This is a genomic window from Acidovorax sp. 107 (assembly GCF_003058055.1).
Taxonomy (GTDB): Bacteria; Pseudomonadota; Gammaproteobacteria; order Burkholderiales; family Burkholderiaceae_C; genus Acidovorax.
Map to the genome: position 1 here is coordinate 2,198,867 of NZ_QBTZ01000001.1, position 57,160 is coordinate 2,256,026.

Sequence of the window (57,160 nt, forward strand, 5' to 3'; positions counted from 1 at the left end):
TTTTTGCATCGGCCTGCCGCCAGGCACTTGACGAGCGGCATCTTATCAACGCCAATTGATGCTTGAAATGAATTTTTTTGCCATTGATTGATTGCAATATTAATATGACACAGCTTTTTACCCCCTCCTCTTCCTCGACCGACGCCACGGGCGCCCCCCAGGGCCTGGCGAAATTCCCCAGCCTGCAAGGCCGCGCCGTGTTTGTGACGGGCGGCGGCAGTGGCATTGGCGCGGCCATCGTGGCGGCGTTTGCCGAGCAAGGCGCCCGCGTGGCGTTTGTGGACGTGGCGCGCAATGCCAGCGAAGCCCTGGCGCAGCACATTGCCGACGCAGGCCTGCCCCGCCCCTGGTGGCGTGTGTGCGATGTGCGCGATGTGAACGCCCTGCAGGCCTGTGTGGCCGAAGCGGCGGCCGAGCTGGGCAGCGACTTTTCAGTGCTGGTGAACAACGTGGCCAGCGACGACCGGCACACGCTGGAGTCCGTAACCCCCGAGTACTACGACGAGCGCATGGCCATCAACGAACGCCCCGCCTTCTTCGCCATCCAGGCCGTGGTGCCGGGCATGCGCAGGCTGGGCGCGGGCTCGGTCATCAACCTGGGCTCCACCGGCTGGCAAGGCAAGGGCACGGGCTACCCCTGCTATGCCATTGCCAAGTCGTCGGTGAACGGCCTCACGCGCGGGCTGGCCAAGACGCTGGGGCAAGACCGGATTCGCATCAACACCGTGTCGCCCGGCTGGGTGATGACGGAGCGGCAGATCAAGCTGTGGCTGGACGCCGAGGGCGAGAAGGAGTTGGCGCGCAATCAGTGCCTGCCGGACAAGCTGCGGCCGCATGACATTGCGCGGATGGTGTTGTTTTTGGCGTCGGATGATGCGGCGATGTGTACGGCGCAGGAGTTCAAGGTGGATGCGGGGTGGGTTTGAGGTTTTGAGGTTTTTTTGGGCTCTGGCGCTTATCCATTAAGCGTTAGTAGCTATTATTTTTGTACTTTCTGGTGATCTACGGGCGTTCGAGCTGAGCCTGTCTGAGCCGGCGCGCGCTGGTTTGAGAGGCATGCTTGGTTTGAGGGCGGAGGCCGGGAGTCGCCCGGCGTGCGAGTAACTTTCTTTCGCGTCGCCGAAAGAAAGTCACCAAAGAAAGGGCGACCCTACTGTCTGCGACCCCTTCGCTTCGCTACGGGGCAACCTGGGGTGCTCGGTCACGGAGTGCACCGCAGAACTCGCTGCGCGCCTGCGGCGCTCCGCTCGGACAACTGCGGTAAGTCAGTTCACGAAGCACGCGCGCTCCGACGCGCGTGCCACCCCGCGCCCTGCGCGCCCCAGGCGCATACAGAAGGGAACCCGGGGAGCGGACATCCACACGGGCCATTGCTGCGCTCGGCCCCGTCTCGCCGGCGCAAGCGCCTCGCGCTACGCAGGCGCGGCCGAGCGCAGCGATGGCCCGTGTGGCTGTTCGGCTGTTGGATGTTTGGCCCCCCCCTGCTGGCTGCGCCTGCGGCGGGGCGGTTGTGGGGTGAGCATGGGCGTCGAAGCGCCCATGCTTCGTGAACTGACTCGCCGTGGCTGTCCGAGCGGCGCGCGCCAGCGCAAAGCGAGTTCCACGGCGCACCCCGCAACCGCACCGCCGCAGGTTTGCCCCTTCGCACCGCGAAGGGGTCGCAGACTGGGGGTCGCCTTTTCTTTGGTGACTTTCTTTTGGCGAAGCAAAAGAAAGTTACTCGCATGCCGGGCGACTCCCGGCCTCCGCCCTCAACAAAGGCACGCCACCCAATCAGCGCACGAAAAAACACTACAAAATCAATAGCTACCAACGCATATCCCACTAGCACATCCAGCCAATAACACCCAAAACTATCAATCCGCCACCTCCAACCGCCGCCCATACTGCACCAGACTCGTCTGCTTCAACGCCTTCATCATCACCTTCGCCGCCGGCGACAACAGCCGGTCCGACCGCGTGATGATCCCGAACGCATCCATATGGCACGGCATCGCCAGCGGCAACACCGTCACGATCCCATGCGCCGCGTAATAGCGCGCCACATCCTCCGCCACCACCGCAATCATGTCGCTCTGCTGCAGCATGCGGGTGATGAACAACAGGGCCGATGTCTCCACCGTGTGCAGCGGCGGCGCCAGCCCGTCCTGCTGGAACATCAGGTCAAACCGGTGCCGCAGCACGCTGCCCGCAGGCGGCACGATCCAGCTGGCCGACACCACGTCGCGCAGCGTCAACCCGCTCATGCTCGACAGCGGGTGGCCCGGGCGCGTCATGGCGCAGACCAGTTCCTCCGTCAGCGACTCATAACGCAGGTTCTCCTTGTCGTGCTCCTCGTACAGGCGGCCCACCACGATGTCGAGCTTGCCCTGCTCCAGCCGCTCCAGCAGCACCGGGCTGGTTTCGATGTCGAGCGAAATGCGCAGGCTGGGGTGCTCCTGCTTGACCTGCGCCACGGCGGCGGGCAGCAGGCTCAGGCCGGGTGAGGTGATGGCGCCAATGCCCACCTGGCCGTAATGCCCGCGCTTGAGCGCGCCGATCTCGTCGTGCGCCTGGTTCAGGTTGGCCAGCGCCATGCGCGCGTGGCGAATCATCGTTTCGCCATACCAGGTGGGGCGCATGCCGCGTGGCAGGCGGTCGAACAGCGACACCTCCAGCACATCCTCCAGATCCTTGAGCAGCTTGGACGCTGCGGGCTGGGTCATGCTGAGCACCTGGGCGGCGCGGTGGATGTTGCCCTCTTCGGCCAGCGCCACCAGCAGCAGCAGTTGGCGCGTCTTGAGGCGGGCGCGGATGAACCAGTGGTTGTAGGTGCTCATGGATGGTGTGGCAGCAGCGGGAGAGAAGGAGGGGTTTTCCAGAATGCAAAGAACGATATCTATTTTGTCTAAAAAACGATTGGATAGATATCAAAACCTTCCATAGACTTCGCCGCAACTGCAACAAAGGCCTGTCTCCATGAAGCTCGGCGATCTCCAGCTCAGCCCCCGGCACCTGATCAATGGCCGGTGGGAAATCGGCACCACCACCGGCATCAGCACCAACCCGTCGGACACCCGCGAGGTGGTGGCCGAATATGCCCGCGCCGACCGCAACCAGACCGAGCTGGCCGTGCGCGCTGCGGCCGATGCCCTGCCCACCTGGAGCCAGAGCACGCCCCAGCGCCGCGCCGATGTGCTGGACCTGATCGGCAGCGAACTGCTGGCGCGCAAGGACGAGCTGGGTGCGCTGCTGGCGCGCGAAGAAGGCAAGACCCTGCCCGAGGGCGTGGCTGAGGTGGCGCGCAGCGGGCAGATCTTCAAGTTCTTTGCGGGCGAGGCGCTGCGCATTCAGGGCGAGCTGCTGGCCTCTGTGCGCCAGGGCGTGCAGGTGGATGTGACCCGCGAGCCCGTGGGCGTGGTGGGCATCATCGCGCCGTGGAACTTCCCGTTCGCCATCCCGGCCTGGAAGATCGCCCCGGCCCTGGCCTACGGCAACACCGTGGTGTTCAAGCCCGCCGAGCTGGTGCCCGCCTGTGGCTGGGCGCTGGCCGAAATCATCAGCCGCAGCGGCCTGCCCGCCGGTGCGTTCAACCTCATCATGGGCAGCGGCCGCGAGGTGGGGCAGACGCTGGTGGATCACCCGCTGGTCAACGCGCTGAGCTTTACCGGGTCGGTGGCCACGGGCGACCGCATCCTGCGCGCCGCCAGCCAGCGCCGCGCCAAGGTGCAGCTGGAGATGGGCGGCAAGAACCCGCTCATCGTGCTGGCCGACGCCGACCTGGACCAGGCGGTGGACTGCGCGCTGCAGGGCTCGTATTTCTCGACGGGCCAGCGCTGCACGGCATCAAGCCGCCTCATCGTCGAGGCCGAAGTGCACGACGCCTTTGTGGCGCGCCTGCGCAACCGGCTGGCCAGCCTGAAGGTGGGCCACGCGCTGGAGCGTGGCACCGAGATGGGCCCGGTGGTGGATGACAACCAGCTGGCCCAGAACCTGAGCTATATCGACATTGCGCGCAATGAGGGAGCGGAGCATGTCTGGGGTGGCGAGCGCCTGGAGCGCCCCACCCCAGGCCATTACATGAGCCCCGCCCTCTTCCTGGCCCGGCCCGAGCACCGCGTGGCGCGCGAGGAAATCTTTGGCCCCGTGGCCTGCGTGCTGCGGGCCGACGATTACGACCACGCACTGGCCCTGGCCAACGACACGCCGTTTGGTCTGTGCGCGGGCATCTGCACCACGTCGCTCAAGCGCGCCATGCACTTCAAGCGCCACGCCGCCGTGGGCATGACCATGGTGAACCTGCCCACGGCGGGTGTGGACTTCCATGTGCCGTTTGGTGGCCGCAAGGAGTCGAGCTACGGCGCCCGTGAGCAAGGGCGCTACGCGGCCGAGTTCTACACCACGGTCAAGACGGGCTACATGCTGGCCTGAGCCTTCTTCTTTTTTTCCTTCTTTCCATCCCGCAACCGTCGTCAACCAACCATTACAGACAGGAGACAAGATGATGAAAATGAACCGCCGCACCGTTGCTGCCGCCTTGGCCAGCGTGCCCGTGGCCGCCTTGCTGCCCGGCGCAGCCTGGGCGCAAAAGCCCCTGGTGCTGGGCTTCAGCCAGGTGGGGGCCGAGAGCGAATGGCGCACCGCCAATACCGAGTCCATCAAGTCCGCCGCCAAAGAGGCCGGCATCGAGCTGAAATTCTCGGACGCACAGCAAAAGCAAGAGAACCAGATCAAGGCCATCCGCTCGTTCATCGCGCAGAAGGTGGACGTGATTGCGTTCTCGCCCGTGGTGGAGTCCGGCTGGGAGCCCGTGCTGCGCGAGGCCAAGGCCGCCAAGATCCCCGTGGTGCTGACCGACCGCGCCGTGAACACCAAGGACACGTCGCTCTACGTGACCTTCATGGGCTCGGACTTTGTGGAAGAAGGTCGCAAGGCCGGCCGCTGGCTGGTGGAAAAGATGAAGGACCAGAAGGGTGAGGTCAACATCGTCGAGCTGCAGGGCACCGTAGGCTCCGCCCCCGCCATCGACCGCAAGAAGGGCTTTGAGGAAATCATCAAGGCCGACCCCAAGTTCAAGATCATCCGCAGCCAGACCGGCGACTTCACCCGCGCCAAGGGCAAGGAAGTGATGGAAGCCTTCCTGAAGGCCGAGGGCAAGAAGATCAACGTGCTGTACGCACACAACGACGACATGGCGATTGGCGCCATCCAGGCCATCGAAGAGGCCGGCATGAAGCCCGCCAAGGACATCGTGATCATCTCTATCGACGCGGTGAAGGGCGCTTTCGAAGCCATGATCGCCGGCAAGCTCAACGTGAGCGTGGAGTGCAGCCCCCTGCTGGGCCCGCAACTCATGGCCGCAGTCAAAGACATCAAGGCTGGTAAAGCGGTGCCCAAGCGCATCGTGACCGAGGAAGGCATCTTCCCGATGGAAGTGGCGGCCAAGGAAATGCCTAACCGCAAGTACTAACCCCCTGAGGCGCTGCGCGCCTTCCCCCTTCCCGCATCGCTGCGCGATGCGGGAAGGGGGACGCCACCGGCCCGGCGGGGCGGCCCTTGGGCGGTGGCACTGGCATTGGGCAGCGACAGTTTCGCTAGGCCGTGGCGCATCCAAGCGGCAATCAAATCAAAACAACCCCAGGAGACAGACTCAAATGAAGCGTGCAATTTTCAAGGCCGTGTTGGCCACCGTGGCACTGGCTGCCATCGGCGCCACGTCTGTGGCATCGGCCCAGGACAAGGGCACCATCGGCATCTCGATGCCCACCAAGTCCTCGGCGCGCTGGATTGCCGATGGCGACAACATGGTCAAGGTGCTCAAGGACCGGGGCTACAAGACCGACCTGCAGTACGCCGAAGACGACATCCCCAACCAGCTCGCGCAGATCGAGAACATGATCACCAAGGGCGCCAAAGTGCTGGTGATCGCGTCGATTGACGGCACCACGCTGTCCAAAGCGCTGCAAAACGCGGCCGACAAAGGCGTGAAGGTCATTGCCTACGACCGCCTCATCAAGGGCTCGAAGAACGTGGACTACTACGCCACGTTCGATAACTTCCAGGTCGGCGTGCTGCAGGCCACCTCCATCGTGGACAAGCTGGGCCTCAAGCAAGGCAAGGGCCCCTTCAACATTGAACTGTTCGGCGGCTCGCCCGACGACAACAACGCCTTCTTCTTCTACGACGGCGCGATGAGCGTGCTGCAGCCCTACATAGACAGCGGCAAGCTGGTGGTGCGCAGCAAGCAGACGGGCATGAACAAGGTAGGCACCCTGCGCTGGGACGGCTCGGTGGCCCAGGCGCGCATGGACAACCTGCTGTCGGCCTACTACGGCAAGGACAAGGTGCATGCGGTGCTGTCACCGTATGACGGTATCTCCATCGGCATCCTGTCCTCCCTCAAGGGCGTGGGCTACTGCACCGCCCAGCAGCCCTGCCCCGTGGTCAGCGGCCAGGACGCCGAGGTGCCTTCCATCAAGTCCATCCTCAAGGGCGAGCAATCTTCCACGGTGTTCAAGGACACCCGCGAGCTGGCCAAGGTGGCTGCCAACATGGTGGACGCCGTGCTGACGGGCAAGCAGCCTGAAATCAACGACACAAAAACCTACAACAACGGCGTGAAGGTGGTGCCCTCGTACCTGCTCAAGCCGGTGGCTGTGGACTCGTCCAACTGGAACGCGGTGCTGGTCGGCAGCGGCTACTACAAAGAGTCTCAGATCAAGTGAGCGTGAGCGGCTTCTGCATCTAAAGCCGCCGCCTGCGATTGCCATTGGGGCAGCGCAGGCGGCCTGCAACCGGGATGGGGCCAGAGGCCCCGCCAACAAACTGAGAGACCATGCTTCTTGAAATGCGGAACATCCGCAAAACCTTCCCTGGCGTGGTGGCGCTGAACCAGGTCAACCTGCAGGTGCAGGCCGGGGAGATCCATGCCATCGTCGGCGAAAACGGGGCGGGCAAATCGACGCTGATGAAGGTGCTGTCGGGTGTATACCCCCATGGCAGCTACAGCGGCCAGATCCTGTTCGACGGGCAAGAGCGCGAGTTTGCAGGCATCCGCGACAGCGAGCACCTGGGCATCATCATCATTCACCAGGAGCTGGCGCTGGTGCCGCTGCTGTCGATTGCCGAGAACATCTTCCTGGGCAACGAAACCGCGCGGCATGGCGTTATCGACTGGATGGCCGCCCACAGCCGCGCCCAGGCGCTGCTGCACAAGGTGGGTTTGCGCGAATCGCCCGACACCCCCGTGGGCCAACTGGGCGTGGGCAAGCAGCAACTGGTAGAGATTGCCAAGGCGTTGTCGCGCAAGGTGCGCCTGCTGATCCTGGACGAGCCCACCGCCAGCCTCAACGAGAACGACAGCCAGGCCCTGCTGGACCTGCTGCTGGAGCTGAAAGCCCAGGGCATCACCTGCATCCTGATCTCGCACAAGCTCAACGAAATCTCGCGCGTGGCAGATGCCATCACCGTGCTGCGCGACGGCAGCACCGTGCAGATGCTGGACTGCCGCGAAGACCCGGTGAGCGAAGACCGCGTGATCCAGGCCATGGTGGGCCGCGAGATGAGCGACCGCTACCCCCAGCGCCAGCCGCAAGTGGGCGACATTGTGTTTGAGGTGCGCAACTGGCGCGCCCACCACCCGCAGCGCAGCGACCGCGAGCACCTCAAGGGCATCGACCTGAACGTGCGGCGCGGCGAGATCGTGGGCATTGCGGGCCTGATGGGCGCAGGCCGCACCGAGCTGGCCATGAGCATCTTTGGTCGCTCGTGGGGCCAGCGCATCAGCGGCGAAGTGCGACTGCACGGCCAGCCCATCGATGTGAGCACGGTGGAGAAAGCCGTGCGCCACGGCCTGGCCTATGTGACCGAAGACCGCAAGGGCAATGGCTTGGTGCTGAATGAAGACATCCAGTTCAACACCTCGCTGGCCAACCTGCCGGGCGTGTCGTTCGCCAGCGTGATCGACAGCGGCCAGGAACACCGCGTGGCGCAGGACTACCGCGAAAAGCTGCGCATCCGCTGCTCGGGCGTAGACCAGAAGACGCTGAACCTGTCGGGCGGCAACCAGCAAAAAGTGGTGCTGAGCAAATGGCTGTTCACCAGCCCCGAAGTGCTCATCCTCGACGAGCCCACGCGCGGCATCGACGTGGGCGCCAAGTACGAGATCTACACGCTCATCGCCCAGCTGGCGGCCGAGGGCAAGTGTGTGATCGTGATCTCCTCCGAAATGCCCGAGCTGCTGGGCATCACGGACCGCATCTATGTGATGAACGAAGGCCGTTTTGTGGCCGAGATGCCAACTTCAGAGGCCTCGCAAGAAAAAATCATGCGAGCGATTGTGAAAGCCAGTTGATATGAGCCAGACCACTCACCCACCCGCCAGCACGCTGGCCGACGGAAACCCAACAACTGCGGCGCGGCACGACAAATCGCTGTTGCAGCACCTGCAGCACAACCTGCGCGAATACGGCATGTTGATCACGCTAGTAGCCATCATGGGCTTCTTCCAGTACATGACCGAGGGCACGCTGATGCAGCCCTTGAACCTCACCAACCTGGTGCTGCAGAACAGCTACATCGTCATCATGGCGCTGGGCATGCTGCTGGTCATCGTGGCCGGGCACATTGACCTGTCGGTGGGCTCGGTGTGTGGCTTCATCGGCGCACTGGCAGCGGTGCTGATGGTCGAATACAACTGGCACTTTGTGCCTGCCACGCTGGTGTGCCTGCTGTGCGGCGGGCTCATTGGCGCCATTCAAGGCAGCTTTGTGGCGTTCTCGCGCATCCCCTCGTTCATCGTCACGCTGGCGGGCATGCTGGTGTTCAAGGGCCTGGCGCTGGCGTTGTTGGCGGGGCAGTCGGTGGGGCCGTTCCCTTCAGCCTTCCAGATGCTCAGCTCGGGCTTCATCCCCGACCTGTTCAGCGTGGAGGGTCTGCGCCTGACCTCGCTGCTGCTGGGCGCCGCCGTGGCTGCCGCTTTGGCCGTGGGCGGCCTGCGCCAGCGCGCGAACCGCCTGCGCCACGGGGTACAGACGGAACCCGCCAGCCTGTTCGTCGCGCGCACCGTGGTGTTTGGCGGGCTGCTGGTGTACTTCAGCTACCTGCTGGCGTCTTACAAGGGTCTGCCCAACGTGCTCATCGTGATGGCGCTGCTGATCGTGCTGTTCGACTTCGTCACCAGCCGCACGACCATCGGCCGCCGCATCTACGCGATGGGTGGCAACGAGAAGGCGGCCAAGCTCTCGGGCATCAAGACCGAACGGCTCACGCTCTACGCCTTCATCAACATGGGCGTGCTGGCCGCCCTGGCCGGGCTGGTGTTTGCGGCGCGGCTCAACACCGCCACGCCCAAGGCGGGCCTGGGTTTTGAGCTGGACGTGATCGCGGCCTGCTTCATCGGCGGCGCATCGGCCTCGGGCGGCGTGGGCAAGGTGATGGGCGCGGTGATCGGCGCCTTTGTGATGGGCGTGATGAACAACGGCATGTCCATCCTGGGCATCGGCATCGACTACCAGCAGGTCATCAAGGGCGTGGTGCTGTTGGCCGCCGTGCTGGTCGATGTCTACAACAAGAACAAGGCATGACGGCTGCCATGGACGCATCCACCGCTCACGCCCCTGCTGCAGCCCCGGTGCTGCAGCTTTCGGGCATCCACAAGCAGTTTGCGGGCATCCCCGTGCTGCGCGATGTGCAGCTCAACCTCTACCCCGGCGAGATCCATGCGCTGATGGGGCAAAACGGTGCGGGCAAGTCCACGCTGATCAAGGTGCTGACGGGCGTTCTGGAAGCCAGCGGCGGCCAGATGCGGCTGGGCGGAGAAGCCGTGTGGCCCGACTCGCCGCTGGCCGCGCAGCGCCTGGGCATCAGCACCGTGTACCAAGAGGTCAACCTCTGCCCCAACCTCTCGGTAGCCGAGAACATCTTTGCGGGCCGCTACCCGCGCTGCGGCATTGCGCAGGGCTTTCGCATCGACTGGGCCACGCTGCACCAGCGCGCCCGCGATCTGGTGGCGCGCATTGGCCTGCAGATCGACGTCACACGCTTGCTGTCGGACTACCCCGTGGCCGTGCAGCAGCTGGTGGCGATTGCCCGGGCGCTGAGCATCGAATCGCGTGTGCTGATTCTGGACGAGCCCACCTCCAGCCTGGACGACGACGAGGTGAAAAAGCTCTTCGAGGTGCTGCGCCGCTTGCGCAGCGAGGGGCTGTCCATCGTCTTTGTGACGCACTTTTTGAACCAGGTGTATGCCGTCTCCGACCGCATCACCGTACTGCGCAATGGCAGCTGGGTGGGTGAGTGGCTGGCCAAGGACCTGGGCCCGCAGGCGTTGATTGCTGCCATGCTGGGCCGCGACCTGGCCGCTGCATCGGAGCAACCTGCACCAGCACCTGCTGTAGACACCCGCCAGGCCACGCTGCTGCAAGCCGAGGGCCTGGGGCAAGACACGCAATTGCAGCCGCTGGACCTGCAGATCCGCGCGGGCGAGGTGGTGGGCCTGGCCGGGCTGCTGGGCTCGGGCCGCACCGAGCTGGCGCGCCTGCTGTTTGGCCTGGAGCAGCCCGACCGGGGCGCACTGCGCATCGACGGGCAGGTGGTGAAATTTGCCAACCCCATGGATGCCATCCGCCACGGCCTGGCCCTGTGCCCCGAGGAGCGCAAGACCGACGGCATCGTGGCCGAACTGTCGGTGCGCGAGAACATTGCGCTGGCGCTGCAGGCGCGCATGGGTGTGGGTAAGTTCCTCTCGCGCGCCGAGCAGACGGCGCTGGCCGAACGCTATGTGAAGGTGCTGGGCATCAAGACCGAGACAGTGGACAAGCCCATCGGCCTGCTGTCGGGCGGCAACCAGCAAAAGGCCATTCTTGCGCGCTGGATGGCCATCGAGCCGCGCCTGCTCATCCTGGACGAACCCACCCGCGGCATCGACGTGGCCGCCAAGCAGGAAATCATGGACCAGATCCTGCGCCTGGCACAGGCGGGCATGGCCGTGCTGTTCATCTCTTCCGAAATGAGCGAGGTGGTGCGCGTGGCGCACCGCATCGTGGTGCTCCGCGACCGCCACAAGGTGGGTGAGCTGCCCGCAGGCAGCAGCGAAGACGCCGTATACGACCTGATTGCTGCAGAACATGTCTGAACGCTCCCCTTCCCTTTTGGTGGCGCTGCTACGCCACCGCCTGGCCTGGCCGCTGATCACGCTGGCGCTGCTGCTCATCGTGAACACCGTGTTCAACAGCAGCTTTCTGCACATCGAATGGCGCGACGGCCACCTGTACGGCAGCCTGATCGATATCCTGAACCGCGCCGCCCCCCTGGTGCTGGTGTCGCTGGGCATGACGCTGGTGATCGCCACGCGCGGTATCGACATCTCGGTGGGTGCCACGGTCGCCATCGCAGCGGCGGTGGCCGCGTGGCTCATCGGCGGTTCTGTGTCCGGCACCGAGAGCCGCTTCCCACTCCCAGTCGCCATCTTGGGCGCCATCGGCGTGGCGCTGCTGTGCGGACTGTGGAATGGCGTGCTGGTCGCCAAGGTGGGCATGCAGCCCATCATTGCCACGCTGATCCTCATGGTGGCGGGCCGGGGCATTGCCCAGCTCATCACCGACGGGCAGATCATCACCATCTACTACACGCCCTACTTCTTCATGGGCGGCGGGTACCTGGCGGGCCTGCCTTTCTCGCTGTTTGTGGTGGCTGTGGTCTTTGCCGTGCTGTACCTGGCCATCACGCGCACGGCGCTGGGCCTGTTCATCCAGGCAGTGGGCATCAACCCCACGGCAGCGCGCGTGGCGGGTGTGCAGGCGGGGCGGCTTATCGTGGCGGCCTATGTGTTCTGTGGCGTGTGCGCGGGCATTGCGGGGCTGCTGATCAGCTCCAACGTGAAGAGTGCAGACGGCAACAACGCCGGGCAGCTGCTGGAGCTGGACGCCATCCTGGCCGTTACGCTGGGTGGCACGGCGCTCACCGGCGGCCGGTTCAGCCTGGTGGGCAGCGTGATCGGTGCGCTCATCATCCAGACGCTGACCTACGCCATCTACTCGCTGGGCGTGCCGCCCGAGATCAACCTGGTGGTGAAAGCCGTGGTGGTGTTCATCGTGATGCTGCTGCAGTCGCCCGAGTTCCGGGCGCAAGTCGGCGCCATGGCACGCCGCCCCGGCGCGGGAGCTTTGCAATGAGCGCCGTACCCAAGACCGCAGGCTTCAGCACCATGAGCCACCCGGCCCCACCGGCCGCCGCTGCGCGAGCGCGGTTCAACCCCAAGTACCTGCCGCTGGCCGCCACCATCTCGCTGTTCGTGGCCATGGCCACGCTCGGATCGGTGCTGTACGCCGGGTTCTTCTCAGCCCAGGTATTCCTCAACCTGCTGATCGACAACGCCTTCCTCATCATCGTCGCGGTGGGCATGACGTTTGTGATCCTGTCGGGCGGCATCGACCTCTCGGTGGGATCGGTGGTGGCACTGACCACCATGGTGCTGGCCGCGCTGGTGGAGCACCGGGGCTGGAACCCGATGGTCGCCATCCCGCTGGTGCTGCTGATGGGCACGGCGTTTGGCGCGTTCATGGGTTTCCTCATCGAGCGCTTTCGGCTGCAGCCCTTCATCGTCACCCTGGCAGGCATGTTCCTGGCGCGGGGGCTGTGCTATCTGATCAGCATCGACTCGATCAGCATCACTCACGAGGGCTATTCGGAGCTGGCCCAGTGGCGCCTGCCACTATGGGAAGGCGCATCGCTCTCGCTGGGCGCGCTCATTGCCATCGCGGTGCTGCTGGTGGCGCTGTTTGTGGCGCACTGCACGCCCTTTGGCCGCAGCGTGTATGCCGTGGGTGGCAGCGAGCACTCGGCCGTGCTCATGGGCCTGCCGGTGCGCCGCACGCTGATTGGCGTGTACACGCTCTCTGGCTTTTGCTCCGCGCTGGCGGGCGTGGTGTTCACGTTTTACATGCTGTCGGGCTATGGCCTGCATGCCGTGGGCATGGAGCTGGATGCAATTGCCGCCGTGGTCATTGGCGGCACGCTGCTCACCGGTGGCGTGGGCTATGTGGCGGGCACTCTGTTTGGCGTGCTCATGCTCGGAATCATCCAGACCCTGATTTCCTTCGACGGCACGCTCAGCTCCTGGTGGACGCGCATCGTCGTCGGTGTGCTGCTGTTCGCTTTCTGTCTGCTGCAGCGGCTGCTTTCGCGCCGCTCGGGCAAGGCCCGTTGACTCTTCATTTCTCCTCTTTCTCTCGCACCCCACCATGACCACCCCCAAGCGCAAACTCCGCTCCGCCGAATGGTTCGGCACGGCCGACAAGAACGGCTTCATGTACCGCAGCTGGATGAAGAACCAGGGCATCCCCGACCACGCATTCGACGGCCGCCCCGTGATCGGCATCTGCAACACCTGGTCCGAGCTGACCCCGTGCAACGCGCACTTTCGCAAGATTGCCGAGCATGTGAAGCGTGGCATCTATGAGGCGGGTGGCTTTCCGGTCGAATTCCCGGTGTTCTCCAACGGTGAATCCAACCTGCGCCCCACGGCCATGCTCACCCGCAACCTGGCCAGCATGGATGTGGAAGAAGCCATTCGCGGCAACCCCATCGACGCGGTGGTGCTGCTGGTGGGCTGCGACAAGACCACACCCGCGCTGCTGATGGGCGCAGCCAGCTGCGATGTACCGGCCATCGTGGTCACGGGCGGGCCCATGCTCAACGGCAAGCTCGACGGCAAGGACATTGGCTCGGGCACCGCCGTGTGGCGCCTGCACGAATCGCTGAAGGCGGGCGAGATCAACGAGCACCAGTTCTTTGCGGCCGAGGCGGGCATGTCCCGCTCTGCCGGCACCTGCAACACCATGGGCACGGCCAGCACCATGGCCTGCATGGCCGAGTCGCTGGGCACATCGCTGCCGCACAACGCAGCCATCCCGGCTGTGGACTCGCGCCGGTATGTGCTAGCCCATATGTCCGGCAAGCGCATTGTGGAGATGGCGCACGAAGGGCTTACGCTCTCCAAGATCCTGACCCGCGAGGCGTTCGAGAACGCCATCCGCACCAACGCCGCCATCGGCGGATCGACCAATGCCGTCATCCATTTGAAGGCCATCGCGGGCCGCATCGGCGTGCAGCTGGACCTGGAGGACTGGACGCGCATCGGCCGTGGCACGCCCACCCTGGTGGACCTGCAGCCCTCGGGCCGCTTCCTGATGGAAGAGTTCTACTACGCAGGCGGTCTGCCCGCCGTGCTGCGCCGCCTGGGCGAGAACGGCCTGCTGCCCCACCCCAACGCGCTCACCGTCAACGGCAAGAGTCTGTGGGACAACGTGCGCGAAGCACCGCAGTACAACGACGAGGTCATCCGCCCCATCAACAACCCGCTGATTGCCGACGGCGGCATCTGCATCCTGCGCGGCAATCTGGCGCCGCGTGGCGCAGTGCTCAAGCCCTCTGCTGCGTCGCCCGAGCTGCTCAAGCACCGGGGCCGCGCGGTGGTGTTCGAGAACCTGGAGCACTACAAGGAGCGCATCGTCGATGAAAACCTGGACATCGACGCCAGCTGCGTCATGGTGCTCAAGAACTGCGGCCCCAAGGGCTACCCCGGCATGGCCGAGGTGGGCAACATGGGCCTGCCGCCCAAGCTGCTGCGCCAGGGCGTGAAGGACATGGTGCGCATCTCCGACGCGCGCATGAGCGGCACCGCCTACGGTACGGTGGTGCTGCACGTAGCGCCCGAGGCCGCTGCACTCGGCCCCCTGGCCGCAGTGCGCGATGGCGACTTCATTGAGCTGGACTGCGACAACGGCCGCTTGCACCTGGATATCAGCGATGAGGAACTGGCCGCGCGCCTGGCTGCCTTGGCGGGCACCGACAACGGTGGGCGCGGCGGCTACCAGCGCCTGTACGTGGACCACGTGCTGCAGGCTGACGATGGTTGCGACTTTGACTTTCTGGTGGGTTGCCGAGGCGCCGCCGTCCCTCGCCACTCTCACTGATACCGGCGACCCACCAGCCACAGATGTTGCTACATATTTCATAGCTTTTAGTGCTTGATAGATAAGCGCCAGAGCCGCATTTCACTCAAATTTTGACCTTTCCTCCGCCATGCCTGCCACCCATTCCCTCAAGAACCCTCGCTACCGAGGCATCTTCCCTGTCGTGCCCACCACCTTTCACGAAGACGACACGCTCGACCTGGACAGCCAGAAGCGCTGCCTCGACTTCATGATCGAAGCGGGCGTGGACGGCGTTTGCCTGCTGGCCAACTTCTCCGAGCAGTTCTCGCTGTCGGATGCGGAGCGCGAAATCATCACCCGCACATCGTTGGAACATGTGGCAGGCCGCGTGCCCGTCATCGTCACCACTACCCATTACGGCACCCGCGTGTGCGCCGAGCGCAGCCGCGCCGCGCAGGAAATGGGCGCGGCGATGGTGATGATCATGCCGCCCTACCACGGCGCCACCTTCCGCGTGCCGGAGGCGCAGATCTACGAGTTCTATGCCCGCGTGTCCGACGCCATCAGCATTCCGATCATGGTGCAAGACGCGCCTGCCAGCGGCACCGTGCTGTCGGCCCCGTTCCTGGCACGCATGGCGCAAGAGATCGAGAACTTGGCCTACTTCAAGATCGAAGTGCCCGGGGCGGCCAGCAAGCTGCGCGAGCTGATCCGCCTGGGCGGCGACGCCATCGAAGGCCCGTGGGACGGTGAAGAAGCCATCACGCTTCTGGCCGACCTGGATGCCGGTGCCACGGGCGCAATGACGGGCGGCGGCTTCCCCGACGGCATTCGCCCCATCATCGAGGCGCACCGCCAGGGCGACATGGACCAGGCGTTTGCGCTCTACCAGCGCTGGTTGCCGCTCATCAACCACGAGAACCGCCAGGGCGGCATCCTGACGGCCAAGGCGCTGATGAAGGAAGGCGGCGTGATCGCCTGCGAGGCGGGCCGCCACCCCTTCCCGGCCATGCACCCCGAGGTGCGGCGCGGCCTGATCGACATCGCGCGGCGGCTGGACCCGCTGGTGCTGCGCTGGGCTCGTTAAGCAGGAAACGCATGGTGCCCGCACGTTTTCTGGTGCCCGCCGAGGCGGGCCTGATTGCCCTGGATTGGGGCACCAGCGCATTGCGAGCCTTCCGCATGGGCGCGCATGGCGAGGTGCTGGAGACGCGGCACCGCCCCTGGGGCATCATGAACCTGCCCCCGGCCGCGAGCGATGTAGCCGATACGGAACCCGGCTCCGCATTTGAACGCGCGGTGCAAGACACCTGTGGCGACTGGCTGGCCGCCGCACCCGGCCTGCCCCTGCTGGCCTGCGGCATGGTGGGCAGCGCCCAAGGCTGGCGCGAGGCCAAGTACCTGCCCACGCCGACCTCGCTCGATGCACTGGCCCAGGGCCTGACGTTGGTGGCGCGGCGCGACGGCCCGCCGCTGCACATCGTGCCGGGCCTGTTGCAGCAGGGCGCGCTGCCCAACGTGATGCGCGGCGAAGAAACCCAGGTGCTGGGGGTGCTGGCGGATCTTGCGCTGCCTGCGGACGCGCCCGTGCTCATTGGCCTGCCCGGCACCCACAGCAAATGGGTACTGGCACGCCGGGGGCGCATCGAGCAATTCCACACTTTCATGACCGGCGAGGTTTTTGCCGCGCTGCGCAGCCACACCATCTTGGGCAAGACCATGCAGGTCGCAGCCACGCCCGACGACGACGCCTTTTCGCGCGGGCTGGAGGTGGCGCGGAGCAGCGACGCCGCACTGGGCCTGCTGTCGCACATCTTCAGCACGCGCACATTGGGTCTCACAGGCGCGTTGGCGTCCACCGCGCAAGCGGACTACCTCTCGGGCCTGCTGATCGGGCACGAGGTGGCGAGCCTGGCCCGTGTGCAGGATCAGACGCAGACCACACCGCAAACGCTGGTGCTTTGCGGCGAGCCCGACCTGTGCCGCCGCTACGCCATCGCGCTGCAGACCTACGGTTTTGCCGCCCCCACCATCGCCACGCAGGCCACGGCCACCGGGCTGTGGCAAATCGCGCTGGCGGCGGGGCTGGTCGTGGCGCCCACATCCTCGACTTCTCTATCCCCCATCACCGCCGGGAGCCTGCCCGCATGAACCCCATCGACAAAGCCCTGTTCCACATCCTGCAGCGCTGCGGGCTCATCGCCATCCTGCGCGGCGTGCAGCCGCACGAGGTGGTGGCCATCGGCCACGCGCTGTACGACGCGGGGTTTCGCATCATCGAAGTGCCGCTCAACTCGCCCGAGCCGCTGGCCAGCATCCGCGCACTGCGCGATGCACTGCCTGCCGACTGCCTCGTGGGCGCAGGCACCGTGCTCTCCATCGATGCCGTGGCCGATGTGGCGGCAGCCGGCGGGCAGATCATCGTCATGCCCCACAGCGACCCCGATGTGATCCGGGCCGCCCGCGCTGCCGGCATGGCCTGCGCGCCCGGCGTGGCCACGCTGACCGAGGCCTATGCCGCGCTGGCAGCGGGCGCCAACATGCTCAAGCTGTTCCCTGCCGAGGCGCTGCCGCCCCATGTGCTCAAGGCCTGGCGCGCAGTCATCACGCCGCCCATGGCACTGGTGCCCGTGGGCGGCATCGTGCCCGAGAGCATTGCGCCCTATGCCGCCGCTGGCGCCAGCGGCTTTGGCCTGGGCTCGGCCCTGTACCGGCCCGGCGACCAGGCCCCCGAGGTGGCGCACAAGGCTGCAGCGTTTGCGCGGGCGTGGCAGGCGTCCTTTGGCACCGCGCCCGCTAACGCCTGACCCCCCCCACTCGTCCCCAACAACTCCGCGTTCCGCAACGCATTGCACCGCCCCCATGAAGATCACCCGACTCACCACGTTCATCGTCCCGCCGCGCTGGTGCTTCCTGAAAATCGAAACCGACGAAGGCATCACCGGCTGGGGCGAGCCCGTGCTGGAAGGCCGCGCCCACACCGTGGCCGCTGCGGTGGATGAGCTGGCCGACTACCTCGTCGGCAAGGACCCGCGCCACATCGAAGACCACTGGACAGTGCTGTACCGGGGCGGCTTCTACCGGGGCGGCGGCGTGCACATGAGCGCACTGGCCGGCATCGACCAGGCGCTGTGGGACATCAAGGGCAAGGCGCTGGGCGTGCCCGTGGCCGAGCTGCTGGGCGGCAATGTGCGCAGCCACATCAAGGTCTACAGCTGGATCGGCGGCGACCGCCCCAGCGAGACAGCCGCCGCCGCCCAGGCCGCCGTGGCACGCGGCTTTACCGCCGTGAAGATGAACGGCACTGAAGAAGTGCAGTACGTGGACAGCTACGACAAGGTGGAGCGCTGCCTGCAGAACGTGGCTGCCGTGCGCGAGGCCGTGGGCCCCAACGTGGGCATTGGCGTGGACTTCCACGGCCGCGTGCACCGGCCCATGGCCAAGGTGCTGGTCAAGGAGCTGGAGCCCTACAAGCTCATGTTCATCGAAGAGCCCGTACTGAGCGAACACGAGGAGGCGCTCAAGGAAGTCGCGCACATCTCGTCCACCCCCATCGCCTTAGGCGAGCGCCTGTACTCGCGCTGGGACTTCAAGCGCGTGCTGCAAGGCGGCTACGCCGACATCATCCAGCCCGACCCCTCGCACGCCGGCGGCATCACCGAAACCCGCAAGATCGCCAGCATGGCCGAGGCCTACGACGTGGCGCTGGCCCTGCACTGCCCGCTGGGGCCCATTGCCCTGGCGGCCAACCTGCAGCTGGACGCGGTTTGCTACAACGCCTTCATCCAGGAGCAAAGCCTGGGCATCCACTACAACCAGGCCAACGACCTGATGGACTACGTGTCCAACCCCGAGGTGTTTGCGTACCAGGATGGCATGGTCGCCATCCCGAACGGACCGGGCTTGGGGATTGAGGTGAATGAAAAATATGTGCGCGAGCGCGCGGCAGAAGGGCACCGGTGGAGGAACCCTGTGTGGCGGCACCGGGATGGGAGTTTTGCGGAGTGGTGAGGGGGTTGAGAGCCTCGTTAGCTGATTCGGCAGGATTGGACGGCTCCAGGTTGATAGCCGTCGTAGATGTATGGCCGCTCATGACTGCATGTGTGCGTACCGGACACTGACGGCTACTGGGACCATACTGTGCCGCTGCAATCCCAGCGGGTGAATACAGACTACTTGGCTGCCAGATACTCCATCTTCATGGACTGAACCAGTTCGGCAGCAGTCGGTAGGGATGTCACACCCGACACCGAATGCCCCGCACTCCAAAGATCTGACCACCGGTGAATGACGGGCCCTTCAGATCCTCCGCCAAACTTCTTGCGCGCCTCCTGAACCGATACCGTCTCGTCCAGAGCCTCTGGATCGAGCCCAACCTGGACGATGGACGGCTTCAGAAAGTTGGCGGGCAGTCCCGTGAAGGCGCGTGTGGCGAGCACATCGTCCATGGAACTTTCCAGAAGCATCTCTTTGTAATCCGCAGTAGCCATGCTTTCCTGGGTGGCGATGAATCGTGTGCCCACGCACCCCAGGTCGCAACCCAACACGGTGGCGGCGCGCAGCGCCACGCCGTCCGAGAGTCCTCCCGACAGCACGATGGGACCATTGAACATCTGGCGCACAGCGCGCACGAAGGCGAACGGGTTGGCCCAGCCGGTGTGCCCGCCTGCGCCGGACGACAGCAGAACGAGGCCATCGACACCTGCTTCCAGCGCGCGCTCTGCATGGTGGAGCGAAGCCACATCGGCAAACACAAGGCAGCCGCCGTCACGCAAGGCCGGAATCACCGAAGCGGGCGACCCCACACTGGTGATCACCAGCTCCGCACCGTGGCGCACGATCAAGTCCACTTCGGCCTTGAGGCGTGCGGGGTCGCGCCGCATGATGAGGTTGGGGCAATAAGGCGCTCGGCTGGGCTGCTCCTTGGCCTCGCGCCGAAGTCGCCGCAACCACGCCGCGAACTCGTCCAGAGACGTGCAATTGGCCGTGGGAAACGCACCGATGACGCCAGCCGCGCACGCGGCCGAGACCAGCTCGATGCCAGAGACACGCAGCATGGGGGCCGCAATGACGGGCACTACCAGCCGCTCCATAAAAGGCAGTCGGTTCATTCTTGTTCCATTCCGTTCTGTGAATGCATTGCGTGAAGGGCCGCGATGGCCTGTACTGCTTCGTCCACGAGGTCGTTGACGATGGCCTGCAGCGGCTCGATGCGTTGGGCGAATGCGATGGACGGCCCCAGGGAGACCATGCCACGGCGCCAGTCGCCCTCGGCGTAGCAGCAGTCGCGCGCGGCGGCTCCGCTGATGAGGTCGCCGAACGCAGCGTGTTCGGTGGCACCAGCCCGTTCGATGGTCTGAACTTGGCGCGCGGTGTCGTTCAGCAGCACGCGCCAAGTGGTGCCCAGTGACTGCAGCAACCGCACCGTGGAGTGCTCGTCACAGGTGAGCAAATGCTCCTTGTAAAGCGGGTGCGTCTGGATCTCCTCGCACACCAGAAAGCGGCTGCCGATGAGCACACCGTCCAGCCCCTGAGCCAGCACCGCGGCCAGTTGTCTGCCGCGGCCGATGCCGCCCCCCAGCACCACGGGCACCTTGAACTGGCCATGGGCGAGAGCGCCCATCAGCATGGTGGGCAGCTCGTTCATGCCGGGGTGACCGCCCTCTTCCATGCCGACCAAAGCAATGGCATCGGCACCTGCGCGCTCTGCGGACAAAGCGTGGCGGATGCTGGAGGCCTTGTGGACAATGACGGCGTTGGCTTTGTGCAGCGCTTTGATGAGTTCCGCAGGCGCATGTCCTGCTGTCTCGAACACCTTCACGCCATACGCCAGGGCGGCATCCATCCAGCGTGGAACCGTGATGTTGGCTTCGGGCCGGTGCGAGAGCGTGAGGTTCACACCAAACGGTTTGCCGCGGGTCAGCGCAGAGCAGAGCGCAAGCGCGTCGCAGAAATCCGCTTCGCTGGCATACGACCGGGGCGTGATGAAGCCCATGCAGCCCGCTTTCACCAGCGCGGCCACATACCTGGCGTCGGACAGCCACATCAGTCCGCCGCCCAGGATGGGATGGTCGATCCCCAGAAGCTGCGTAATGCGCGTGCGCAGGACGGCTGCCATGACTCAGTCGATCCCTGCGCCCAGTGACGGCGCGCCCGCCAGGTCGGTGCCGCCCATCCCCTCCATGGCCACCGGAAAGCGGACCCATGGCATGTCGTCCCCAGCACCCAACTTGCCGCGCGAGGCAAAGTGCGCCTGGGTCGACAGTTCTGCGGGGTGCACCACAGGCGCGGCGGGAACGTCGTGACGGCACAGCAGCTCGAAGGCTTCACCCGAATCCAGTGACTCCATGGCCTGCTCAATGCGCAGATTGATCGCATCAGCGACTGCCTTGCGGGTCTTGTGCGTGGCGTACTCCGGCCCGTCAAAGGGCGCGAGCGGCAGCGCTGTGCAGAGGCGCTTCCAGAAATGGTCTTCCAGCGCAGCAATCGACACGTAGCGCCCATCCTTGCAACGGAACGCGCCGTAGGCGGCCTTCACCAGCGTGGCCTCGCGCTGCGCTTGCACCGTGCGCGCACCGGCCGACCGGTAGGCACCCAGCCGTGGGTTCATCCAGTGCAAGGCGCAATCGGCCAGCGCAACGTCCAGGTACTGCCCCCGGCCCGTGGCTTCGCGCTGGAACAGCGCGGCGAGCGTGGCTGACAGCGCGTACATGGTCCCGCACAGGTCGGCCACCGGCAGCCCGAAGCTCTGTGCGGGGGCGCCATTCGCTTGGCCTGACACCGCCAGCACGCCCGCAGCGGCCAGGTAGTTGATGTCATGCCCCGGCAGGTCGGCCCAGGGCCCTGTCTGCCCGTAGCCACTGAGGGACACATAGATGAGTCGCGGAAAGGCCTGGCAGAGTGCGGAGGCATCCAGCCCCAGTCGCGCCATCACGCCGGGGCGATAGGACTCGACCACTACATCGGCCGATGCGATCAGCGCGCGAACGTGATCGCGCTGGGCTTCGTCCTTGAGGTCCACCATCAGGCTCTGCTTGCCCCGGTTCACGGCCTCGAACGCGCCCTGCCCCAGATGGCGCGCGTTGTCGCCGTGCGGCGGGCGCTCGATCTTGATGATGCGCGCGCCCATCTCCGCCAGGTTCTGCGTCAGGAAGGGCCCCGGCAGCAGCTCACTGAAATCCACCACCGTGATGCCCTGCAGCGGCGGCCGGGCTGTAGTGGCGGTCATTCGGCGGTTCTTTCGATGATCACGGCATCGAGCGGCAGCACGCCCTCACCTTGCGCGCCAATCCACACGGGGTTGAGGTCCATCTCCTCGATACGACCTGCGTTGTGCATCACGAAGTCCGAGATGCGCAGCAGCAGTGTATGCAGCGCCTCCAGGTCCGCCGGCGGGCGGCCACGCGCGCCTTCCAGCAAGGGGAAGCATCGCATCTCGCGGACCATCGCTGCTGCCTCGCTGGCGGAAAGCGGCAGCATGCGCCGGGTGACGTCGCGCAGAATCTCCACGTAGATGCCGCCCAGGCCGAAGGTCATCACATGGCCGAACACCGGGTCGCGCGTGACGCCGACCATCAACTCCAGGCCTCCGCTCGGCGCCATCTTCTCGATGAGCAGACCGTCGATGTGCGCGTCAGGCCGGTGGTGCTTCGCGGCCGCCATGATGTCTTCCCAGGCTTGGCGCAGTTCGTCGGCGTTCTGAAGCCCCACGATGACGCCGCCGATGTCGGACTTGTGCACGATCTGCTCGCTGGCGATCTTGGCCACCACGGGGTAACCCATGCCTTTGGCGGCTGCGACGGCAGCCTCCATCGTCGGTGCCAGTGCGTTGGGCAGTAACGGGATACCGGCTGCCAGCAACTGGGACTTGGCCTCGGCCTCAGACAGGCTGCGCGTGGCGCTGGCGGGCGGCAACGCCGCTGCTGGGTTCAACGGGGTGTGCGTGCCGCGCGAACGCGTCCAGCGGCCATATTCGATCCAGCGCTGGATGGCTTTGATGGCCTTGCCCACCGACCGTGGCGGTGCAAAACCGCCTTCAACCAGCATGCGATAGCCCTCGCCCATGCGATCGCTCATCCAGATGGGAAGGATCGGGGTGGCGCAACCTTTCTGCGCCGCAATGATGGTGCGCGCCAGCTGGATCGTGGTGTCGCCATAGTCCAGCGCGATCGGAACGATCACGCAGCCCAGGTGGGGGTCCGCCGCCACGGCGCTCAATGACTTTTCAATCAGCGCCGCATCGCTCAGTACGGCGGCGGTGGTATCCACCGGGTTGTCCAGCGCAGCGAAGTCGGGCAGCAGATCGGCCAGGGCTTGCCGTGTGTGCGGGGCAAACTGCGCGAGGGTCAGGCCTGCGGTGCCCACAGCATCCGCCGTCAAGGCCGCCGTGCCACCCGACGAGGTGTAGATCGCCACCCCTTCGCTGGATGCCGGCTCGCCCCGCGCGAACAGCCAGGCCGTATCGACCAGCTCGTCGATGTCATCCACCTCGATCACGCCACACTGCTTGAACACGGCGCTGTTCACCTCGGCCGATCCGGTCAGGGATGCGGTGTGAGATTGCGCCGCCTTCTGCCCGTAGGCCGACTTGCCCACCTTGAGTGCGATCACGGGCTTGCCGTTGGCCGCCGCGCGGTTCACGGCGGCCACAAACTTCGCACCGTCCTTGATGCCCTCCAGCAAGGTCACGATCACCTTGATGTCGGGGGCATCGGCCATGTAGTGGATGAAGTCGGCCACCTGCAGGTCCACCTCGTTGCCGGTGGAGGCCCACAGGCCAATGCCGATGCCCCGGTCCATGGCCTGCATCACGTTGCGCCCCAGGCCACCTCCCTGCGTGGCCAGGCCGATGGGCCCCTTCACCAGGTCGTGCGGGAACGACGGCGAAAAGGTCAGACCCAGGCGGTGGTTGACGTTGGTGAGGCCCGGGCAGTTGGGACCGTACAGGCGCATGCCGCCTGCGTCAGCAATCTCCTTGAGTCGCACCTGGGCGCGTTCGCCTTCTTCTCCGGCCTCGCCAAAGCCCGAAGTCAGCACGATGGCAAACAGCACGCCCCGTGCCGCGCACTCCTCGGCCACGGCCAGCACACCCGATGCGGGCACCACGATCACCGCCACGTCGGGCGTGGCGGGCAGCGATGCCACACTGGGCCAGCAGCGGTGCCCGCGGATTTCTGCCTTGGTCGGGTTGACGAGGTAGATGTCCCCGTCGAACTCGGAATGGTCCAGCAGGTTGGTCAGCGTGCGCTCGCCGATGCTCTGCGGGCGGTCGGACGCGCCCACAAGGGCAATCGAGCGGGGGCGGATCAGTCGTGAAATATCAGTCAATCTTGTCTCCTGGTCGTTATAGGTGCGGTGATGCCGAGGGTCAGGCAATCGCTGAGATACCCAGGATTTCGCGACCAGCGATCAAGGTCTGCACTTCGGTGGTGCCTTCGGGAATCGTCCCGCCGCGCGTGTCGCGGAAGATCCGCTCAATGGGGTAGTCGGTGGCGTAGCCCAGGCCGCCATGCACCTGCAGCGCCATGCTGGCGACTTCGTGTGCGGCCTCGGTGGCGTAGAGCTTGGCGATGGAGCAGGCAGTGCGCGCATCGGCATTGGCGTCGAGGGCTGCGGCAGCGCGCAGGCTCAGTGCCCGGGCGGCTTCCACGCGGATCGTCATGTCCACGATGAGCTTTTGAACCAGTTGAAAACTACCGATGGGCTTGCCGAATTGGGTGCGGGTGCGGGCATAGTCGATGGACAGGTCGAGCGCAGCCTGCGCAGCGCCCACAGCGCCCATGGCAATGTTGACGCGCGCGCCGTCCAGGCCCATGAGCATCTTCTTGAGCGCGTTGCCTTCTTCGCCCAGCAGGTTCTCGCGGGGCACCTTGACGTTGTCGAACGCCAGCTCCGCCGTGCCGGTGCTGCGCAGCACCATGGTGTCGACATTGCGCACTTCATAGGGCGATACATCGCGCTCTATCAGGAAAGTGGAGAGCCCACCTTGGCAGTCGGGGCTGAACGTGCGGGCGACCACGATGCCGAAGTCGCCAAAGGCGCCGTTGGTGATCCACAGCTTGCGGCCGTTGAGGACGTAGTGGTCACCCTGCAGGTCTGCGCGCGTCTGGACCTGCGCAATGTTGGAGCCCGTGCCTGGCTCGCTGATGGCATTGAACACCTTGCGTTCGGACGCCAGCAGGGGCTTCAGGAAGCGTTCGCGCTGCTCTTCGTTGGCCTCGGCCGCCAGCTTGTTGATGGCCGCGTTGGTGATGTTCACCATGGTCCGCAGCGACAACCAGGTGTAGCCCGCTTCTTCCATGAGCATGGCCCAGGTCATCTGGTCCATGTCCATGCCGCCCAGGGCCTCGGGCAAGCGGCCACCGATGTATCCGAACTGGGACAGCTCCTTGAGGAGTTCGAAGGGGAAGGTCTTGTCCCGGTCGTGCTGGGCCACGTGGGGTGCGACCTCGCTTTTCATGAAGCGGCGCACGCTGTCGCGCAGCATTTCTTGTTCGGAACTCATCGTTGCATACATGGCTATGTCTCCTGGGTTGAATGCTTGGACCCGCCGCTAGGCGGGCGTGGTGTCTTTGGTGCCCGCGCCGCGCCGGCCCGAGGCCGTGGCGCGCAGCGTGGGCGCGGGGTTCTGGGGATGGAACACGAGCGCCCGCACCTCCTGCAAGGCCTGCAGGCACGCGTCTTTGGTACGACGCAGCCGTTCCGTGGGGCCGGCGATCGACAGCGCGAGGGGTTCGTCGCCCAGATAGCCGGCCACGGCGATGGCGGCCAGGCCGTCAAAGCCTTCGTTCTCCACCCACATCCAGCCTTGCTCGCGCGCTTGCGCGATCTGCGCCTCCAGCGCTGCGAGGTCGGTGATGGAGCCGGGGGCGATCTGCTTGAGCGGCTTGAGCCGCAGCTGACGCGCAGCCTCTTCGGGCGTGCCCAGCGCCAGCTCGGCCTTGCCCAAAGCAGATACGTGCAGGGCGATCTTGTTGCCCACGTTTTCTACATAGCGCAGCGGGTGTGTGCCCTCGGCAAACGCCAGGACCTTGACCACGCCGGCCTCCACGCGGCCGCACATGCCGGTCTCTCCGGTCTTGTCGCGCAGCAGTTCGCAGGCCTCGGACGCCACGGCATAGAGCGAATCGCCCGCAGCGATGCCTTTGGCAACTGTGAGCAGACGGGCTGTTGGATAGAAGCGCCGGGTGCGCGCAGTCCGCATCAGGTAGCCCAGCTCGTGCAACGTGTGCAAGAGATCGGAGCAACTGCTCTCAGGCAGGTCCATCAGGCGCGCAAGGTCTGAGTTGGAGAGTTCGCGGCGCTCGCGGGCAAAGACCTCCAGAAGGGCCATGGTGCGAGACGCGGCAGGGACGATGGCGGGCATAGGTTCTCCGGTATTTCGTAGATATCAACGAATCATATCTTTGAGATCGAAGGAATTCCTTGGGGGAATTTGTTTGAAATTCCGATTTTTGCTTTTCACCTGATCACCAAAACTTCTTGCATGTCTACGAAATATTGAAGTATTCTACGACCAGCCGCAATCAAGTGGCAACAAAAAATGGAGACAAGCATGCGTAGAACCTTCCGAAAACTGGTTGTTTTTGTCATTGCCTCATTGGCCTTCGGTGTGCTGCACGCTGCGGGGGATGTGTGGCCCAGCAAGCCCATCACGTTTGTGGTGCCGTTCCCACCCGGGGGCATTACGGACAGCACGTCGCGGCTTTTGGCCAAGCTGCTCAGCGCACAGCTGGGACAGTCGGTGGTGGTGGACAACCGCCCGGGGGCAGGCGGCTCCATTGGTGTCGAGTCGGCCTCCCGCCAGCCGCCCGATGGCTACACCATCATTTACGGCACGCAGGGAACGCATGGCGCCAACCTAGCGCTGTACAAGAACGTGCGCTATGACCCCGTGGCGGACTTCGTGCCCGTGCACGCCATGTCGGAAACGCCGCTCATGCTGGTGATCAACCCTTCGCGCCCGTTCAAGACGGTGCCCGAGCTGATCGCCTATGCCAAGGCCAACCCCGGCAAGCTCAACTACGGCTCCGCCGGACCTGGCACGGGCACCCATCTGACGGCCGAGCTGTTCCAGACCGCCGCAGGCATCAAGATGACCCATGTGCCGTACCGCGGCAGCGCGCCGGCACTGACCGACTTGATGGCCGGCAGCATCGACCTGATGTTCGACTATCCGGCGGTGGTGCTGCCTCAGGTGCAGGCCAACAAGCTCAAGGCGCTGGCGGTCACCTCCAAGACGCGCCTGGCCAGTTCGCCCGACGTACCCACCGTGGGTGAACTGGGCGTTCCCGAAGCCGAATCCACAGCCTGGGGCGCGGTGTTCGTTCCGGCCAAGACGTCACCCGAGATCGTGAAGCGCCTGGGCGACGAGATCGCCAAAGCCATCGTTCACCCCGAAATGCTGCAGGCCACCGAGAAGTTCGGCAGCGTCCCGCTGGTCGGCCTGCGCGACGCCAAGATGGGCGCCTTCGTGAAGTCGGAGATGACCCGGTGGCGTGCAGTGGTGCAGCAGTCGGGCGCCAAGCTTGATTGACAGGCTGCGGGCAATCCCTGCCCGCCCAGCAGCTTTCTTTTTCCCCTCCCTTCTTTCTATGACCGATTCAAAGACTTCCTTGAAGCCGTTGCAGCCGACTCTGTATGAGCTGGCTGACGATGGCCACTCGCTCAACTTCTTCTTTGCGCAGTGCAGCGCCTGTGGGGGGCTGAGCTTTCCTGCCAACGCACCGGGCTGCATGCATTGCGGAGAACCGCTGAGCCAAGCCACGCGCATTACCCGCCCGGGTGGTGGAGAGCTGCTGGAGTTCGTGACCCTGCACGTGCCGCTGCTGCCCGGCATGGCAGCGCCCAGCATTGCGGGGGACATTCGCATCGCCCCTGGCATCGTCGAAGAAGGCGTGATGGCTGTTGCAGATGAATCGGCACTGAAGCACGGCATGGCGGTTCGCGCCGTTGCCGAAGTCAAGCCGGAAGAAGGTGTTTACGCCTGCCGCTTTGTACCTGTGAATGAAGGAGCCGCGCAATGAGCCATACCCAGCAATCCAATTCGGGCAACTGGCTCGATGCCAATGGCGGCGTGTTCATCGCCGGTATTGGCCTGCACCCCTACCAGTTTCCTACCGAAACGCCCTACACCGAGCTGGGCCTCACAGCCGTGCGCGCAGCGCTGGCCGACTCGGGACTGGCATGGGACCGCGTGCAAAGTGCGCATGTGGGCACCACTTCCATCGGAATGGCGGCGGGCCGCGTCATGTTGCGCCACCTGGGGTCCACGGGTCTGGCGGTGACGCAGGTGGAAAACGCATCGGCCTCTGGCTCCTTCGCATTCCGCCAGGCGTGCATGGAAGTGGCGACCGGCATGAGCAATGTGGTGCTGGCGGTCGGTGTGGACAAACATGGCGACGGGCGCCGCGCTGCCAACAAGGACGGCCTGGAGAGGCTGAGCGAAACCGCCACCATCCCGGCGGCCAAGTTCGCGATGATGGCGCGCACCTACCTGCGCGAGCGCGGTGCCTCCGTCGAGGAAATGGCCAACGCGGCCGTGAAGAACCACGGCAATGCGGCGCGCAACCCGTTCGCGCAGTTCCGCAAACCCCGCACGCTGGAACAGGTGCTCGCATCGCCGCGCGTGGTGGGCGACCTCACGGTGCAGCAATGCTGCCCGCGCGGCGAAGGGGCTGCGGCAGTGATGGTGGTCTCTGGCAACGCCATCCGTCACTTGGGACTGGATGCACGCCGCTGCGTGCGCGTCAAGGCGTCGGTCGCAGGCAGTGAGCGGCCCGAAATGCAATACGGCGACAGCGCTGTGGAGCTGGTCCGCACCAGCGCGCAGGCCGCGTTTGACCAAGCAGGCATTGCCCCCAAGGAGCTCGACCTGCTGGAGCTGCACGATGCCTTCTCGGTGGAAGAGCTGCTGTACAGCGAAGCCATTGGTGTGTGCGAACCCGGCGAAGGCGCCCGCTATCTGGCACGTGGCGATTCGCAGATTGGCGGCCGCTGCGCCATCAATGCATCGGGCGGCCTCATCGGCATGGGTCACCCGCTCGGCCCCACGGGCATCGGACAGTTGGCGGAAATCACCCGCCAGCTGCGGGGTGAAGCCGATGGCCGGCAGCACCCCAACGCGCGGTGGGGCATGGCCCACATGATCGGTCTGGGTTCTGTGTCCGTCGCTCATGTGCTGTCGGCATCGGCGTGACGGCACTTCAGATTTTTTTGAAAGCAATCCAATGACTACCCCTGATATCCAGGACCTGGGCACATTGCTCTATGAGGTGCGCGACCGCGTGGCCGTGATCACCCTCAACCGGCCCGACCGTATGAACACGCTGGGCAGCACCATGAAGCCGGACCTGGCGCGCGCCTTCTTCGAACTGGCGCGCAACGACGACCAGGTGCGCGCGGTGCTGATCACCGGCAGCGGCGACAAGGCGTTCTGCGCAGGCGCCGACATCAAGGAGCGCGCCACCGACGTGGTGCGCGGCACCGAGTACTTCGTGCGTCAGAAGGCCACCCACGAGCTGTTCCGCAACATCGAAGAGTTTGAAAAACCCGTCATTGCGGCCATCAACGGTGTGGCGCTAGGCGGCGGGCTGGAGATTGCTCTGTGCTGCGACTTGCGCATTGCGGCCTCCCACGCGCGCTTTGGCCTGCCCGAAATCAAGCTGGGCGTCATCCCGGCCGCCGGTGGCACACAGCGGCTGCCACGACTGGTGGGTGAAGCCCGGGCCAAAGAGCTGATCCTGACGGCTGACCTGGTGGACGCGGAGACGGCGCTGCGCTACGGCCTCGTCAGCCGTGTGGTGCCGCAGGCCGAACTGATGACGGCTGCGCTGGAACTGAGCCAGCGCATCGCGCAGCACCCACCGCTGGCAGTCCGCTTCGCCAAGCGCGCCATCAATCGCGGCATGCAGACCGACCTGGACTCGGGCCTGGAATACGAACGCTATGCGGCCGCAATGATCGTGGACAGCGAAGACCGCATCGAGGGCATGCGCGCCTTTGTCGAGAAACGCGAACCCCAATTCAAAGGGCGCTAGGGCCTTACGGCATTGGCGACTTCATCAGACAACACACACGAAAGGTATCCCATGGAACTCGGATTGAACGGACAGGTCGCGCTCGTCACTGGCGGCGGGCAAGGCGTAGGCCGACAGATTTGCATCGAACTCGCAGCCGAAGGTGCACGCGTGGTGGTGAACGACCTGTTTGCAGAGCGCGCCCAAGCGGTGGCGGATGAGATCAACGCCGCAGGCGGACAAGCCTACGCCGCTCCTGCCGACATCACCCAGCTCGACGCGGTCGATGCCATGGTTGCAAACGCTGCCCAGCACTTCGGCGCGCCCATCACGGTGCTGGTGAACAACGCAGGCATCATTCCCGAGCGCCGCGAAAAAGGCGGCCGCACACCTGCCTTTGTGGACACCCCCGTGGTGGACTGGGCCAAGATCGTGAACCTCAACGTCTACGGCACCATGCACTGCTGCCGCGCTGTATTGCCAGGCATGGTCGGGCGCAAGACCGGCCGCATCATCAACATCATCTCGGAAGCGGGTCGCATCGGCGAAGCCAACATGGCGGTGTATTCGGGCGCCAAGGCCGCCATTCCCGGTTTCGCCAAGGCCCTGGCACGGGAGCACGGCCGCCATGCGGTCACTGTCAACTCCATCGCTCTGGGCGCGGTGTCTCATGAGGGCATCAAGGACGGCCCCCTGAACATCCACGCCACGGTGGAGAACAACGAGCTGCTGGGCAAGATGCTCAATGCGTACCCCATCTCCAAAGGCGTGGGTCGCCTCTCCCGACCCACCGACGTATCAGGGATCGTGGCGTTCCTGGCGTCAGACCGCGCGCTGTTCATCACGGGGCAGACCATCGGCGCATCCGGCGGTTTCGCGATGGTTTGATGAAAGAAGGGGCGGTCGGGCAAACCGCCTCTGCGCCTCTGCGCCGCTCAGGTGCTCAGGTGCTCAGGTGCTCAGGTGCTCAGGTGCTCACCGTACTGCGTTCTCATGCAGCACGACCGAATACACAACAAGGAGACAAGACCATGATGAATCGCCGCCACTTCTCGGCATCCATGGGGGCTCTGGCACTCTCGCCGTCGGTATTTGCACAGAGCGCTTACCCGCAGCGCCCGATCACCCTCGTAGTTCCCTTCTCCGCGGGCAGCGTGGTGGATGTCCAGGCCCGCCTCATCGCACAGGCGCTGAGTGACAACCTGGGTCAGCCCATCGTCATCGAAAACCGGGTCGGTGTGAGCGGGTCCATCGGCGCCGAGTTTGTGGCACGCGCGGCGCCCGACGGCTACACCATCCTGCTCGGCACCCAGGGCACACAAGGGACCAACACGGTTCTCTCCAAGAACATTCGCTACGACCCGATCAAGGACTTCGTGGCCATCCATGGGTTGACAGGTAACGCCAACGTCATGGTTTGCAATCCCAATACAAAGTTCAAAACCGTCGCCGACGTGATCGAGTTCGGCAAGCAACAGCCTGGCAAGCTCAACTTTGGGTCGGGTGGAAATGGCACGTCTGCCCACCTGTGTCTGGAGTTGCTGCAAACCCAGACCGGCGCGCGCTTCAATCACATCCCCTACAAGGCCACCACCGCGGCCCTGGTCGACCTGATTGCGGGCAATGTGGATGTGCTGTTCGACTATGTACAGACATCTCGGGCGCACATCCGGGACGGAAAAATCAATGCGCTCGCGGTGACCAGCACGAGCCGCCTTGCCGCGCTGCCCAACGTGCCCACCATGACCGAGGCCGGAATCCCCAGCGTGGTGGCGATGAACTGGGGCGGTATCTTTGTACCGGTCAATACGCCTGCCCCCATAGTCAAACGCTTGTCCGATGGGGTGGGTCAGGCACTGAATTCGCCCGAGGTCACAGCGGCGCTGGACGCGGTCTCGAGCGTGAAGATCGGCATGCCCCACGAGCAGTTCACGCCCTTCGTGGCCAGCGAGGCCGCCAAGTGGGCCGAGGTGATTCGCAAGTCCGGGGCGAGTCTCTGATGCCCGCGCCCAGAGTGGCCGTAGTCACTGGCGCAGGCAGCGGTATCGGCCGCGCACTGGCGTTGGCATGTGCCCGCGAAGGCATGGCGGTGGTGGCGGCGGACATCGAGGCGGAGGCCCTGGCGCAAACGCAGGCGCTGGTGGAGTCCGCCGGCGCCGATTGCATGGCACAGCGCTGCGATGTGTCGAGCGCCGCCGACGTGGAGCGACTGGCTGAAACAAGCTGGCGCCGGTGGGGTGGCGCGGACTGGCTTTTCAACAACGCTGGCGTGGCGGTGCTCGGGACGGCCTGGGACGCCACGGACGACGACTGGCGGTGGGTGCTGGGCGTGAACATGATGGGGGTGGCACATGGCGTGCGCAGCTTTGTACCGCGCATGCGCGCGCGGGGCCTGCCGGCTCACATCGTGAATACCGCGTCGGCCGCAGGCCTCGCCACCGTCGGGGGCTCCGCTGTGTACTGCGCCAGCAAGCACGCGGTCGTCGCGTATTCGGAATGTCTGGCCAAGGATCTGGAGCAGGTGGGCTCTTCCATTGGCGTGTCGGTGTTGTGTCCCTCTCTAGTGGCCACGCGCATCAACGAGTCACAGCGCAACCGGCCACCCGCATTGGCAGGGGCCGGCCCGACGGCAGCGGCATATGAAGAAAGGGTGCGCGCCGGCATGGCCGCCTCCGCCGTCAGTGCCGAGGATGTCGCACGCGCCGCGGTCGACGCGATTCATGCGCGCCGCTTCTACGTCATTCCCCATGCCCACACGGGTGCGTCCGTGAGGGGCCGCGCCCAAAAAATCATGGGTGATTTCCACCACCTTCACCAGGAGACCTTTCAATGACGGCAACCCACGCTCCGGTCGAGCTTTCAGCCCTCCACAACACTGTCACAGCGCTCACAGAACGCGTTGAACGCATGGAGGGCATCGAAGCCATCCGCGCGCTGCGCGCCCGCTACCACGAACTCGTGAACGAGGATGCGGGCAACCGCCTCTATGAACTGTTTGCGCCCGACGCCTACGTGGCCTATGGCGGACGCCCCGAAGTGCGGGGCCGCGACAACATCCGTGCGTTCTTCGCATCGTTTCCCGTGCAAACGGCCCGGCAGTTCATCCACAGCCATGTGGTGCAGGTGCAGGGCGACCGGGGCACGGGGTGTAGCTACCTGGACGGCCGACCTGTGAAGGACGGCAAGAGCTTTTATGTGGTGGGGCGCTTTGACGACGAGTACATCCGCTTGGAAGGCCAGTGGTTCTTTCAGCGTGTGACCTTGAGCGTGCACTACATGATCGAGGCCTCTGAGCGCTGGGACCACCTCATTCCGCTGCAAGGGGTTCGTTGATGAATGGCACCGCCACCATGGCCTCGTTGCCATCCTTGTTTGATCTGACCGGCCAGCGAGCGCTGGTGACAGGCGCTGCCAGCGGTCTCGGGCTGGCCATTGCAGAAGCCCTTCTGGAGGCGGGTGCGGCGGTCGTGCTATCCGACAGCAACGCGCCAGCGCTGGACGCCGAAGTGCAGCGCCTGCGCGAGACGCATACGAAGGTTCAGCAGCGGGTGATCGACGTCAGCGATGGCGCGGATGTAGACCGCAATATCGACGCCATCGCGGCTGAAGGGGCCATCGATTGCGTGTTTGCGAACGCGGGCATGAGCGCCGGACGCGGCTTCCTGGCCGAACAAGGGCGCCTGGAAAATGTGGACCCTGCAGCGTGGGAAAAGGTACTGCAGGTCAACCTGACGGGCGTGCTGGGCACGCTGCGCGCCGCCAGCCGCCACATGAAGCCCCGCCGCCAAGGGCGGATCATCGTGACCTCGTCCATCGCCGGGCTGAGGTCGGAGGCACATTCCGGCTACGCCTACGTGGCCTCCAAGGCCGCGGTGAACAACGTGGTGCGCCAGGCGGCCATCGAGCTGGCGCCGTTCAACATCCTGGTCAACGCCATCGCCCCAGGCCCCTTTGCCACCGGCATCAATGGCGGGCGCCTGCGCCTGCCGGAGAGCGCTGAACGCATGCGCACCTACATCCCACTGGGCCGCATCGCCCAGCCGCATAAGATCCAGGGGCTGGCGCTGCTGCTGGCTTCGCCGGCCTCCCGTTACATGACCGGAGCCATCATCCCCATCGACGGTGGTGCCAGCGCACGTTAGCGCTGGGGAGCATCTGTCCGTTCATTACAGCCACTACAAAAAGAGGAAGCCAAACCATGATCATCGTCACAGGCCATGTGATCGCGCGCAAGGACACGGAGGAGACCGTTGAGAGACTGGCCGTGGAGCATGTTCTGCGCTCCCGGGCGGAGCCGGGTTGCGTGTCCCACGAAGTCAGCCGCGACGTGCAACAGCCGCTGCGGTTCGTGTTCTTCGAGCGCTGGAGCGACATGGCGGCACTGCAAGCCCATTTCCGGGTGGTGGCCTCGCGCACGTTCGCACAGTCCATGGCTAGCCTCTGTCAGGAGCCTCCGAAGATCGATATCTATGAGACGACGGTGGTTGCTGCGCGCTGAAGGCCTGACCCTTCAGCATTCAGTCTTTGACAAGAAAACGGCGCCATGGATGCCGGCGCCGGCTACCGTCCCACCCACCGCTGTATTGCGCCCTGCCCTGCAAGGAAATGCGCTACAGCGATTGGAAGGAGCGATGATGAAGAGCCGACAGTTGCTGCAGCACCTCGAAAGCCCCGCTCTATTTACCCTCCCTGCGCCTTCAAAGCCGCATTGCGTTGCGCAAACCGCGCCGTCCACTCCGTCATCAGCATGAAGCTGGGGTCCGAACGCACAACGCGCTCGGTCTGGGCCCAGATGGCATCGTCGGTCTGGTCCAGGTCCAGGGGGTCGCCATGGGGTTGGCTCACGTACCAGGGGGTGTCCAGGTAGATTTCGACCGTGTTGTCTTCCGGGTCCATGCAGTAGATGGAGATCGCATTGCCATGGTTGAGGCCGCGCATCTTTGTCGCCCCCAGGGCCAGCGCACGGCGGCGGGCTTCGCGCAGGTGGTCGAGGGTCTGGACCTTGAAGGACAGCTGCATCACCGTGCTGGGTGTATCCGCTGAGCGGCCTCCGGCCAGCGCCAACTGGTGGTGCTGATCGTCACGCCCGCTCAGGAACACGATCTCGAAATGGAAGGTCACACCTTCGCCCCGGTCGGTCTCCTGCATGTCAAACACACCGGTGTAGAAGGTCTTCATCACCTCCAGGTCGCGGCAGAAGATTCCGCAGTGGGAAAGGTTGGCGGTATAGGGTGGGTTCACGGTGTCGGACTCCAGGGGTTCAGGGGATGAGGACCAGCTTGCCGAGCGTGCCACCGCTGTCGAGAAGCTCGTGGGCCCGGCGTGCCTCCGCCAGCGGCATGCACATGGCGCGCGGCGCACGCAATTGGCCGCTGGCCATAAGTGCGATGGCCTGCTCCATCAACCCACGGCGCTGCGCCACATCGGCGTCCACCGCGTGAATGGAGAAGGTGCGAATGGCGAGGCTCTTGGCGAGCAGCTTGCGCAACTCGTCGAACACGTCCGCAGAGGGCGGGCCGGCCAGGATGTTGTACGACACGGCCATGCCCGACGGCGCGAGCGAACGCAGGCACGCAATGAAGAGCGCAGCGCCCACGTGGTCGAACGCCAGGTCCACGCCACGGCCAGCGGTCAGTTCCATCACCCGTTGCGGCAGCGCCTGCACGTCGCCATCCACAAGGTCCGTCACGCCGTTCTCCAAGGCGAATGCCCGCTTCTCAGGCGTAGAGGCGGTGCCGATCACCCGCAGGCCGCGCGAGCGAGCAACCTGAGCGAGCGCTGTGGCCACCCCACCGGCTGCGCCAGGCACCAGAATGGATTGGGCCGGCAAGTTGCCGTTGCTGCCCAGCAGAGCAAGGCCCAACTGGAAGTTGCCAAGGCTCACGGCGTCTTCCCAGGCGATGCTGGCGGGCAGCACAAAAGGCACCGACTCTGGTACGCAGATCGCCTGCACATAGCAGCCACCGCGCTGGGGCAGCTCTCGCGCACTCACCAGCACCCGATCTCCCACTTGCAGCCGAGCCACGCCCGGGCCCACGGCGTCCACAACGCCGGCCAACTCGTTGCCGGGGATGGCGGGTAGCGGCGGCATCCATTTGTAGGTGCCGTTGCGGATCAATACGTCCGGTCCGCCCGCACCGATGGCGTGCGCTCGCACGCGCACCTGGCCCGGCCCGGGCTGGGGTGTAGGCAGGTCGACCCAGGAAAGGACTTCCGGGCCACCCGTGACCTGCAACTGCACGGCTTTCATCGAGCCTTCGAAGGAGATCGCCATCTTGACCCTCAGCGCTGGCCGTCGTGGACGGAGACCTGCTCGCGGGTGAGCCCGCCCAGACGCGCATGGATGCGACCACCATCGGCCATCACCAGCGCAAAGAGAATTTCGTCGGGGCGCGGTGCGTCCTGGATGCCGACCTCGGCACTGTTGAAATGGCTGCGGACATAGGCCGCGTGGATGTAGTGCAGCGGCACCACCAAGCGGTAACCTGTCGCCGCGACGACCTTGGCCGACGGCACGATGGCCTTGGGCTCGCCCAGCACCTGGCGCATCGCCCAACCGCCAGCTTCGTGCCAGACGGCACCGTGTTCCAGCTCACCGTTCACACCCACAATCGCGGCCTTGCTATAGGCCTGTACGTTGTCCTTGCCTAGTACCGAGACCAGTTCTTCGGCAAGCGTCGTGCCCAGGCTGCGCAGCTCGGCCATGAACGGCAGGAGGTCCGGCTCATACCGGCCCGCATAGGGATTGCGGATGACGGCACAGGCAGAGGCGACACGCAATGGTGTCTGGGGCGGTGGCCCGCCCTCGTGGTACACCGTTTCAATGGTCAAGCTGCGCTTGCGGATAGCGATCAAAGTCATGCAATAAGTCCTTCGATGGAATGGGTAGCAATCATTGTTTGGGTATCTTGGCGTCAGCCACCACCTGCTGCCATTTTTCTATTTCGTGGCTGACCATGTTTTTCATTTCTTCGGGCGTGCTCCCTCGCGCCTCGCCTCCCATATCCTCCAGGCGTTGACGCACGATAGATGCTTGCAGAGCGCGCATTACTTCTGTTTGGAGGCGATCTACGACCGCTCGGGGCGTGCCGGCCGGGGCCATCAAACCCGCCCACGAACGCACGTCGTACCCTGCCACGCCTTGTTCCGCCACGGTGGGAACGTTGGGCAGGCCGGGCCAGCGCTGAAGCCCCGTGGTGGCAATGGCCCGCAGTTTGCCCGCCTGGATGTTGGTCAACACCGCAGTGGGGGGAGCGATGATGAAAGGCACATCGCCCGCCAGCAGGGAAGTGATCGATGCAGCGTCGCCCCGATAGGGCACATGCAGCAGACTCACGCGGGCCATCTTGGCCAGCAACTCGCCCGCTAGGTGGTGGGTAGAGCCCACACCTGCGGTGCCGTACCCTACCGTTCCGGGCGCAGCCTGTGCATTGGCGATCACCTCGCGCAGGTTCTGAATCTTTGAATTGGCGTTGACCACCACCAGGAAGGGAAAGAAGGTGATGGTGGACACCATCTCGAAGTCCGCCACCGACTTGTAGGGCAGCGTGTTGTACAGGGCGCCCGCAACGGCGTGTCCGCCGGTCGCCAGCAGCAGCGTGTACCCATCGGGTTTGGCGCGTGCCACCGTAGTGGCTGCGATGTTCCCACCCGCTCCCGACTGTGACTCCACCACCACCGGCTGGCCCAAGGCTTTGGCCATTTCCGCTCCAACGGCGCGCGCGATGGCGTCAGCGTTGCCGCCGGGGGCAAAGCCCTGGTAGAGCTTGATGGCTCGCTCAGGGTACACCTGAGCCCAGGCAGGCAAAGCCGGCCATCCAAGCGCGGCCGCGCCACAGGCGGCCAAGACATGTCTTCTATGCATCGTATTTGTCTCCGTGGGCGGCGGCCGCATGGGGCCTGGCTCTGCCCTTGCAGGGGTTGGGTGGAAGGTCGAAAAGGGTTTGGTGAACGGTGGGAATCAGCCCTGAGCAACCACGGGATTGCGCAGCACGCCAATGGCTTCGATCTCCACCTCCACCACGTCACCTGGCTTCATGAAATGCTGCGGCTTCTTGCTCCAGCCCACACCAGCCGGAGTGCCGGTGATGATCACGTCACCGGGCACCAGCGTGAAGATGGTGGAGGCGTAGGCGATCAGTCGGGGGATGGAGAAGATCATGTGTCCGGTGTGGCTGGACTGCACCGCTACGCCGTTCAGGCGTGTCTCCAGCTTGAGCTCCCGGCCCGGCGCGATCTCGTCGGCCGTCACCATCCAGGGGCCGAAGGCGCCAGTGGATTCAAAGTTCTTGCCTGAAGCGATCTGCTTGGCGTGGAACTGCCACTCGCGCACGCTGGCGTCGTTGTAACAGCTGTAGCCCGCGATGTGGGACCAGGCGTCTGCCTCGCTGATGTCACGGCCCTCCTTGCCGATCACCACGGCCAGCTCGCCTTCCCAGTCCAGCGAATCCGACACGTGCGGGCGAATGATGGGGCCCTGATGGGGCGTCTGCGAACGCCATACGCGCAGGAAGATCGGTGGCTGCTCGGACAACTCGCGCTGCATGCCGGCGGCGAGCACTTCCTGGTGGTGGTCCATGTAGTTACGTACCGCACAGACGATCTTTTCTGGGCGAGGAATCACGGGCAAGAAGGTCACGTCAGCCAATTTCGCATCCGCCTTGAGCCCATCCACCAAAGCGTCACGACGCTGGAAGTCTGGGCTGGCAATGAAGTCAGCCAAGGTGGCATGGCCTGTGCGGCTGGCGAGTTCAGCCACGCCATCGCCGAGGACGACGCCCCAGGTTTCACGGCCGCCGATTGAGTAGGACATCAGTTTCATGGGTTTCCTTAGAGGGGGATGGAAAAGAGGCTTCGAGAAGAGTGATTCAACAAATCACGCATCTCGTAGATAAATGCATGAAGTTATTTTTATGCATAAAACATGTTTCGTGCATAGTGGTTTCTACCGAGCAATTTCTGGGAAATTGTCTGAAACAAGCATCAGAAGGCTGCACAGTCAGCGTCAGGAACGCGCGCATCCAGAAGCAAAAAAAGCCCGCTGGCATGAGGCCTGCGGGCTTTTTTTTGAGGGGGGAGGCGTTGACGAGAGAGGGGACGGTCTAGGGAAAGACGGTCTCTATGGGCGCCCCAGGTAAAGGCTTGGTGCGCGATGGGACGGGTTCGCTTAGTTTTCTTGAGCTGCGCTTGAGCAGAGCCTCTTAGGCGCCGCGATCAGGCTCCACCTTGCTCAGCACGGCCAGTACATTGCGCTCAGTGCCCAAGATGTGCTCCTGCAGAAGCGCACAGGCGGTGTCCGCATCGCGCCGCAAGGTGGCATCCATGAGCTTGCGGTGCTCGCTGGATTTGTTCTTGAAGGTTTTCCTGTGGCGTGCAGAAAACCGCCGGTAGCGTTCGGCCTGATCAAAGAGGCTGGCGCTCCAGGTGCGCAAACGCTCCGAGGGACTCGCCGAGATCAGGGCCATGTGAAAGGCCGTGTGTACGTCGGTCCATCCCTGGTCCAAAACAACCGGTCCGTCGCTGAGCCGGCCTTCTACCTTCTCCAGTCGATGGAAAGCTGCCACCACCTGGGCTTCCCACGCGTCGTCCCCGTGCTCGATAGACTCGCGCAGCGCCTGCACATCAAGCATGACCCGCATGCGGGTGATATCGATCAGATCTTCTGCAGAAATTGCGGTGACACGAAAACCCCGGCGCTCGTCGGCGCGGATCAACCCCTCCTGGGCCAGACGGCTCAAGGCTTCCCGCAGAGGGCTGCTGGAAAAACCGTAGGCAGCTTGCAACTCATCGAGCTTGAGCTTGGCACCGGGGCTATAGGTGCCGCTCAACACATCCCTGCGCAGTTGCGCAAAGGCCTGATCCACCAGGGGCGGGGTGCGCTGAGAAGTGTCATTTTTATACATGTTTTGAATTTTATGCATAAACTCAGACCATTGAAATAAGGAGAAAACCTCGTGACTACCGCCTCGCCCCCCTCCCCCCTGCGCCTCCTGGCCATCTCGGGCAGCATCCGCCGTGCCTCGCATTGCACCGCCGTGCTGCGCAGCCTGCAGCCCCTGCTACCACCCGAAGCGACACTGGAGCTGTTTCCTCTCGACGAGATTCCCTTGTACAACGCCGATCTGGATGGGGACCAACCGCCCGCCGCCGTAGTTCAGTTGAAAGAAGCAATCAAGAGCGCCGATGGCCTGATTGTCTGCTCGCCAGAATACAACTACGGCATACCAGGCGTGCTCAAGAACGCCATTGACTGGGCGTCGCGACCGGGCTTCGCATCGCCCCTCAAGGGCAAGCCGGCGCTCATCATGACAGCATCGCCAGGCACAGCTGGGGGGGTGCGCGCACAAGCCCAGATTCGTGACGCACTGGCAGCTACGTTAGCGCGGCCATTGGTGCGCCAACATATCGCCATTGCTGGTGTGGCGACGCGTATCCAAGAAGGTCAGTTAGTGGACAAACCAACCTTGGACATCATCCAAGCAGGCTTACTTGAACTGATTGAAGAGAGCCGTTGGATTGCGACTCGCTCCGCCGAGACCTGAATCCACGCGGTGCACCGCCCCATCTTCTTTCTGAAAGCGACGGCGGATACTGCGCAGCAGAGTTTGAACTACGGGCGTTTTGCAGTTGACCCTGTCGAACGTCCAGAGTGCGGAGATATTTTTAGGGTCAAGGTTGTTGGCCACAGAACCAGATCGTCACTCAGAACCCCCTGCAATGAAGCCACGATACTGTCGGCCTCCTCCTCGTGCACAACCCCTGGTCCATGGGGATGGGTGTCTACAAGGGTGCAGGCAACTTGCCCCTTAACATCCGTGTAACCAAAGCAACTGTGATGAAGCCCCATGGAGAAAGTGATTCGATTGTTCAGGATTGGGCCGTCTGCGCTGCTCGCCCGTGCAACGGCCTTTGCGCTAATTCCATGCCCGCTCGTGGGCTTTGTATGAACAAACTGTAGATGACTCAAGTACCAGACTGGGGTCTTGAACTCAGGATTCACCTTCGTGAGCCTGTATGCTAGGCATTGGCGTTCAACCACGGGAGATTCAAGATTATTTTGACCTGAGTCCCGGGCATCTTTGAACTTGATCTCGGCTTGTAGCAATGCTTCTTTGAGGCCGCCAATTAACCGCGAATCTTGTAAGTCAGATGCGCACCAGGTCCGGAAATTCTTTTGAAGTTGTGCGGACGACTTGGCATGCTGGCGCGCCGAATGAAGGTGTCTCTCTGCGGCAGGCGAAGTATCAGCGCAGATGACACCCCAAGGACACAAGAAAAGCAGGCCCAGAAGGGCCTGCCTAAGAGCCGGCCCCTTGAAGTAGGCAGCGTGTACGAGACGATCTTCTGTCATCAACGAACGTAATCTATTAGTTGAGTGCGACAGATGCCGAGCTTTGTAGCTGGACCTGGGTACTGGTCCGCGTCCCGACGAACTGGGCAGTAGCAATACCACCCTGTGTCGGTTGAGTTGTCAGGAAGGCGCAGGAGGCGACGCCTGCAGCATCTGTAGTCGCAGTGCAGCTATCGCTGCCTCCCGACAGGCTGAGCTTGACCGTCGCGTTCGCGACGGGTCCATAGGGGTCCGCGACGCGAATCAGTCCTGCCACGTTGCTGGTGCCGTTCGAACTGGTGCGTTTGCTAGCTGCGACTTCCGTAGTGGTCGTGAGCCAAACAGGATTGATCACGGTCGCGTCAAGCGCATTGACCTTTGCTGCGGAGCACTCGCGAAGAATCGACAAAGATCGCAGCGTGCTGGCATTACCGATCAGAAATGGATTCTTGCCACCTGCGGTGCCTTTGTTGAGGGCATCCAGCTTGGCCAGCGATCCATCTACAAATGGATGCGTGTGGATAGTCCCATCCACGTTTTCGGCAACGGCCAATTGGTAGAGCCGCTCAGATCCATCGAGATATGCCTTGGCAAGCGGTAAGGTGGTTGGTGTACCTGTGCCACCCCAAAAGATAAGCTTGTAGCTCTTGCCATCCAGCTGCGCCGGCAATATGCCGGAGAACGTTCCAGGCGTGTGACCGGGAGTAGACAGCACCGTTAAGTTCAAGCCATCTACAGCGAGTATCTGGGGTGTCATGGTCCCGTTGCTGAGCGAGGTGGTGATGATGGAACCAGAAAACACCGTTGCGTTGCGCGCGTTGGCCGCAGTCAGTGCCGCCGCGTCTTCAGAGCCAATGTACACAGGCCCACCGTAGGTGTCCTGCATAAACTTCGCGCCGTTGTAGTGGTCGCCATGCCCGTGTGTCGGCATGATTCCCTTGAGGGTGGCGGGATTGATGCCAACAGACACCAGTCCGGGGATCGTCATAGTCTTGGCGTCATCGGTACTATTCTGCGCATCCAAAAGGAAATAGCCATTGGGCGTCTTCAAAACATACTGTCCCACCCAGCGGCGTCCCGTGTAGTACAGGTTGTCAAACATCTTGGTCATCGGAATGACCGCCGTGTCCTGAAGCTCAGGCGGGGCACCTGCGTTCTCGACGGAGTAGCACCATTGGCGACGTTGCTCTCCCGCGAACTCCTTGCCGGCATTGGCCGTCGCAGCGTCCAGATGTCGCTGATATTCACTCGTGCCTGCAGGTGATCGAGTTGCTGCCGGCACTGCAGTTGCAGGCAATGTGAGTGTGGCGTCGAGAAAGGGAGACGTGAATGAATCGTCAGATCCACCACACGCAGTGATGAGCGCGCTGGTGCCAATGCACGCAGCCAGAGAGAGCTTGGCAGTGCCGAGTGAGAGGGGATTAAATCGCCGCATTGATAAATGTCTCCAGTGTGTTTTCTACTTCGCACTTCGTGCGCTCTGGACATCGACATGGGCATCGAAGTTCGAGCGAACAAAGTGCCCGGAGTCTGATTCGTGGAGAGCAAAAAACCAATCGACAAATTCTTACCCACTCGTTAGCGCTAGTTCGGAATGAATCGTCCCAGCTGTTCCGAGGCTGTTCGTTTCAAGTCACGTCACCATCTCATTGTTTTGACTGGCGAACTCCCGCTACTTGGTGGCCTCAGTCGCAGCACGCGAGACGTAGAGTTTGAAACGAGCAGGCGACGACGGATAACCAAGATACCCAAAATTGAGCGTAGCGAATTCAACCATGTCCTTGCTTTATTCATAGCGCTAGGCGGTAGTTCAATTCGGCTTTGAACGGGTCGTTGGTTGTCACCCCAAAACGCGAAGCGTGTTGACAAAGCGCAATTGCCAGGAATTCATTTGCTGAGGAATTCTGAAGAGTGGGCAAGTATTGATCGCTTGTCCTTGGGGGTGTGACTGAACAACACCGCAGCGGAACTCAAACCAAAGGAGATCGCCCATGGGCCAACTTGTCTACGCCGCCAAAGTCACGCACATTCCCCGCCTCATCATCTCGGAGCAGCCAGGGCCGCTGCACGGCTGCCGCCGTGATGCCACGGATGGGCTACTGGCCGTTGGTCGGCAAATCACCGAAGCCGGGGCCGACACCGTTGTGATCCTGGACACGCACTGGCTGAGCAACGCCGCGTACCACATCAACGGAGCAGCGCAATTTGACGGCGTCTTCACGAGCAGTGAGTTCCCGACGCAGTTGAGCGAGCTTCCCTATTCCTACCAGGGCAACCCGGAGCTTGCATTCGCCATGGCCCAGTGCGCCAGCGCGACGGGCGTCAAGACGATTGCGCACCAAAAATCCCATCTCGGACTGGAGTACGGCACGCTGGTGCCGCTGCACTTCATGCAGCTCGACAAGAGCATTCGCGTCATCTCGGTGTCTGGCTGGTGCGCATTCGCGACGATTGACGAGAGCCGCCGGGTAGGTGCCGCCTTTCGCCAAGCCATTGAAGCGTCGGAAAGCCGCGTTGCGCTCATCGCCAGCGGCTCGCTCTCCCACCGGATTCACGACAACCAGGACGTTCTGGACCGGCCGTATGAGATCAGCGACGAATTCAATCGGCAGTGCGATCTGCTCACCCTGGAGCTGTGGCAGGCGGGCCGCTGGGCCGAGTTCACGGCCATGCTACCGAGCTATGCCAAGGCGTGCACTGGCGAGGGATGGATGCACGACACGGCGATGCTTCTGGGCGCCCTGGGTTGGGCCAACTACAAGGCGCCCGCCCATCTGGTCACCCCGTATTTTGTGGCTTCAGGGACGGGACAAGTCATCGCGCAGTTGCCCGTGGAGCCCGCTTCCGCCGAGCTTCATCAGCTTGCCACTGCTGAAGCCACTCCTTGAGAAACTCGGCAAACGCTTCCGCAGCCGGAGGCGCTGCACGTACCGTGGACCGGTAAATGCAAACCTGGCGTATTGCTTCCGGATCTTTGACGCGCCGCATGACGAGGCCCAAAGGCACGGCCATGGCAGAGATGTACGCCGGCGCCAACGTCGCCGCGAGCCCCTGGGCCGCAATACCCAGGGCCGTGGAGACGTTGTCCACCACATCCACCGGGAGAATCCGCGAGCCCTCGGGGGCGTTGAGGCGCATTTGCGCAACGCTTCGCTCATGGTCGCGCCCGGCGGAAACGATGTGGGCGTTGCGCAGATCCGCCCACTTGAGGGACTTGCGCTGCGCCAAAGGATGTGCGGGCGAGCACCAAAGGACCCAGGGGCTGTCAAAGACGGGGATGGCCTCAACGTGTTCAATGCCGCTGCGATCTGGCCCCACAGCCAAGTCCAAGTCGCCGCTGGCGACACGGTCCAGGAGGTCATCGACAGGGGTATCCCGGATGCGGATGACAACCTTCGGACGCTCTTCGGAAAAGGCTTTGATAGCGGCAGGAAGGATGGCCCCCGCGAGCACCAGGGGCGCGCCAATGCGCACAACCCCGGAGGCCCTGTTTCTGACGTCAGAGGCCGCCGATTCGGCCATATGAACATGTCTCAGCACGGACTTGACCGAGCCGAGAAAGTCCCTGCCAGCACTCGACAGCTCCACGCGCCTCGTACTGCGATCAAACACGCGGAAACCAATGGTGGACTCCAGCTCCGCAACAAGTTGACTGACCGCTGATGAAGACAAACCCATCTGCTCGCTCGCAGCCGCAAAGCTCCGCATTTCAGCAACGCTGGAGAAGGCTTCGAACTGCCTGAGGGTGAACCGTGTGAGAGCCATGCGTGAATTTTGCAGCTTGCGCTTTGCACCAGGTCAAATCAATTAGCCACTTTTACTTATTAATTCACCATTATTTGTCGATTGTCAAGCGCAATTCACAGTCAGATACTCTGGGCCTGCCATCAGCACCGACCAGGCCCATACCGTGAATCTCAGCCCCGCATTGCATGCCTCGCTGGCACGCCAGCTGCACGAATCGCAGCGCACACGCACCCAGCTCGAACACTTTTCTCGTCTTCATCCCACCATGGATATCGAAGACAGCTATGCCATCCAGAGCGCCTGGATGGACCTGTGCCAACAGGATGGCCGCAAGGTCATTGGTCACAAGATCGGCTTGACCTCCCGCGCCATGCAGATCTCGTCCCAGATCACGGAGCCTGACTACGGGACGCTGCTCGACGACATGCTGATCCCTGACGGATCGGAGATCCGGACCGACCGCTTCATCCTGCCGCGCCTGGAGGTGGAGTTCGCGTTCATCCTGGCCAAGCCCCTCCAGGGGCCGGGCATCACCCTGTTCGATGTGCTCAACGCGACCGACTATGTCGTCCCGGCGCTGGAACTCATTGACGCGCGCATCGAGCAATTCGACCGGAACACGCGTGCGCCGCGCAAGGTGCTGGACACGATTGCAGACAACGCGGCCAATGGCGCCATCATTCTGGGAGGCCGCCCCATGCGCCCGAACGAGGTGGACTGGCGCTGGGCCGGCGCCCTGTTATTCAAAAACGGGGTGATCGAAGAGTCGGGCCTCGGGGCTGCCGTGCTCAACCATCCCGGCAACGGTGTTGCATGGCTGGCCAACCGGCTCGCGCCCTACGGGCAATCGCTCGCTGCCGGTGAAATTGTTCTGGGTGGCTCCTTCACGCGACCTGTGGCCTGTGCCGTGGGTGATGTGTTCCACGCCGACTACGGCTCCCTCGGTTCGATCTCTGCGAGGTTTGTATGACCCAGACGCCACGCAATACGTTCAAGGACACGCTCCAGGCGGGTCGACAACTTGCGGGCCTGTGGCTCGGGCTTGCCGATCCGTATGCGACGGAGGTGTGCGCAGGGCTCGGCTACGACTGGCTGCTGATCGACGGAGAGCACGGTCCGAACGACCTGCGTTCCATGCTGGGCGCACTGCAGGCGGCAGCCCCCTACGACACGGAAGCGGTCGTGCGCATTCCACACGGCGATGCCGCGCTGATCAAACAAGTGCTGGAGATCGGTGCGCGGACCCTGCTCGTCCCGATGGTGGAGACTGCGGAAGCCGCCAGCGCGCTGGCCTCCGCGATGCGCTATCCGCCGCAAGGCATTCGCGGCGTGGGCAGTGGCCTGGCGCGGTCCTCCCGTTGGAGCCGGTATCCCAACTATCTGCACGAGGCCAATGACCGGGTCTGCCTGCTGGTTCAGGTCGAGACGGCGGACGCACTTGCACAGCTGGACGCCATTGCGCAGGTCGAAGGTGTGGACGGTGTATTCATCGGCCCTGCCGATCTGTCGGCTTCCATGGGCTACCTGGGGCAGCCATCGCATCCCGAGGTCAAGGCGGCCATCGAAAAGGCCATCCGGACCATCCGCTCTCACGGCAAGGCCGCCGGCATCCTGTGCACCGACGAAGCCCTGGCGCGTCACTACACCTCGGTGGGTGCGCAGTTTGTTGCTATCGGGGTCGACACGACGCTGCTGTCGCAGGCGGCCAAGGCCTTGCTGCAACGCTATCGCAACGACGTCGCATCCCCTAGCACCGAGGTGCGCAATGGCTACTGAGCTGCACACGGCGCTGCGTGCCGCATTTGCCGGCCGTCTCTTCACAGAGGCTGAAGAGATGGCGCCGTTCCTGACGGACTGGCGCGGCAAGTGGACGGGGACTGCGTTGGCGGTGGTGCAACCCGATAGCCCCCAGGACGTAGCGAGCGTCATGCGGTGGTGCCATGAGCGGCGCATTCCGGTAGTACCCCAAGGGGGCAACACCGGATTGTCTGGAGGGGCGACGCCCGACGCTTCGGGTCGCTCCGTCGTTCTGTCGTTGTCCCGGCTCCAGAGCGTCCGCTCGGTCGACCTCCAGAACAACACCATCACCGTCGATGCGGGCGTCACGCTGCTGGCCCTGCAGGAGGCCGCGCAGGCGCAAGGTCGGATGTTCCCGCTGAGCCTGGCCGCCGAGGGCAGCTGCACCATCGGCGGCAACCTGGCCAGCAATGCAGGAGGTGTGCAGGTGCTCCGCTACGGCAACGCACGCGAGCTTTGTCTGGGGCTTGAGGTGGTGACGGCCGAAGGCGAGCTGTGGAACGGACTGCGCGGTCTGCGCAAGGACAACACCGGCTATGACCTGCGCGACTTGTACATCGGTAGCGAAGGCACGCTCGGCATCATCACGGGCGCGACCCTGAAGCTCTTCCCCCAACCCAGGTCCCAGGTCGTCGCATGCGTGGCGGTGCCTGCACCCGCCCAAGCGGTCGAGCTACTGACTTTCGCACAGGCACGCCTGGGCGCGGCCCTCACTGCCTTCGAGCTGATGAGCGACACCTGCTTGCAGCTGGTGGAGAAGCATGTTCCGGGAAGCCGCATTCCGTTCGGAGAACGCAGTCCGTGGTACGTGCTGATGGAGTTGTCTGGGGAAATGGACGACACCCAGGCCACGTCCAGCATGGAGTCGTTGCTGGAGGCCGCATTTGAGCAGTCCCTGATCACAGACGCAGCGCCGTCTTCCAGCCTGTCGCAGCTGCAGGCCCTGTGGGCGCTGCGCGAGAACATCTCCGAAGCACAAGGCGCGGAAGGCAAGACCATCAAGCACGACATTTCGCTGCCAGCGTCGCGCATTGCCGAGTTCATCGAATCTACCGATGCGGGCATCCTGGCGCAGTCTCATTTGGTCCGCCTTGTGGTTTTTGGCCATTTGGGCGACGGCAACCTGCACTACAACCTGTCGCCAGCCGAGGGGTCCTCCCCCGCCGATTTTCTGGCACTGGAGCCAGCAATGAATCGCTTGATCCACGACGCGGTGCACGCGCGTGGCGGCTCCATCTCTGCAGAGCACGGGCTCGGTGTGCTCCGGCGCGACGAGTCGGCCCGCTACAAGTCGCCCGTGGAGCTCGACCTGATGCGCCGCATCAAGGCCGCGCTCGATCCGCATGGCTTGCTCAACCCCGGCAAGCTGCTGCCCTGATCGATCGTCTTCTTCTGTTTCCAACTTGGATGGGAATCCCAATGAATAGCGCACCCCTGGTCGTGGCCGGCGTCCCCGTGTCACCAGACCACTACATCGACGGCCAAAGAGTCGGTTCCACCGAAACCTTTGAGCTGCATTGCCCAATTGACCAACACCTGCTGGGCCACGTGTCGGAAGGCCTTGCCGAGCATGTGGACCAGGCGATCCAAGCGGCGCAACGCGCGTTTCCGGCCTGGGCAGCGTTAGGGGCCGAGGGCCGCAAGCCCTATCTGGACCGGTTCGCCGAAGAGATCGGCAAGCGCGCAGACGCCTTGTGCCAGCTCGAAAGCAATGACGCGGGGGTGCTCCTCTCGCGCATGCGCCACGGCGTGGTCCCACGCGCCATGCTCAACATCAAATGGTTTGCGGAACACGCGCTGGGACTGCAGGACCGCAAGCTGGAAACGGAACAAGCCACCCACCTGGTTCGGCATGACCCTGCAGGGGTGGTTGCGATCATCACGCCGTGGAATGCACCACTCATGCTGTCCACATGGAAGTTGGGCCCGGCACTGGCATCGGGCAATACCTGTGTGCTCAAGCCACCAGAGTGGGCGCCCTTGACCTGTTCGCTGCTGGCCGATGCCGCCCATGCGGCGGGCCTGCCCCCCGGCGTGTTCAACGTGGTGCAAGGCAGCGGCGCAAAGACCGGTGCCAAGCTGGTCAGCGACCCACGCCTTGCCCGGATCTCATTCACGGGCTCAGTCCCCACCGCGAAGTGGATCGCCGGGGCCGCAGGTGCCAACCTGGTGCCGTGCAGCCTGGAACTGGGCGGCAAGAGCGCCTTCATCGTGCTGGAAGACGCTGATATCGATAGCGCTGCGGCCACCGGGGCACTCATGTACCGAAACGCTGGTCAGGTGTGTCTGGCTGGCACCCGATTCCTGGTGCACCAAAAGATCGCCGACCGCTACATCGAAGCGCTGCGCGGCTATGTGGAGAAGCTCAACATTGGCGACCCGCGCGACGAAGCGACAGAAGTGGGCCCACTGATTCATCCCCGGCAGTTGGAACGTGTCGGTGCGTTTGTGGACCGTGCCGTGGCCGGTGGCGCACGCGTGCTGTGGGGCGGCGCTCGCCATCCATTCGGCGCGCAGTACTACCAGCCCACCATGCTGACCAACCTGCGCCAGGACGACGAGATCGTGCAGAACGAGGTGTTCGGTCCGGTACTCACGCTGCAGACCTTCTGCTCTGACGAAGAAGCCATCGAGATGGCGAACGGCACCGACTACGGCCTTGGGGGCGTGTGCTACGGCGAGCAAGGACACGCCGTGGCTGTAGCCGAAAAAGTCCGCACGGGCTTTATCTGGGTGAACAGCTTTGGCATCCGCGATCTCGCGGCACCGTTTGGCGGCATCAAGCGCTCAGGGGTGGGTCGTGAAGGTGGCGAGTGGAGCTTCGAATTCTTCTGCGATGTCAAGGACGTGGTCGTTCCTAAAAAGCCTTTCAAGGCCAGCTTCAGCCACCGTTGAGTGTCGGTCGGCATCGCCGCATCACAAGGAGACAACAATGAACAGCGAGAACACATCCCGGCGCCAGCTTCTCATGGGTTGCGCGGCGTTGGGCCTGAGCGGCATGGCGCTCAGCGGATGCGCCTCATCGACGGCCACGGCGATTGCCAATGCCACGGGCGATACCCCCATCGCGACCGTGGCGCAGGGGAAACTAGCGGGCCGGAGGCAAGGGCAAGTGCTGTCTTTCCAGCGCATCCCCTACGCAGCCAATCCGTACTTGGAGGCCAACCGGTTCAAGGCCCCCCAGCCAGTGCCCGCATGGGCGGGCGTTCGCGATGCGTCGAGTGCAGGCCCCATGCCTCCCCAGCCGTCCCGTGGAGCCGATGGAGGCATGTCGGGCGCTGCAGACGATTTGACGCTGAACATCTGGGCACCCGCCGACGCCCGGGGCGCGCCGGTCCTAGTCTGGTTGCCGGGTGGCGCCTTCTATCGCGTGGATGCTGGCGAGTCGTGGTACGACGGCAGCGCCTATGCCCACGAAGGGGTGGTGGTGGTGACCGTGAACTACCGCGTAGGCATCGACGGATTCATGTGGGTCGAAGGCATGCCGCCCAACCGGGGCTTTCTGGACCAGGTGGCGGCCCTCCAATGGGTGCGCCAGAACATCGCGGCCTTCGGGGGCGATGCGACCAATGTGACCCTGGCCGGGCAGTCTGCCGGAGCCCAGAGCGTGATGGCTCTGATGGGCATGCCTGCGGCCCAAGGGCTGTTCCATAAGGCCATTGCGCAGAGCCCGCCCCAGAATCACTTGACCCCTGAGCAGGCCGGCCGCATTGCGGCGGCGACCGCTGCGACACTGGGTGTAGAGCCCACCGCCAAGGCGCTTGCCAATGTGCCCCTGCCCGCGCTTGTCGCAGGCACGGAACGCATGGTGGCCGACTTGCGTGACCGGGCCAAGTGGGGCGGTATCAGTGGTCAGCCCCCCTACCTGCCCGTGGTGGACGGCACGCTGCTCACGGACCCTCCGTTGGCCTCGCTGACCCGGCATGCACACAAATCAATACCGCTGCTGATCGGCAGCACCGACGACGAAGCCCGCTTGTACCTGGTGCCCGGCGGAGCCATTGAGCGCATCTCTGCACCGGCCTTCGCTGCTGCGCTGGGAGGGGCGGGCCTGACGTCCAACGCGCCGAATGTCTACGCCCAGGTGCGCCCCAACGCATCGCCCGGCGACATGCTGGCGGCACTGGAGTCCGACAGCACGTTCCGTATGCCAGCGCAGCGCTACGCGGAGAACCGGGTCGCAGCGGGTGCCCAGACCTGGAACTACCAGTTTGCCTGGCAATCGCCAGGTTTTGGCGGCCGGCTGGGCGCCGCCCATGTGGTGGACGTTCCTTACGTCTTCAACACCCTGGCCAGCAAACAGGCCAGCCCTTTCCTGGGCGGCCCGGGCTACCAGCCGTTGGCAGACACCATGTTTGGGCACTGGCTGCGATTCGTCAAAACCGGAGACCCCGGATGGACGCGGTACGACCTCACCACCCGCCAGACCATGCGCTTTGACACCCGCTCGGCAGTGGTGGCCGATCCCTTGGCGGACCGGCGGCAACTGTGGGCCGGCAAGAAATTCAACTGACCTGCTGCCTAGATGGCAGCTTCTAGGAGACTCCCGATGGGAAAAATCGTTGGCGCCGCCATGGTGTCGCACCACCCTGGCCTGATGCAGTGCGAAGAGTTTCGCGTGCTGCAAGGTGCAGGGTCAGACTCTGACCTGATCTCGGGCTACGCCCGGGTTCGTGAGCGGATCAAGGCCGTGAAACCCGATGCCGTACTGATCTTTGATTCGCACTGGTTCACCACCGGCTACCACTTGGTGGACGGTGGCGCGAAGTTCGAAGGCAGCTATATCTCGGATGAAATGCCCTGGTATCTGCATGGAGTTCCCTACAACTACCTGGGTTGCCCCGACCTCGCCGTGCAGGTGGAAGCCGTTTCGCGGGAGCGCAAAGGTTATGTGCGCAACATCCGCCATCCCGAACTGGGAAAGCAGTACGCAACGATCAACCTGGTCAAGCACCTGCACCTGGAACTGAGCAAGACCCCGGTACTGACCGTCAGCTCCTGCCAGAACTGCGAGTGGCCTCAGTTCCTTCAATCGGGCGAAGACATCGGTGAAGCCATTCGCCGCAGCGACCTCAATGTGGTGCTGCTCGCCTCTGGGGCGCTGAGCCACAAGTTCAACGGCATTGATTGGCGCCCGAACCATCCGCGCATCTTCCACGAAAGCAATGTGTCTCGTCCCGAGAACATTGCCAGCGACAAGGCAGCCATTGAATTCATGCGCCAGGGGCGCCACGACGAGATCCTCGCGCGCTGGGACGACGACTACCGCCGCAAGCCGTGGGAAGCGTTTGGAGCGCACTACCTGCAGATGCTCGGAGCCATGGGTGGTGCGGCCTGCCGCGCCAAAGGCGACCCGCTGTCGGCCTACGAAAACGCACGCGGCACCGGAAACATCCACGTCTGGTTCGATGTCTCCGAGGCAGCCAGCCAGGGCAACACCGGCGCAGCGAGCCAGCCTGCTGCCGCCTAACGCATCGCGCCCCTTCAACACATCCAACAGATTGAGCACCATGAATTTCGAGTTTCCCATCTCTGAGCTACCCGCCGTCATGTGCGGCCCCCGGGTGGAGCGCCGCCGCGCCTTGGTAGGCGGCAGCGCATTCTGGGGAACCCTGATGGAGGGTGGTCCCGACGCGGGCCGCTTGCAGCTGGACGACGGCCGGGTGCTGGACGCCCAGGCGCTGACCTACTTGCCGCCCGTCAACCCCAGCAAGATCATTGCCGTGCATATCTCGTACAGCTCGCGCAGCTACGAGACACGCCAAAAAAGCAAGCCAACAGAGTCGCCGACTTATTTCACCAAGCCGCCTACGTCGCTCAACGGTCACGGCGGGCAAATCCTCAAGCCCGCCGACTGCCAGTACCTGAACTACGAAGGCGAATATGCCGTGGTGATCGGCAAGACCTGCCGCAATGTCACGCCCGACGAGGCGTGGGATTACATCGAAGGTTTCTGCCCCGCACTCGACATGGGCTTGCAGAACTTCCGCGATACCGACCAGGGCTCGATGCTGCGCGTGAAGGGCGCGGACACGCTGCTGCCCATCGGCCCCGGACTGGTGCGTGGGGTCAATCTGTTTGCGCAGACCCTGCGTACCTATGTGAACGGACTGGTGGTGCAAGAGGCCCACATCGGCGAAGAAACCATCTGGGGCCCCCACTACGTGATCGCCGATCTGGCGCGCCACATCACGCTGGTGGCCGGCGACGTGATCCTGATGGGCACCCCTTGCCACTCGCGATCCGTAGACCCTGGCGATGTCGTCGAGTGCGAAATCACCGGTCTGGGCCGCGTGGCAGGAACGGTGGTGGAAATTGCGGCTCCCCGCGCCAGCGCCCTGGGCGTGGGGCATCCACCCACCGATACGGCAGAGGTCCGGCGCGTGGCGCTGGGATTCGACGAGCGCGTGCCCGACCGCTTCAAGCAAAACCTTGCCGACGCCAGAAAGAGCAAGAAGGGCTGAGCCCTTGCCCCTCAACGATCAACACAAGGAGACATATCCAATGCAAACACGTCGACAACTCATCTCGCAGATGGCATGGGGCCTGGCCGCCACCGCCGTACCCTTCGCTGCCCGCGCAAACACGCTGGAGAACGCCAAGATCATTGCCGGCTTTGCCCCCGGCGGAACGATCGATACGGAAGCCCGCCGTGTCGCTGCTCGCTTAACCGGCACCTATGCAAAGGCGGTCGTCGTTGACAACCGCCCGGGTGCCGGGGGGCAAATCGCTATTTCGGCCCTGAAGGCGTCGCCCGCCGATGGCAGCACCCTGCTGGTGACGCCGATGTCCATGCTCGGTATCTACCCCCATACCTACAAGAAGCTGCCCTACGACCCGCTGGTCGATCTGACGCCCGTCTCGACGGCCGTGCAGGTGGACATGGGTTTTGCCGTGGGCCCCCTGGTTCCTGCGTCCGTCACCACCGTCCCTGAGTTCCTGGCCTGGTGCAATGCCAATCCCACACAGGCGAACTTCGGTTCTCCCGCCCCTGGCTCGGTCCCCCACTTCGTCGGCGTACTGATCGGACGTGCGGGCAAGGTGGACCTGCGCCACATCGGCTTCCGTGGCACGCAGCCAGCCATCATGGACCTGGTGGGCGGGCAGATTGCCGCCGTGTCCGCGCCCGTGGGCGAGTTTCTGCCCCATCTGCCTGGCGGCAAGCTGCGCATTCTTGCGACCAGCGGAGCCACGCGCAGCAAGTTCGTCCCGCAAGTCGCCACCCTGGCCGAGCAAGGGTACAAGTCGCTGGTCTATGGGGAATGGCACGGTTTCTTCCTGCCTGGCAAGGCCAGCGCGGCCGTGGTCAACCAGGCGAACGCCGAAATCCGCAAAGCGCTTGGCGCGAAAGAAGTGGTGGACGGACTCGCCGCCATGGGCCTCGAAGTCCGCGCCTCTTCGCCTGAAGAACTCGCGGCAGCCTTGAAGGCCGATCTGGAGCGTTGGGGCCCTATCGTCAAATCCATCGGATTCACGGCCGATGCTTGAGTCGCCGCCGCGCCTCGCTTCAGATCTCGCCGCCCCGAACCTGCAAACGGTTTGCATCGTCGGGGCGGGGGCGATTGGCAGCCTGATTGGTGCATCCATCGCGGCCACGGGCAATTTGCGGGTGTCTGCACTCGCCCGTGGCGACAACCTGACCGCTCTCCAGACCTCCGGGTGGCGCATGGAGCGGGAGGATGGCAGCAACGTTCAGGCACCGGCCAACGCGAGCGACCGTGCCGAGGACCTGGGTCCCCAGGACCTGGTGGTCATAGCAGTCAAAGGCCCTGCGCTGGCGGCGGTGGCCGCATCCATCCGGCCGCTCATCGGCCCCCACACCGTGGTGCTGCCCGCCATGAACGGTGTGCCCTGGTGGTTCTGCCAGGGCCTGCCAGGCTTCGAGTCCGGCCTGCCCCGCATTGACCCTCACGGCGAGATTGCCGCCAGCATCCCTTTTGCCAATGTGCTCGGGGCTGTGGTGCATGCCAGCAGCCGGATGCGCGGGCCGGGCATGGTCAAACACGTCAAGGGCAAGCACCTCATCATCGGCGAGCCTCAAGGGGGCAGTTCGCCGCGCGCCCTGGCCGTGGGTGAGCTTTTGCAAGCTGCAGGGTTCGAGGTCACGGTGAGTGACGACATACGGCATGACATCTGGTTCAAGCTCTGGGGCAACCTGACCATGAACCCCTTGTCTGCAGTCACAGGCGCTACCGTAGACCGCATCTTGTCCGATGCACAAGTGCGGGCGTTCTGCTCTGCCGCCATGAACGAAGTTGCCGCAGTGGGCGAAAAAATCCGCAGCCCCATCGATCAAAGCCCCGAAGACCGGCATCGCATCACCGAAAAGCTCGGTGCCTTCAAGACATCCATGTTGCAGGACGCCGAGGCAGGCCGAACACTGGAGCTCGACGCCATCGTCGGTGCAGTGCGGGACATTGCGCAGCGAGTGCAGGTCCCCACGCCGAATGTGGACGCCTTGTTCGGCATCTGCCGACTATTTGCTCAAACCAAGGGCCTCTATCCGAATGAGTAACTCCATCCACCACAATTTCATTGCGGGCGAATGGCTCGCTGGCGCGGACGCCGCCGCCAACATCAACCCATCCGACACCCGCGATGTCGTGGGTCAGTACGCGCGCGCCAGCCAAGCGCAGGCGCGCACGGCCGTGGCCGCTGCAGCGGCGGCGCAACCGCGCTGGGCCGCGCAGACCCCTATGCAGAGATCGGAAGCGCTGGACCGCATCGGCAGCGAGTTGCTGGCGCGGCAAGGCGAATTGGCCGACCTGTTGGCGCGCGAGGAAGGCAAGGCCTTGGCAGACGCCGCGGGCGAAGTGCTGCGCGCCGCGCACATCTTCAAGTTCTTTGCGGGCGAAGCTCTGCGCGTGGGCGGCGAGCTTTTGGGGTCCACCCGCCCCAATATGACCGTGGAGATCACTCGCGAGCCCGTCGGCGTGGTCACCATCATCACGCCGTGGAACTTCCCGCTGGCGATTCCGGCCTGGAAAATTGCGCCCGCACTGGCTTACGGCAACGCGGTGGTGTTCAAGCCTGCGGAGCTGGTTCCAGGCTGCGCCTGGGCGCTGGCAGACATCATCTCGCGTGCGGGACTGCCCGCAGGCACCTTCAATCTGGTGATGGGGCGCGGACGAGAGCTTGGCAAGGTTCTGCTGGAAGATCCGGGCGTTCAGGCCATCACCTTCACCGGATCGGAATCGACTGGTCGCAAAGTCGCACAGAGCGCGGTGGGCCGGCCTGGTGCCATGGCCAAATTCCAGCTGGAGATGGGCGGCAAGAACCCGCTCGTGGTACTGGACGATGCGGACATCGAGCAGGCTGTGGCGTGCGCCATCAACGGCGCGTTCTACTCCACGGGGCAGCGCTGCACCGCCTCGTCCCGCTTGATCGTGACGGACGCCATCCATGATCGCTTCGTGGCGGGCATGGTCGACGCGATGAAGAACCTGGTGGTGGGAGACGCCCGCGCTCCAGGCACGGTCATTGGTCCCGTTGTGGATCAAAGCCAGCTGGAGCAAGACCTGCGCTACATTGGCCTGGGCACACAGGAAGGGGCGAACTTGGCGTTCGGCGGCAACGCCATGGAGCAATGGAACGGGCAGCCCGGCTTCTATCTGCAGCCCACGCTGTTCACCGAGACGACGCCTGCCATGACCATCAATCGCGAAGAAATCTTCGGACCGGTCGCCAGCGTCATCCGGGTGAAAGATGCCGACGAGGCGCTGAAGGTGGCGAACGACACACCGTTTGGCTTGTCCGCAGGGGTCGTGACGCAGTCCCTGAATAGCGCCGCCCGTTTCAAGCGCGAGTTGCAGGCCGGCATGGTCATGGTCAATGCGCCCACTGCCGGGGTCGACCCCCACGTGCCGTTTGGTGGCCGCAAGGGGTCCAGCCATGGCCCCCGGGAGCAAGGGCGCTACGCCGCCGAGTTCTTCACCACGGTCAAGACGGCGTACGTCAACCCCTGACCCAGCGCCTTGGTTTGCGGCAATGCCCTTTCTTGTGGGCACTGCTGCTTTTTCATTGCTGCCTCACCGAGCAGCGCATTCACTTTTTCTGCCAATCCAACATGCTGAAGATCCTCGTTCCCGTCAAGCGCGTGGTGGACTACAACGTGAAGGTCCGCGTGAAGTCGGACAACACGGGTGTGGACATCGCCAACGTGAAGATGAGCATGAACCCCTTTGACGAAATCGCCGTTGAAGAGGCCGTGCGCCTGAAAGAAAAAGGCCTGGTGACCGAAGTCATCGCAGTCTCCTGCGGCGTGGCCCAATGCCAGGAAACCCTGCGCACTGCCATGGCCATCGGCGCCGACCGCGCCATCCTGGTGGAGACCGATGCCGAACTGCAGCCCCTGG

At 64.0% G+C, this 57,160-nt stretch carries 52 protein-coding genes (1 of these 52 only partly in view); 37 read left to right on the top strand and 15 right to left on the bottom strand.

From position 1 onward, the window contains the following. Positions 1–104 precede the first annotated feature (104 nt). The gene (locus C8C99_RS10335) at positions 105–926 is read left to right on the top strand and encodes an SDR family NAD(P)-dependent oxidoreductase (protein WP_108625681.1); all 822 of its coding nucleotides are present in this window, start codon (positions 105–107) and stop codon (positions 924–926) included. Between the two features lie 930 nt (positions 927–1,856). Here the strand turns inward: C8C99_RS10335 and C8C99_RS10340 are convergent. Further along, entirely contained in the window at positions 1,857–2,819 is a 963-nt protein-coding gene (locus tag C8C99_RS10340; protein WP_056642340.1) for a LysR substrate-binding domain-containing protein, read from the bottom strand. Between the two features lie 139 nt (positions 2,820–2,958). On the opposite strand from C8C99_RS10340, the gene C8C99_RS10345 reads away from it, so the two are divergent. The 13 genes from C8C99_RS10345 (at position 2,959) to dgoD (ending at position 18,926) form a co-directional block, all read left to right on the top strand. Further along, positions 2,959–4,410: an aldehyde dehydrogenase family protein gene (locus C8C99_RS10345; RefSeq protein ID WP_108625682.1), complete on the top strand. Its 1,452-nt coding sequence runs from the start codon at positions 2,959–2,961 to the stop codon at positions 4,408–4,410. Between the two features lie 73 nt (positions 4,411–4,483). Continuing rightward, complete coding sequence (locus C8C99_RS10350; RefSeq protein WP_056642400.1) at positions 4,484–5,449, top strand: ABC transporter substrate-binding protein; 966 nt, start codon at positions 4,484–4,486, stop codon at positions 5,447–5,449. Between the two features lie 184 nt (positions 5,450–5,633). Continuing rightward, a complete protein-coding gene (gene chvE, locus C8C99_RS10355) occupies positions 5,634–6,704 on the top strand; it encodes a multiple monosaccharide ABC transporter substrate-binding protein (protein WP_015013817.1) in 1,071 nt (356 codons plus the stop codon). Between the two features lie 110 nt (positions 6,705–6,814). Next, positions 6,815–8,332 (top strand): multiple monosaccharide ABC transporter ATP-binding protein, encoded by a 1,518-nt coding sequence (gene mmsA / locus C8C99_RS10360; RefSeq protein WP_108625683.1) that lies wholly within the window; start codon positions 6,815–6,817, stop codon positions 8,330–8,332. A gap of 1 nt (position 8,333) precedes the next feature. Beyond that, complete coding sequence (mmsB, locus tag C8C99_RS10365; protein ID WP_108625684.1) at positions 8,334–9,563, top strand: multiple monosaccharide ABC transporter permease; 1,230 nt, start codon at positions 8,334–8,336, stop codon at positions 9,561–9,563. After that, complete coding sequence (locus tag C8C99_RS10370) at positions 9,560–11,113, top strand: sugar ABC transporter ATP-binding protein (RefSeq protein ID WP_233247201.1); 1,554 nt, start codon at positions 9,560–9,562, stop codon at positions 11,111–11,113. Before mmsB ends, C8C99_RS10370 begins: the two co-directional genes overlap by 4 nt. After that, positions 11,106–12,152 (top strand): ABC transporter permease, encoded by a 1,047-nt coding sequence (locus C8C99_RS10375; RefSeq protein ID WP_108625685.1) that lies wholly within the window; start codon positions 11,106–11,108, stop codon positions 12,150–12,152. Before C8C99_RS10370 ends, C8C99_RS10375 begins: the two co-directional genes overlap by 8 nt. Next, a complete protein-coding gene (gene yjfF, locus C8C99_RS10380; protein WP_108625686.1) occupies positions 12,149–13,186 on the top strand; it encodes a galactofuranose ABC transporter, permease protein YjfF in 1,038 nt (345 codons plus the stop codon). The genes C8C99_RS10375 and yjfF overlap by 4 nt, the downstream gene beginning before the upstream one ends. Before the next feature lie 34 nt (positions 13,187–13,220). Then, entirely contained in the window at positions 13,221–14,954 is a 1,734-nt protein-coding gene (locus tag C8C99_RS10385; protein ID WP_108625687.1) for an IlvD/Edd family dehydratase, read from the top strand. A 109-nt stretch (positions 14,955–15,063) separates the two neighbouring features. Beyond that, positions 15,064–16,002 (top strand): dihydrodipicolinate synthase family protein, encoded by a 939-nt coding sequence (locus C8C99_RS10390; RefSeq protein WP_108625688.1) that lies wholly within the window; start codon positions 15,064–15,066, stop codon positions 16,000–16,002. 11 nt (positions 16,003–16,013) lie between these two features. After that, entirely contained in the window at positions 16,014–17,066 is a 1,053-nt protein-coding gene (locus C8C99_RS10395; RefSeq protein WP_108625689.1) for a 2-dehydro-3-deoxygalactonokinase, read from the top strand. After that, positions 17,063–17,722: a 2-dehydro-3-deoxy-6-phosphogalactonate aldolase gene (locus C8C99_RS10400; protein WP_108625690.1), complete on the top strand. Its 660-nt coding sequence runs from the start codon at positions 17,063–17,065 to the stop codon at positions 17,720–17,722. Before C8C99_RS10395 ends, C8C99_RS10400 begins: the two co-directional genes overlap by 4 nt. A 55-nt stretch (positions 17,723–17,777) precedes the next feature. Continuing rightward, a complete protein-coding gene (gene dgoD / locus C8C99_RS10405) occupies positions 17,778–18,926 on the top strand; it encodes a galactonate dehydratase (protein ID WP_108625691.1) in 1,149 nt (382 codons plus the stop codon). A 161-nt stretch (positions 18,927–19,087) separates the two neighbouring features. On the opposite strand, the gene C8C99_RS10410 is transcribed toward dgoD, so the two are convergent. The 6 genes from C8C99_RS10410 to C8C99_RS10435 are packed head-to-tail and all read right to left on the bottom strand — an operon-like array spanning position 19,088 to position 26,280. Beyond that, positions 19,088–20,026: a nitronate monooxygenase family protein gene (locus tag C8C99_RS10410; RefSeq protein ID WP_108625692.1), complete on the bottom strand. Its 939-nt coding sequence runs from the start codon at positions 20,024–20,026 to the stop codon at positions 19,088–19,090. Next, entirely contained in the window at positions 20,023–21,033 is a 1,011-nt protein-coding gene (locus C8C99_RS10415) for a nitronate monooxygenase family protein (RefSeq protein ID WP_108625693.1), read from the bottom strand. Before C8C99_RS10415 ends, C8C99_RS10410 begins: the two co-directional genes overlap by 4 nt. Before the next feature lie 3 nt (positions 21,034–21,036). Beyond that, a complete protein-coding gene (locus C8C99_RS10420) occupies positions 21,037–22,143 on the bottom strand; it encodes a CaiB/BaiF CoA-transferase family protein (RefSeq protein ID WP_108625694.1) in 1,107 nt (368 codons plus the stop codon). Continuing rightward, positions 22,140–24,242, bottom strand: coding sequence for an acetate--CoA ligase family protein (locus tag C8C99_RS10425; RefSeq protein WP_108625695.1), 2,103 nt, complete (start codon positions 24,240–24,242; stop codon positions 22,140–22,142). Before C8C99_RS10425 ends, C8C99_RS10420 begins: the two co-directional genes overlap by 4 nt. Before the next feature lie 40 nt (positions 24,243–24,282). Next, on the bottom strand, positions 24,283–25,431 hold the full coding sequence (locus C8C99_RS10430) for an acyl-CoA dehydrogenase family protein (RefSeq protein ID WP_056642293.1): 1,149 nt from the start codon (positions 25,429–25,431) through the stop codon (positions 24,283–24,285). Positions 25,432–25,467: 36 nt separating this feature from the next. Then, the gene (locus tag C8C99_RS10435; RefSeq protein ID WP_108625697.1) at positions 25,468–26,280 is read right to left on the bottom strand and encodes an IclR family transcriptional regulator; all 813 of its coding nucleotides are present in this window, start codon (positions 26,278–26,280) and stop codon (positions 25,468–25,470) included. 189 nt (positions 26,281–26,469) lie between these two features. Between C8C99_RS10435 and C8C99_RS10440 the strand changes: the two genes are divergently transcribed. The 10 genes from C8C99_RS10440 (at position 26,470) to C8C99_RS10485 (ending at position 34,430) form a co-directional block, all read left to right on the top strand. Further along, positions 26,470–27,450, top strand: coding sequence for a tripartite tricarboxylate transporter substrate binding protein (locus C8C99_RS10440; RefSeq protein WP_108625698.1), 981 nt, complete (start codon positions 26,470–26,472; stop codon positions 27,448–27,450). 79 nt (positions 27,451–27,529) lie between these two features. Further along, positions 27,530–27,940 carry a Zn-ribbon domain-containing OB-fold protein gene (locus C8C99_RS10445; RefSeq protein ID WP_108625699.1) on the top strand — a complete coding sequence of 137 codons (411 nt, stop codon included), beginning with the start codon at positions 27,530–27,532 and terminating at the stop codon, positions 27,938–27,940. Continuing rightward, positions 27,937–29,112 (top strand): thiolase family protein, encoded by a 1,176-nt coding sequence (locus tag C8C99_RS10450; protein ID WP_108625700.1) that lies wholly within the window; start codon positions 27,937–27,939, stop codon positions 29,110–29,112. The genes C8C99_RS10445 and C8C99_RS10450 overlap by 4 nt, the downstream gene beginning before the upstream one ends. Positions 29,113–29,143: 31 nt before the next feature. After that, positions 29,144–29,953 (top strand): enoyl-CoA hydratase/isomerase family protein, encoded by an 810-nt coding sequence (locus C8C99_RS10455; protein WP_108625701.1) that lies wholly within the window; start codon positions 29,144–29,146, stop codon positions 29,951–29,953. Positions 29,954–30,004: 51 nt separating this feature from the next. After that, positions 30,005–30,820: an SDR family NAD(P)-dependent oxidoreductase gene (locus C8C99_RS10460; protein ID WP_108625702.1), complete on the top strand. Its 816-nt coding sequence runs from the start codon at positions 30,005–30,007 to the stop codon at positions 30,818–30,820. Positions 30,821–30,963: 143 nt separating this feature from the next. Then, on the top strand, positions 30,964–31,932 hold the full coding sequence (locus C8C99_RS10465) for a tripartite tricarboxylate transporter substrate binding protein (protein ID WP_108625703.1): 969 nt from the start codon (positions 30,964–30,966) through the stop codon (positions 31,930–31,932). Continuing rightward, a complete protein-coding gene (locus tag C8C99_RS10470) occupies positions 31,932–32,765 on the top strand; it encodes an SDR family NAD(P)-dependent oxidoreductase (protein WP_108625704.1) in 834 nt (277 codons plus the stop codon). The genes C8C99_RS10465 and C8C99_RS10470 overlap by 1 nt, the downstream gene beginning before the upstream one ends. Further along, entirely contained in the window at positions 32,762–33,265 is a 504-nt protein-coding gene (locus C8C99_RS10475) for a nuclear transport factor 2 family protein (RefSeq protein ID WP_108625705.1), read from the top strand. The genes C8C99_RS10470 and C8C99_RS10475 overlap by 4 nt, the downstream gene beginning before the upstream one ends. Further along, the gene (locus tag C8C99_RS10480) at positions 33,265–34,074 is read left to right on the top strand and encodes an SDR family NAD(P)-dependent oxidoreductase (protein ID WP_108625706.1); all 810 of its coding nucleotides are present in this window, start codon (positions 33,265–33,267) and stop codon (positions 34,072–34,074) included. Before C8C99_RS10475 ends, C8C99_RS10480 begins: the two co-directional genes overlap by 1 nt. 56 nt (positions 34,075–34,130) lie before the next feature. Then, the gene (locus C8C99_RS10485) at positions 34,131–34,430 is read left to right on the top strand and encodes a putative quinol monooxygenase (RefSeq protein WP_108625707.1); all 300 of its coding nucleotides are present in this window, start codon (positions 34,131–34,133) and stop codon (positions 34,428–34,430) included. A gap of 182 nt (positions 34,431–34,612) precedes the next feature. On the opposite strand, the gene C8C99_RS10490 is transcribed toward C8C99_RS10485, so the two are convergent. The 6 genes from C8C99_RS10490 to C8C99_RS10515 all read right to left on the bottom strand — a co-directional run bounded on the left by C8C99_RS10490 (position 34,613) and on the right by C8C99_RS10515 (position 39,852). Beyond that, a complete protein-coding gene (locus C8C99_RS10490; RefSeq protein ID WP_108625708.1) occupies positions 34,613–35,173 on the bottom strand; it encodes a VOC family protein in 561 nt (186 codons plus the stop codon). A gap of 19 nt (positions 35,174–35,192) precedes the next feature. Continuing rightward, the gene (locus tag C8C99_RS10495) at positions 35,193–36,206 is read right to left on the bottom strand and encodes a zinc-dependent alcohol dehydrogenase family protein (protein ID WP_108625709.1); all 1,014 of its coding nucleotides are present in this window, start codon (positions 36,204–36,206) and stop codon (positions 35,193–35,195) included. Positions 36,207–36,214: 8 nt separating this feature from the next. After that, on the bottom strand, positions 36,215–36,793 hold the full coding sequence (locus tag C8C99_RS10500) for an amino acid synthesis family protein (RefSeq protein ID WP_108625710.1): 579 nt from the start codon (positions 36,791–36,793) through the stop codon (positions 36,215–36,217). A 31-nt stretch (positions 36,794–36,824) separates the two neighbouring features. After that, positions 36,825–37,796: a tripartite tricarboxylate transporter substrate binding protein gene (locus C8C99_RS10505; protein ID WP_108625711.1), complete on the bottom strand. Its 972-nt coding sequence runs from the start codon at positions 37,794–37,796 to the stop codon at positions 36,825–36,827. A gap of 96 nt (positions 37,797–37,892) precedes the next feature. Further along, positions 37,893–38,753: a fumarylacetoacetate hydrolase family protein gene (locus C8C99_RS10510; RefSeq protein ID WP_108625712.1), complete on the bottom strand. Its 861-nt coding sequence runs from the start codon at positions 38,751–38,753 to the stop codon at positions 37,893–37,895. Positions 38,754–39,132: 379 nt separating this feature from the next. Then, positions 39,133–39,852: a GntR family transcriptional regulator gene (locus tag C8C99_RS10515; RefSeq protein WP_056642241.1), complete on the bottom strand. Its 720-nt coding sequence runs from the start codon at positions 39,850–39,852 to the stop codon at positions 39,133–39,135. A 33-nt stretch (positions 39,853–39,885) separates the two neighbouring features. Here C8C99_RS10515 and C8C99_RS10520 point away from each other — a divergent pair, with 33 nt between their 5' ends. After that, positions 39,886–40,473, top strand: a complete 588-nt coding sequence (locus C8C99_RS10520; RefSeq protein ID WP_056642239.1) for an NADPH-dependent FMN reductase — start codon at positions 39,886–39,888, stop codon at positions 40,471–40,473. 825 nt (positions 40,474–41,298) lie between these two features. On the opposite strand, the gene C8C99_RS10525 is transcribed toward C8C99_RS10520, so the two are convergent. Continuing rightward, the gene (locus tag C8C99_RS10525) at positions 41,299–42,372 is read right to left on the bottom strand and encodes an MBL fold metallo-hydrolase (protein WP_056642236.1); all 1,074 of its coding nucleotides are present in this window, start codon (positions 42,370–42,372) and stop codon (positions 41,299–41,301) included. Between the two features lie 880 nt (positions 42,373–43,252). Between C8C99_RS10525 and hpaD the strand changes: the two genes are divergently transcribed. After that, positions 43,253–44,149 carry a 3,4-dihydroxyphenylacetate 2,3-dioxygenase gene (gene hpaD, locus C8C99_RS10530; protein ID WP_108625713.1) on the top strand — a complete coding sequence of 299 codons (897 nt, stop codon included), beginning with the start codon at positions 43,253–43,255 and terminating at the stop codon, positions 44,147–44,149. Here hpaD and C8C99_RS10535 read toward each other — a convergent pair. Then, a complete protein-coding gene (locus tag C8C99_RS10535) occupies positions 44,076–45,026 on the bottom strand; it encodes a LysR family transcriptional regulator (protein WP_108625714.1) in 951 nt (316 codons plus the stop codon). The genes hpaD and C8C99_RS10535 overlap by 74 nt on opposite strands. Positions 45,027–45,171: 145 nt before the next feature. Here C8C99_RS10535 and hpaH point away from each other — a divergent pair, with 145 nt between their 5' ends. The 11 genes from hpaH to C8C99_RS10590 all read left to right on the top strand — a co-directional run. Next, positions 45,172–45,978: a 2-oxo-hept-4-ene-1,7-dioate hydratase gene (gene hpaH / locus C8C99_RS10540; RefSeq protein WP_108625715.1), complete on the top strand. Its 807-nt coding sequence runs from the start codon at positions 45,172–45,174 to the stop codon at positions 45,976–45,978. Continuing rightward, positions 45,975–46,784, top strand: a complete 810-nt coding sequence (hpaI, locus tag C8C99_RS10545; RefSeq protein ID WP_108625716.1) for a 4-hydroxy-2-oxoheptanedioate aldolase — start codon at positions 45,975–45,977, stop codon at positions 46,782–46,784. The genes hpaH and hpaI overlap by 4 nt, the downstream gene beginning before the upstream one ends. Beyond that, the gene (locus tag C8C99_RS10550; protein ID WP_056642223.1) at positions 46,774–48,183 is read left to right on the top strand and encodes an FAD-binding oxidoreductase; all 1,410 of its coding nucleotides are present in this window, start codon (positions 46,774–46,776) and stop codon (positions 48,181–48,183) included. The genes hpaI and C8C99_RS10550 overlap by 11 nt, the downstream gene beginning before the upstream one ends. Before the next feature lie 41 nt (positions 48,184–48,224). Beyond that, positions 48,225–49,700, top strand: a complete 1,476-nt coding sequence (locus C8C99_RS10555; RefSeq protein WP_056642222.1) for an aldehyde dehydrogenase family protein — start codon at positions 48,225–48,227, stop codon at positions 49,698–49,700. A 37-nt stretch (positions 49,701–49,737) separates the two neighbouring features. Then, positions 49,738–51,318 carry a carboxylesterase/lipase family protein gene (locus C8C99_RS10560; RefSeq protein WP_233247202.1) on the top strand — a complete coding sequence of 527 codons (1,581 nt, stop codon included), beginning with the start codon at positions 49,738–49,740 and terminating at the stop codon, positions 51,316–51,318. A 36-nt stretch (positions 51,319–51,354) separates the two neighbouring features. After that, positions 51,355–52,275, top strand: coding sequence for an extradiol ring-cleavage dioxygenase (locus tag C8C99_RS10565; RefSeq protein ID WP_056642221.1), 921 nt, complete (start codon positions 51,355–51,357; stop codon positions 52,273–52,275). A gap of 40 nt (positions 52,276–52,315) precedes the next feature. Next, positions 52,316–53,269: a fumarylacetoacetate hydrolase family protein gene (locus C8C99_RS10570; RefSeq protein WP_056642218.1), complete on the top strand. Its 954-nt coding sequence runs from the start codon at positions 52,316–52,318 to the stop codon at positions 53,267–53,269. A gap of 40 nt (positions 53,270–53,309) precedes the next feature. After that, a complete protein-coding gene (locus C8C99_RS10575; RefSeq protein ID WP_056642215.1) occupies positions 53,310–54,293 on the top strand; it encodes a Bug family tripartite tricarboxylate transporter substrate binding protein in 984 nt (327 codons plus the stop codon). After that, a complete protein-coding gene (locus C8C99_RS10580; RefSeq protein ID WP_056642214.1) occupies positions 54,286–55,320 on the top strand; it encodes a 2-dehydropantoate 2-reductase in 1,035 nt (344 codons plus the stop codon). The genes C8C99_RS10575 and C8C99_RS10580 overlap by 8 nt, the downstream gene beginning before the upstream one ends. 4 nt (positions 55,321–55,324) lie before the next feature. Then, the gene (locus tag C8C99_RS10585) at positions 55,325–56,770 is read left to right on the top strand and encodes an aldehyde dehydrogenase family protein (RefSeq protein WP_233247357.1); all 1,446 of its coding nucleotides are present in this window, start codon (positions 55,325–55,327) and stop codon (positions 56,768–56,770) included. Positions 56,771–56,874: 104 nt separating this feature from the next. Beyond that, positions 56,875–57,160: the start of an electron transfer flavoprotein subunit beta/FixA family protein gene (locus C8C99_RS10590; protein ID WP_108627117.1), read on the top strand. It continues 464 nt past the right edge of the window; 286 of the gene's 750 nt are visible here — the first part of the coding sequence; the start codon lies at positions 56,875–56,877; the stop codon falls past the right edge of the window.

Excerpts from the sequence above, each read along its gene's own strand:
- C8C99_RS10335 (WP_108625681.1), top strand. The coding sequence starts at position 105 with ATGACACAGCTTTTTACCCCCTCCTCTTCCTCGACCGACGCCACGGGC.
- C8C99_RS10340 (WP_056642340.1), bottom strand. The coding sequence starts at position 2,819 with ATGAGCACCTACAACCACTGGTTCATCCGCGCCCGCCTCAAGACGCGC.
- C8C99_RS10345 (WP_108625682.1), top strand. The coding sequence starts at position 2,959 with ATGAAGCTCGGCGATCTCCAGCTCAGCCCCCGGCACCTGATCAATGGC.
- C8C99_RS10350 (WP_056642400.1), top strand. The coding sequence starts at position 4,484 with ATGAAAATGAACCGCCGCACCGTTGCTGCCGCCTTGGCCAGCGTGCCC.
- chvE (WP_015013817.1), top strand. The coding sequence starts at position 5,634 with ATGAAGCGTGCAATTTTCAAGGCCGTGTTGGCCACCGTGGCACTGGCT.
- mmsA (WP_108625683.1), top strand. The coding sequence starts at position 6,815 with ATGCTTCTTGAAATGCGGAACATCCGCAAAACCTTCCCTGGCGTGGTG.
- mmsB (WP_108625684.1), top strand. The coding sequence starts at position 8,334 with ATGAGCCAGACCACTCACCCACCCGCCAGCACGCTGGCCGACGGAAAC.
- C8C99_RS10370 (WP_233247201.1), top strand. The coding sequence starts at position 9,560 with ATGACGGCTGCCATGGACGCATCCACCGCTCACGCCCCTGCTGCAGCC.
- C8C99_RS10375 (WP_108625685.1), top strand. The coding sequence starts at position 11,106 with ATGTCTGAACGCTCCCCTTCCCTTTTGGTGGCGCTGCTACGCCACCGC.
- yjfF (WP_108625686.1), top strand. The coding sequence starts at position 12,149 with ATGAGCGCCGTACCCAAGACCGCAGGCTTCAGCACCATGAGCCACCCG.
- C8C99_RS10385 (WP_108625687.1), top strand. The coding sequence starts at position 13,221 with ATGACCACCCCCAAGCGCAAACTCCGCTCCGCCGAATGGTTCGGCACG.
- C8C99_RS10390 (WP_108625688.1), top strand. The coding sequence starts at position 15,064 with ATGCCTGCCACCCATTCCCTCAAGAACCCTCGCTACCGAGGCATCTTC.
- C8C99_RS10395 (WP_108625689.1), top strand. The coding sequence starts at position 16,014 with ATGGTGCCCGCACGTTTTCTGGTGCCCGCCGAGGCGGGCCTGATTGCC.
- C8C99_RS10400 (WP_108625690.1), top strand. The coding sequence starts at position 17,063 with ATGAACCCCATCGACAAAGCCCTGTTCCACATCCTGCAGCGCTGCGGG.
- dgoD (WP_108625691.1), top strand. The coding sequence starts at position 17,778 with ATGAAGATCACCCGACTCACCACGTTCATCGTCCCGCCGCGCTGGTGC.
- C8C99_RS10410 (WP_108625692.1), bottom strand. The coding sequence starts at position 20,026 with ATGAACCGACTGCCTTTTATGGAGCGGCTGGTAGTGCCCGTCATTGCG.
- C8C99_RS10415 (WP_108625693.1), bottom strand. The coding sequence starts at position 21,033 with ATGGCAGCCGTCCTGCGCACGCGCATTACGCAGCTTCTGGGGATCGAC.
- C8C99_RS10420 (WP_108625694.1), bottom strand. The coding sequence starts at position 22,143 with ATGACCGCCACTACAGCCCGGCCGCCGCTGCAGGGCATCACGGTGGTG.
- C8C99_RS10430 (WP_056642293.1), bottom strand. The coding sequence starts at position 25,431 with ATGTATGCAACGATGAGTTCCGAACAAGAAATGCTGCGCGACAGCGTG.
- C8C99_RS10435 (WP_108625697.1), bottom strand. The coding sequence starts at position 26,280 with ATGCCCGCCATCGTCCCTGCCGCGTCTCGCACCATGGCCCTTCTGGAG.
- C8C99_RS10440 (WP_108625698.1), top strand. The coding sequence starts at position 26,470 with ATGCGTAGAACCTTCCGAAAACTGGTTGTTTTTGTCATTGCCTCATTG.
- C8C99_RS10450 (WP_108625700.1), top strand. The coding sequence starts at position 27,937 with ATGAGCCATACCCAGCAATCCAATTCGGGCAACTGGCTCGATGCCAAT.
- C8C99_RS10455 (WP_108625701.1), top strand. The coding sequence starts at position 29,144 with ATGACTACCCCTGATATCCAGGACCTGGGCACATTGCTCTATGAGGTG.
- C8C99_RS10460 (WP_108625702.1), top strand. The coding sequence starts at position 30,005 with ATGGAACTCGGATTGAACGGACAGGTCGCGCTCGTCACTGGCGGCGGG.
- C8C99_RS10465 (WP_108625703.1), top strand. The coding sequence starts at position 30,964 with ATGATGAATCGCCGCCACTTCTCGGCATCCATGGGGGCTCTGGCACTC.
- C8C99_RS10470 (WP_108625704.1), top strand. The coding sequence starts at position 31,932 with ATGCCCGCGCCCAGAGTGGCCGTAGTCACTGGCGCAGGCAGCGGTATC.
- C8C99_RS10475 (WP_108625705.1), top strand. The coding sequence starts at position 32,762 with ATGACGGCAACCCACGCTCCGGTCGAGCTTTCAGCCCTCCACAACACT.
- C8C99_RS10480 (WP_108625706.1), top strand. The coding sequence starts at position 33,265 with ATGAATGGCACCGCCACCATGGCCTCGTTGCCATCCTTGTTTGATCTG.
- C8C99_RS10485 (WP_108625707.1), top strand. The coding sequence starts at position 34,131 with ATGATCATCGTCACAGGCCATGTGATCGCGCGCAAGGACACGGAGGAG.
- C8C99_RS10495 (WP_108625709.1), bottom strand. The coding sequence starts at position 36,206 with ATGGCGATCTCCTTCGAAGGCTCGATGAAAGCCGTGCAGTTGCAGGTC.
- C8C99_RS10500 (WP_108625710.1), bottom strand. The coding sequence starts at position 36,793 with ATGACTTTGATCGCTATCCGCAAGCGCAGCTTGACCATTGAAACGGTG.
- C8C99_RS10505 (WP_108625711.1), bottom strand. The coding sequence starts at position 37,796 with ATGCATAGAAGACATGTCTTGGCCGCCTGTGGCGCGGCCGCGCTTGGA.
- C8C99_RS10510 (WP_108625712.1), bottom strand. The coding sequence starts at position 38,753 with ATGAAACTGATGTCCTACTCAATCGGCGGCCGTGAAACCTGGGGCGTC.
- C8C99_RS10515 (WP_056642241.1), bottom strand. The coding sequence starts at position 39,852 with ATGCATAAAATTCAAAACATGTATAAAAATGACACTTCTCAGCGCACC.
- C8C99_RS10525 (WP_056642236.1), bottom strand. The coding sequence starts at position 42,372 with ATGACCAAGATGTTTGACAACCTGTACTACACGGGACGCCGCTGGGTG.
- hpaD (WP_108625713.1), top strand. The coding sequence starts at position 43,253 with ATGGGCCAACTTGTCTACGCCGCCAAAGTCACGCACATTCCCCGCCTC.
- C8C99_RS10535 (WP_108625714.1), bottom strand. The coding sequence starts at position 45,026 with ATGGCTCTCACACGGTTCACCCTCAGGCAGTTCGAAGCCTTCTCCAGC.
- hpaI (WP_108625716.1), top strand. The coding sequence starts at position 45,975 with ATGACCCAGACGCCACGCAATACGTTCAAGGACACGCTCCAGGCGGGT.
- C8C99_RS10550 (WP_056642223.1), top strand. The coding sequence starts at position 46,774 with ATGGCTACTGAGCTGCACACGGCGCTGCGTGCCGCATTTGCCGGCCGT.
- C8C99_RS10555 (WP_056642222.1), top strand. The coding sequence starts at position 48,225 with ATGAATAGCGCACCCCTGGTCGTGGCCGGCGTCCCCGTGTCACCAGAC.
- C8C99_RS10560 (WP_233247202.1), top strand. The coding sequence starts at position 49,738 with ATGAACAGCGAGAACACATCCCGGCGCCAGCTTCTCATGGGTTGCGCG.
- C8C99_RS10565 (WP_056642221.1), top strand. The coding sequence starts at position 51,355 with ATGGGAAAAATCGTTGGCGCCGCCATGGTGTCGCACCACCCTGGCCTG.
- C8C99_RS10570 (WP_056642218.1), top strand. The coding sequence starts at position 52,316 with ATGAATTTCGAGTTTCCCATCTCTGAGCTACCCGCCGTCATGTGCGGC.
- C8C99_RS10575 (WP_056642215.1), top strand. The coding sequence starts at position 53,310 with ATGCAAACACGTCGACAACTCATCTCGCAGATGGCATGGGGCCTGGCC.
- C8C99_RS10580 (WP_056642214.1), top strand. The coding sequence starts at position 54,286 with ATGCTTGAGTCGCCGCCGCGCCTCGCTTCAGATCTCGCCGCCCCGAAC.